Origin of the sequence: Gordonia sp. DT30 (assembly GCF_049844915.1) — a bacterium.
In the GTDB taxonomy this organism is placed as follows: domain Bacteria; phylum Actinomycetota; class Actinomycetes; order Mycobacteriales; family Mycobacteriaceae; genus Gordonia.
Map to the genome: position 1 here is coordinate 121,068 of NZ_JBNCLY010000008.1, position 56,688 is coordinate 177,755.

43 protein-coding genes and 1 pseudogene are annotated in these 56,688 nt (G+C 66.4%); 22 read left to right on the forward strand and 22 right to left on the reverse strand.

The window, feature by feature from the left end; translation table 11 throughout:
• Nucleotides 1-44 precede the first annotated feature (44 nt).
• Entirely contained in the window at nt 45-668 is a 624-nt protein-coding gene (locus tag ACLQ3C_RS10295; RefSeq protein WP_425704959.1) for a class I SAM-dependent methyltransferase, read from the forward strand.
• A 154-nt stretch (nt 669-822) separates the two neighbouring features.
• Nucleotides 823-2,142 (forward strand): saccharopine dehydrogenase family protein, encoded by a 1,320-nt coding sequence (locus ACLQ3C_RS10300; protein ID WP_425704960.1) that lies wholly within the window; start codon nt 823-825, stop codon nt 2,140-2,142.
• Between the two features lie 24 nt (nt 2,143-2,166).
• On the opposite strand, the gene ACLQ3C_RS10305 is transcribed toward ACLQ3C_RS10300, so the two are convergent.
• Both ACLQ3C_RS10305 and ACLQ3C_RS10310 read right to left on the reverse strand, forming a co-directional pair.
• A complete protein-coding gene (locus tag ACLQ3C_RS10305; RefSeq protein WP_425704961.1) occupies nt 2,167-2,823 on the reverse strand; it encodes a PaaI family thioesterase in 657 nt (218 codons plus the stop codon).
• 50 nt (nt 2,824-2,873) lie between these two features.
• Nucleotides 2,874-3,035 (reverse strand): hypothetical protein, encoded by a 162-nt coding sequence (locus ACLQ3C_RS10310; RefSeq protein ID WP_425704962.1) that lies wholly within the window; start codon nt 3,033-3,035, stop codon nt 2,874-2,876.
• 171 nt (nt 3,036-3,206) lie between these two features.
• Between ACLQ3C_RS10310 and ACLQ3C_RS10315 the strand changes: the two genes are divergently transcribed.
• The 4 genes from ACLQ3C_RS10315 (at nt 3,207) to ACLQ3C_RS10330 (ending at nt 7,402) form a co-directional block, all read left to right on the forward strand.
• Entirely contained in the window at nt 3,207-4,175 is a 969-nt protein-coding gene (locus ACLQ3C_RS10315; protein ID WP_425704963.1) for a 1,4-dihydroxy-2-naphthoyl-CoA synthase, read from the forward strand.
• A gap of 19 nt (nt 4,176-4,194) precedes the next feature.
• Nucleotides 4,195-4,788 carry a YdcF family protein gene (locus ACLQ3C_RS10320; RefSeq protein ID WP_425704964.1) on the forward strand — a complete coding sequence of 198 codons (594 nt, stop codon included), beginning with the start codon at nt 4,195-4,197 and terminating at the stop codon, nt 4,786-4,788.
• A 245-nt stretch (nt 4,789-5,033) separates the two neighbouring features.
• Nucleotides 5,034-6,164, forward strand: a complete 1,131-nt coding sequence (locus ACLQ3C_RS10325) for a GGDEF domain-containing protein (protein ID WP_425704965.1) — start codon at nt 5,034-5,036, stop codon at nt 6,162-6,164.
• Between the two features lie 110 nt (nt 6,165-6,274).
• On the forward strand, nt 6,275-7,402 hold the full coding sequence (locus tag ACLQ3C_RS10330) for a ThiF family adenylyltransferase (RefSeq protein WP_425705003.1): 1,128 nt from the start codon (nt 6,275-6,277) through the stop codon (nt 7,400-7,402).
• Here the strand turns inward: ACLQ3C_RS10330 and ACLQ3C_RS10335 are convergent.
• The 3 genes from ACLQ3C_RS10335 to ACLQ3C_RS10345 all read right to left on the reverse strand — a co-directional run bounded on the left by ACLQ3C_RS10335 (nt 7,356) and on the right by ACLQ3C_RS10345 (nt 10,626).
• Nucleotides 7,356-8,048, reverse strand: coding sequence for a hypothetical protein (locus ACLQ3C_RS10335; RefSeq protein ID WP_425704966.1), 693 nt, complete (start codon nt 8,046-8,048; stop codon nt 7,356-7,358). The genes ACLQ3C_RS10330 and ACLQ3C_RS10335 overlap by 47 nt on opposite strands.
• A 169-nt stretch (nt 8,049-8,217) precedes the next feature.
• On the reverse strand, nt 8,218-9,447 hold the full coding sequence (locus tag ACLQ3C_RS10340) for an EAL domain-containing protein (RefSeq protein ID WP_425704967.1): 1,230 nt from the start codon (nt 9,445-9,447) through the stop codon (nt 8,218-8,220).
• Between the two features lie 117 nt (nt 9,448-9,564).
• On the reverse strand, nt 9,565-10,626 hold the full coding sequence (locus ACLQ3C_RS10345; RefSeq protein ID WP_425704968.1) for an LLM class F420-dependent oxidoreductase: 1,062 nt from the start codon (nt 10,624-10,626) through the stop codon (nt 9,565-9,567).
• Between the two features lie 213 nt (nt 10,627-10,839).
• Here ACLQ3C_RS10345 and ACLQ3C_RS10350 point away from each other — a divergent pair, with 213 nt between their 5' ends.
• The 5 genes from ACLQ3C_RS10350 (at nt 10,840) to menE (ending at nt 14,400) form a co-directional block, all read left to right on the forward strand.
• Nucleotides 10,840-12,075 (forward strand): anion permease, encoded by a 1,236-nt coding sequence (locus ACLQ3C_RS10350; RefSeq protein WP_425704969.1) that lies wholly within the window; start codon nt 10,840-10,842, stop codon nt 12,073-12,075.
• 24 nt (nt 12,076-12,099) lie between these two features.
• Nucleotides 12,100-12,384 carry a hypothetical protein gene (locus ACLQ3C_RS10355; RefSeq protein ID WP_425704970.1) on the forward strand — a complete coding sequence of 95 codons (285 nt, stop codon included), beginning with the start codon at nt 12,100-12,102 and terminating at the stop codon, nt 12,382-12,384.
• 39 nt (nt 12,385-12,423) lie between these two features.
• Nucleotides 12,424-12,732: a DUF3349 domain-containing protein gene (locus ACLQ3C_RS10360; RefSeq protein WP_425704971.1), complete on the forward strand. Its 309-nt coding sequence runs from the start codon at nt 12,424-12,426 to the stop codon at nt 12,730-12,732.
• Between the two features lie 154 nt (nt 12,733-12,886).
• The gene (locus ACLQ3C_RS10365) at nt 12,887-13,240 is read left to right on the forward strand and encodes a DUF3349 domain-containing protein (protein WP_425704972.1); all 354 of its coding nucleotides are present in this window, start codon (nt 12,887-12,889) and stop codon (nt 13,238-13,240) included.
• Complete coding sequence (gene menE / locus ACLQ3C_RS10370; RefSeq protein ID WP_425705004.1) at nt 13,237-14,400, forward strand: o-succinylbenzoate--CoA ligase; 1,164 nt, start codon at nt 13,237-13,239, stop codon at nt 14,398-14,400. Before ACLQ3C_RS10365 ends, menE begins: the two co-directional genes overlap by 4 nt.
• Nucleotides 14,401-14,459: 59 nt before the next feature.
• Here the strand turns inward: menE and ACLQ3C_RS10375 are convergent, their stop codons facing one another.
• The 5 genes and pseudogenes from ACLQ3C_RS10375 to ACLQ3C_RS10395 all read right to left on the reverse strand — a co-directional run bounded on the left by ACLQ3C_RS10375 (nt 14,460) and on the right by ACLQ3C_RS10395 (nt 33,770).
• A complete protein-coding gene (locus ACLQ3C_RS10375; RefSeq protein ID WP_425705005.1) occupies nt 14,460-15,143 on the reverse strand; it encodes a DUF559 domain-containing protein in 684 nt (227 codons plus the stop codon).
• A gap of 96 nt (nt 15,144-15,239) precedes the next feature.
• Nucleotides 15,240-15,338, reverse strand: a pseudogene (locus ACLQ3C_RS10380) (hypothetical protein); the annotation flags it as partial.
• A gap of 104 nt (nt 15,339-15,442) precedes the next feature.
• Nucleotides 15,443-16,930, reverse strand: coding sequence for an alpha/beta hydrolase (locus ACLQ3C_RS10385; RefSeq protein ID WP_425704973.1), 1,488 nt, complete (start codon nt 16,928-16,930; stop codon nt 15,443-15,445).
• A gap of 137 nt (nt 16,931-17,067) precedes the next feature.
• Complete coding sequence (locus tag ACLQ3C_RS10390; protein ID WP_425704974.1) at nt 17,068-33,153, reverse strand: amino acid adenylation domain-containing protein; 16,086 nt, start codon at nt 33,151-33,153, stop codon at nt 17,068-17,070.
• A 2-nt stretch (nt 33,154-33,155) separates the two neighbouring features.
• Entirely contained in the window at nt 33,156-33,770 is a 615-nt protein-coding gene (locus tag ACLQ3C_RS10395; RefSeq protein WP_425704975.1) for a hypothetical protein, read from the reverse strand.
• Between ACLQ3C_RS10395 and ACLQ3C_RS10400 the strand changes: the two genes are divergently transcribed.
• Nucleotides 33,735-34,376 carry an aldo/keto reductase gene (locus ACLQ3C_RS10400; protein WP_425704976.1) on the forward strand — a complete coding sequence of 214 codons (642 nt, stop codon included), beginning with the start codon at nt 33,735-33,737 and terminating at the stop codon, nt 34,374-34,376. The genes ACLQ3C_RS10395 and ACLQ3C_RS10400 overlap by 36 nt on opposite strands.
• Before the next feature lie 258 nt (nt 34,377-34,634).
• Here the strand turns inward: ACLQ3C_RS10400 and ACLQ3C_RS10405 are convergent, their stop codons facing one another.
• The 5 genes from ACLQ3C_RS10405 to ACLQ3C_RS10425 all read right to left on the reverse strand — a co-directional run bounded on the left by ACLQ3C_RS10405 (nt 34,635) and on the right by ACLQ3C_RS10425 (nt 39,851).
• Nucleotides 34,635-35,294, reverse strand: a complete 660-nt coding sequence (locus ACLQ3C_RS10405) for a hypothetical protein (protein ID WP_425704977.1) — start codon at nt 35,292-35,294, stop codon at nt 34,635-34,637.
• On the reverse strand, nt 35,294-36,376 hold the full coding sequence (locus ACLQ3C_RS10410) for an aldo/keto reductase (RefSeq protein ID WP_425704978.1): 1,083 nt from the start codon (nt 36,374-36,376) through the stop codon (nt 35,294-35,296). Before ACLQ3C_RS10410 ends, ACLQ3C_RS10405 begins: the two co-directional genes overlap by 1 nt.
• 42 nt (nt 36,377-36,418) lie before the next feature.
• Nucleotides 36,419-37,192, reverse strand: coding sequence for an ABC transporter ATP-binding protein (locus ACLQ3C_RS10415; RefSeq protein WP_425704979.1), 774 nt, complete (start codon nt 37,190-37,192; stop codon nt 36,419-36,421).
• Nucleotides 37,192-38,715, reverse strand: coding sequence for an ABC transporter permease (locus ACLQ3C_RS10420; RefSeq protein ID WP_425704980.1), 1,524 nt, complete (start codon nt 38,713-38,715; stop codon nt 37,192-37,194). Before ACLQ3C_RS10420 ends, ACLQ3C_RS10415 begins: the two co-directional genes overlap by 1 nt.
• 107 nt (nt 38,716-38,822) lie before the next feature.
• The gene (locus ACLQ3C_RS10425; protein ID WP_425704981.1) at nt 38,823-39,851 is read right to left on the reverse strand and encodes an ABC transporter substrate-binding protein; all 1,029 of its coding nucleotides are present in this window, start codon (nt 39,849-39,851) and stop codon (nt 38,823-38,825) included.
• Between the two features lie 151 nt (nt 39,852-40,002).
• Here ACLQ3C_RS10425 and ACLQ3C_RS10430 point away from each other — a divergent pair, with 151 nt between their 5' ends.
• Nucleotides 40,003-40,974, forward strand: coding sequence for an Lrp/AsnC family transcriptional regulator (locus ACLQ3C_RS10430; RefSeq protein WP_425704982.1), 972 nt, complete (start codon nt 40,003-40,005; stop codon nt 40,972-40,974).
• 620 nt (nt 40,975-41,594) lie between these two features.
• Here ACLQ3C_RS10430 and ACLQ3C_RS10435 read toward each other — a convergent pair.
• The 3 genes from ACLQ3C_RS10435 to ACLQ3C_RS10445 all read right to left on the reverse strand — a co-directional run bounded on the left by ACLQ3C_RS10435 (nt 41,595) and on the right by ACLQ3C_RS10445 (nt 44,068).
• Nucleotides 41,595-42,464 (reverse strand): ABC transporter permease, encoded by an 870-nt coding sequence (locus tag ACLQ3C_RS10435; RefSeq protein WP_425704983.1) that lies wholly within the window; start codon nt 42,462-42,464, stop codon nt 41,595-41,597.
• The gene (locus tag ACLQ3C_RS10440) at nt 42,461-43,240 is read right to left on the reverse strand and encodes an ABC transporter ATP-binding protein (protein WP_425704984.1); all 780 of its coding nucleotides are present in this window, start codon (nt 43,238-43,240) and stop codon (nt 42,461-42,463) included. The genes ACLQ3C_RS10435 and ACLQ3C_RS10440 overlap by 4 nt, the downstream gene beginning before the upstream one ends.
• A 102-nt stretch (nt 43,241-43,342) precedes the next feature.
• The gene (locus tag ACLQ3C_RS10445; RefSeq protein ID WP_425704985.1) at nt 43,343-44,068 is read right to left on the reverse strand and encodes a FadR/GntR family transcriptional regulator; all 726 of its coding nucleotides are present in this window, start codon (nt 44,066-44,068) and stop codon (nt 43,343-43,345) included.
• A gap of 440 nt (nt 44,069-44,508) precedes the next feature.
• On the opposite strand from ACLQ3C_RS10445, the gene ACLQ3C_RS10450 reads away from it, so the two are divergent.
• Both ACLQ3C_RS10450 and ACLQ3C_RS10455 read left to right on the forward strand, forming a co-directional pair.
• On the forward strand, nt 44,509-45,576 hold the full coding sequence (locus ACLQ3C_RS10450; protein ID WP_425704986.1) for an ABC transporter substrate-binding protein: 1,068 nt from the start codon (nt 44,509-44,511) through the stop codon (nt 45,574-45,576).
• A gap of 116 nt (nt 45,577-45,692) precedes the next feature.
• Entirely contained in the window at nt 45,693-47,135 is a 1,443-nt protein-coding gene (locus ACLQ3C_RS10455; RefSeq protein WP_425704987.1) for an FAD-binding oxidoreductase, read from the forward strand.
• A 167-nt stretch (nt 47,136-47,302) separates the two neighbouring features.
• On the opposite strand, the gene ACLQ3C_RS10460 is transcribed toward ACLQ3C_RS10455, so the two are convergent.
• The 3 genes from ACLQ3C_RS10460 to ACLQ3C_RS10470 all read right to left on the reverse strand — a co-directional run bounded on the left by ACLQ3C_RS10460 (nt 47,303) and on the right by ACLQ3C_RS10470 (nt 49,512).
• Nucleotides 47,303-48,025 carry an amino acid ABC transporter ATP-binding protein gene (locus tag ACLQ3C_RS10460; protein ID WP_425704988.1) on the reverse strand — a complete coding sequence of 241 codons (723 nt, stop codon included), beginning with the start codon at nt 48,023-48,025 and terminating at the stop codon, nt 47,303-47,305.
• On the reverse strand, nt 48,022-48,678 hold the full coding sequence (locus ACLQ3C_RS10465) for an amino acid ABC transporter permease (protein WP_425704989.1): 657 nt from the start codon (nt 48,676-48,678) through the stop codon (nt 48,022-48,024). Before ACLQ3C_RS10465 ends, ACLQ3C_RS10460 begins: the two co-directional genes overlap by 4 nt.
• A gap of 75 nt (nt 48,679-48,753) precedes the next feature.
• Nucleotides 48,754-49,512 carry a transporter substrate-binding domain-containing protein gene (locus ACLQ3C_RS10470; protein ID WP_425704990.1) on the reverse strand — a complete coding sequence of 253 codons (759 nt, stop codon included), beginning with the start codon at nt 49,510-49,512 and terminating at the stop codon, nt 48,754-48,756.
• 181 nt (nt 49,513-49,693) lie between these two features.
• On the opposite strand from ACLQ3C_RS10470, the gene ACLQ3C_RS10475 reads away from it, so the two are divergent.
• The gene (locus tag ACLQ3C_RS10475) at nt 49,694-50,398 is read left to right on the forward strand and encodes a helix-turn-helix transcriptional regulator (protein ID WP_425704991.1); all 705 of its coding nucleotides are present in this window, start codon (nt 49,694-49,696) and stop codon (nt 50,396-50,398) included.
• Nucleotides 50,399-50,409: 11 nt separating this feature from the next.
• Here ACLQ3C_RS10475 and ACLQ3C_RS10480 read toward each other — a convergent pair whose 3' ends face one another.
• On the reverse strand, nt 50,410-51,120 hold the full coding sequence (locus ACLQ3C_RS10480) for a GntR family transcriptional regulator (RefSeq protein ID WP_425704992.1): 711 nt from the start codon (nt 51,118-51,120) through the stop codon (nt 50,410-50,412).
• 260 nt (nt 51,121-51,380) lie between these two features.
• Between ACLQ3C_RS10480 and ACLQ3C_RS10485 the strand changes: the two genes are divergently transcribed.
• The 6 genes from ACLQ3C_RS10485 to ACLQ3C_RS10510 are packed head-to-tail and all read left to right on the forward strand — an operon-like array spanning nt 51,381 to nt 56,313.
• Entirely contained in the window at nt 51,381-51,575 is a 195-nt protein-coding gene (locus ACLQ3C_RS10485; RefSeq protein WP_425704993.1) for a hypothetical protein, read from the forward strand.
• A gap of 33 nt (nt 51,576-51,608) precedes the next feature.
• A complete protein-coding gene (locus tag ACLQ3C_RS10490; RefSeq protein WP_425704994.1) occupies nt 51,609-52,064 on the forward strand; it encodes a GlcG/HbpS family heme-binding protein in 456 nt (151 codons plus the stop codon).
• Complete coding sequence (locus ACLQ3C_RS10495; protein WP_425704995.1) at nt 52,064-53,011, forward strand: dihydrodipicolinate synthase family protein; 948 nt, start codon at nt 52,064-52,066, stop codon at nt 53,009-53,011. Before ACLQ3C_RS10490 ends, ACLQ3C_RS10495 begins: the two co-directional genes overlap by 1 nt.
• Nucleotides 53,008-54,390 (forward strand): MFS transporter, encoded by a 1,383-nt coding sequence (locus ACLQ3C_RS10500; RefSeq protein WP_425704996.1) that lies wholly within the window; start codon nt 53,008-53,010, stop codon nt 54,388-54,390. Before ACLQ3C_RS10495 ends, ACLQ3C_RS10500 begins: the two co-directional genes overlap by 4 nt.
• The gene (locus ACLQ3C_RS10505; protein WP_425704997.1) at nt 54,383-55,573 is read left to right on the forward strand and encodes an LLM class flavin-dependent oxidoreductase; all 1,191 of its coding nucleotides are present in this window, start codon (nt 54,383-54,385) and stop codon (nt 55,571-55,573) included. The genes ACLQ3C_RS10500 and ACLQ3C_RS10505 overlap by 8 nt, the downstream gene beginning before the upstream one ends.
• Nucleotides 55,570-56,313: an enoyl-CoA hydratase/isomerase family protein gene (locus ACLQ3C_RS10510; protein WP_425704998.1), complete on the forward strand. Its 744-nt coding sequence runs from the start codon at nt 55,570-55,572 to the stop codon at nt 56,311-56,313. Before ACLQ3C_RS10505 ends, ACLQ3C_RS10510 begins: the two co-directional genes overlap by 4 nt.
• Nucleotides 56,314-56,688: the final 375 nt, after the last annotated feature.

Sequence of the window (56,688 nt, forward strand, 5' to 3'; positions counted from 1 at the left end):
TGAAAACGGGCGAGCATCGCCGTCACCGGCACTACCCTCGCCCCATGGGCCCCGGTTTCTACGACCGACACTTCCTGCCGCACCTGGTCAACGTGACCTGCGGCTCGTCGCTCACGATGCCGCTGCGTAACCGCGTCTGCGTCGGGCTGCACGGCCACGTCGTCGAGTTGGGGTTCGGGTCCGGACACAACGTCGGCGCCTACCCGGACGCGGTCACCGAGGTCTCCGCCGTGGAGCCCTCCGACGCGGCGTGGCGCCTGGGCGCCGATCGGATCGCATCCAGCTCGGCCCCCGTCATCCGCGCCGGTCTCGACGGACAATCACTTCCCTTCGCCGACAACACCTTCGACGCCGCGTTGTCGACGTTCACGATGTGCACCATCCCGGATCTGCCTGCTGCAATCGCGGAATTGCGTCGCGTCCTCAAAGCCGGTGCGCCCGTGCGGTTCCTGGAACACGGCCGCGCCCCCGACGAATCGGTGCGGCGCTGGCAGCACCGCCTCGAACCGATGCAGCGCCGCATCGCCGGTGGCTGCCACCTCACCCGCGACATCCCCGCGGCCATCGCCGACGCCGGCTTCGAGATCACCGACCTCGACCGGTTCTATCAGCCCGGCACCCCGAAGTTCTTCGGCGCCCTGAGCCTCGGCGGCGCCCGCGCGACCTGACCGGCACCGGCGACGACCCCATCGTCCCCCGACCGCTGGTTCCCGGCGCGCACGATGTTGTTCGTCGCCCCATTCGCGGCGCGGCGGGCGGCGAGACGTCGCACCCGGCCTGCCCCTATGTGATCTGTCCGACGCGACGATTACGCTCGACCCCATGAGTGGGCAGACTTCGCCGGACGCCGGCACACCCGAACCCTCCACACCTCCCACCGCGACCGACAAGCCCGCCGACCGCGAATTCGACATCGTCGTCTTCGGCGCCACCGGATTCGTCGGCCGGCTGACCGCGCGCCACCTCGCCGAATTCGCCCCGGCAGGCACCCGGATCGCGCTGGCCGGACGCACCGAGACCAAACTCGCCGAGGTCCGCCGCGGACTCCCGGCCGCCGCGTCGAGCTGGCCGCTGATCGTCGCCGACGCGTCGTCGCCGAGTTCGCTGGACGCCATGGTCGCCCGCACCCGCGTGGTGTGTACGACGGTCGGTCCGTATCTGCGCTACGGCGAGGCACTGGTCGTCGCGGCCGCCACCGCGGGCACCGACTACGTCGACCTCACCGGCGAGGTGCCCTTCGTCCACTACTCCATCGACAAGGCGCACGAGACGGCGCAGGCGACCGGCGCGCGCATCGTCCATTCGTGCGGATTCGATTCCATCCCATCAGATCTGGGCACGTACCTGCTGTACCGCAAGGTGACCGACGACGACGCGGGCACCCTGACCGACACCACCATGGTGCTCCGGTCGATGCGCGGCGGCGTCTCCGGCGGCACCATCGACTCGATGCGGGTGATCGCCGAGGAGGCCAAGGATCCGCAGACTCGGCGGTTGCTGCTGAATCCGCAAGCGCTGTCCGGGGATCCAGGCGACACCCCGAAGGTGAACATGTCCTCGGAGCCCAGTGACATCGCGGTGGTCCGCGCCCGCAACGTCGACCCATCGCTGACGGGAACACTCGCCCCGTTCTTCATGTCGTCGTACAACACGCGCGTGGTGCGACGCTCGAATGTGCTGCTGGACAACGCCTATGGCCCCGACTTCCACTACGCGGAGACGATGAACGTCGGCGGTATCCCGATCCTGTCGGCGCTGCTCGCCGGCGGGGTCAGCGTGGGCACCGGCGCATTCCTGGGCGCCATGAGCTTCGGTCCGACGCGCCGCCTCCTCGATCGCGTTCTGCCCAAGCCGGGCAGCGGACCCGGCGAGAAGTCCATGCAGAAGGGCTATTTCGTCAGCGAGACCTACACCCGCACCAGCACCGGCCGCCGGTACCGTTCACAGATGAAGCTGTCCGGCGATCCCGGGTACCGGGCCACCGCGGTGATGCTCGGCGAGAGCGCCCTGACCCTGGCCCTCGAGGGCCCCGAGCTCCCGGCACGCAGCGGGGTGCTGACCCCGGCCGCCGCCATGGGCGACGCCCTCGTCGAGCGGCTGCGCGTCGCCGGCGCCGCCTTCGACGTCCGCGAACTCACCTGACCTCGGCCTCGGGGACGAAAATCCCTACGGCTGACCGGGTTTGAGCGCGATGAACAGGGAATCCAGGTCGGCGCACAGACGGTCACCGTCGTGCAGGGTGCCTTTGACGAAAGCCTTTCGGCCATCCAGCTTCTCGACCCACGTGTGCATGCGGAGCGGCGTGCGCAGCGGGGTCAGCGAGCGGTAGCTGACGGTGAGGTAGGCGGTGCGGGTGATGCCCGCGACGGCCAGCGCCGATGCCATGCCGCCGAGGTCGTCGAAGGCCACCGCGACGTGCCCGCCATGGGCGGCGTCGTTGCCACCGAGGTGGAACGGGCGGAAGGTGACCGACGCGACGACGCCGTCGGGGCCGCCCTCGCTGATCTCATAGGGCGGCAGGGTGATGTTGCCGCGGGCGGGCAGATCGATGCGGGTGCCGGCCGGCGAGCGCCACTCGTCGATCTGCACGTCGGCGAGCCGCTTGTTGAGCGCCCGCACCTGATCGATCAGCTCGTCCGTGAGCTCGGGCGTCGGGCACGCGTAGCGCGCCAGGTCCATCAGCTGCCGGATCTGTTCGCTGAACTCGCCGTACCGCGGACCCCCACGTTCGGTGCTGATGTCCATCTGGGCGCGGAAGCCGCCTTCATGGGGCGAATCGTCGCCGGCCGGGGACGCCCAGTCCGGATTGCTCGCAGAAGTCATGCATCACACCGTATCGGCGCAGATGGCACCGCAGGCACCCGACGCCCGGCTCAGTCGGAGCTGCGCCGGGTCCGGTCGACGGCGGGTACCGGCTCCCGCGGCGCCTCACGACGGTCCCGCTGCCGGATGATCGCGCCGATGAGCAGGGCGAGAACCACCGACAGCGCCACCCACACGGCGACGACGATCAGCACGATCTCCCACACGGCCACCTTGCCAATATGCCAACAGTCGGCGACGGTTGGCCACTCATCCGGGCCGCAGCGGAGCAATTCTCAGGAAGTGCGCGGCTTCCCGGCCCCACCGGGGGCCATCCGGCCGCCGACCACTCCGACCACCGACCACACCCCGCACCGGCCCCACCGGGCGATAATCTGATGCCCATGAGCACCGACCCCGAAAGCGCCGCGTCACACCCCTTCGATCCCACCCAGTGGACGCCCGTCGACGCGGTGGGCGAGCTCACCGACATCACCTATCACCGGCACGTCGGGACGACCCGCGCCGACGGCATCGTGCGCATCGCCTTCGACCGGCCCGAGGTCCGCAACGCCTTCCGGCCGCACACCGTCGACGAGCTCTACCGCGCCCTCGACCACGCCCGCCGCACCCCCGACGTCGGCACCGTCCTGCTCACCGGCAACGGGCCGAGCCCCAAGGACGGCGGCTGGGCGTTCTGCAGCGGCGGCGACCAGCGCATCCGCGGGCGCTCCGGCTACCAGTACGCCACCAGCCACGACGCCGACGTCGCCGCGGCCGGCGCCCAAGGGGTCGACGCGGCCCGCGTGCAGGCCGAGGGCGGCCGGCTGCACATCCTCGAGGTGCAGCGCCTCATCCGCACCATGCCCAAGGTCGTCATCGCCGTCGTCAACGGCTGGGCGGCCGGCGGCGGGCACTCCCTGCACGTGGTCTGCGACCTCACGCTCGCCTCCCGTGAGCACGCCCGCTTCAAGCAGACCGACGCCGACGTCGGCTCCTTCGACGCCGGCTACGGCAGCGCCTACCTCGCCAAGCAGGTCGGCCAGAAGTTCGCCCGCGAGATCTTCTTCCTCGGCGAGGCCTACGACGCCGAGACGATGCACCGGATGGGCGCGGTCAACCGCGTCGCCGACCACGCCGACCTCGAGCGCACCGCCATCGAGTGGGCGCGCACCATCAACGGCAAGTCCCCCACCGCGCAGCGCATGCTGAAGTTCGCGTTCAACCTCACCGACGACGGACTGACGGGCCAGCAGGTCTTCGCCGGCGAGGCCACCCGGCTGGCGTACATGACCGACGAGGCGGTGGAGGGCCGGGATGCGTTCTTGGAGAAGCGTTCTCCGCAGTGGGACGCGTTCCCCTACTACTACTGATTCCCGCGGACCTCACGGCATGCCCGAGTACCGGCCACGGTCCTGGCGCCGGGTGGTGATCGGCGTCCTCGTGGTGGTGCTGGCCGCGGTCGCCGCGTTCTACGGCCTCGGCTACCAGCTCTTCTACCGCGATCACTCCGATTCGCTGCGCCACGCCGACGCCATCGTCGTCCTCGGCGGCGAGCACGACGGCCGCGAGGACTACGGGCTGCACCTGGCCCGCGCGGGCCTGGCCTCCACGTTGGTCATCTCCGATCCCTACCGCGACGAGGCCGGCCCACGCACCGACGCCGACCTGATGCGGCGCGTATGTGCGGCCGGCACCCCCGCCATCGAGGTGATCTGCTTTACGCCCGACCCGTCGACGACCCGCGGCGAGGCCATGGAGGTGCAGCGGCTCGCCCGCGCCCGCCACTGGCACACGGTGATCGTCATCAGCTGGCGCTATCACATGGCGCGGGCCCGCTACATCTTCGGCCAATGCTTCGACGGGGACGTCGTCATGGCTGCGGTGCCGCGGACATATCCGTCCTCGCCCGGGTACTGGACCCATCAGTTCGCCTACCAATTCGGCGGCCTCGGCAAGGCGGTGATCCTCGGCTGCGACCGGTGAGATGAGAAACGCGCATTCGGCTGCCGATTCGGCCATGGTCTCGCCGCGACCGAGCGTGGTATCTTTTTCCGGAAATAGGACTCGCCGGTGATTTCGCATTTCTGGTGAATGAGTCCGCCCGCGACCGAATCCGCACCGTGAATCGGCCCGCGGAATCTCCAGCAGAGTTCCCAGCCATGTCGAATCGCCGAGCACGCGTACCGGTCCATAATGGGAGCATCGAGAATAAGCAGAATGGGCCACACGTGACCGAGCACGTCCCCACCGCCGAACGTGGCACCGGACGGTCGGCCGGCCGGAAATTCGACCAGCGGACGATCGGGGTGCTGGCCAGCGAGACCGGCGCCATTCCGTTGATCATCCTCGGGCTGGTCTCGCCGACCTTCGTCAAGCCCGGGCTGATGTGGGTGCTGGTGCTCATCGGGGTCTACACGCTGGTGTCGGCGGCGATCACCGTCCGCGTCAAGCGCCTGTCCGACAGCGGTTTCGCGATCCTCAGTTTCGGCGGGATGCTCGGGGTCGCCGGCTCCGCGTTGATCATCACCGACGACGGATCGGCGTTCGCGGTGCTCGTGCTGTTGGCCGCGATCCCCGCGCTGGCCGCCATGGATTCGTCTCTGCCCATCGTGCTGGGATTCATCGTCACCGCCGCGGTCCTCGTGTGTGTGGTGGTGACGGTGCGCGCGACGTCGGTGACGGCGTGGGCGGTGGGCGGCGGCGCCGCGCTGCTGGCCATCATGGTCCCGACCTACCTCGTCACCAGCCTGCGCCGCCGATTGACGGCACTGATCGACCAGCACTCGCGCCTCAGTGTGACCGACCCGCTCACCTCGGCACTCAACCGGCGCGGACTCCTCGACAGCGCGGTTCATCTGTTCCGCAGCGCCGCCGACGCCGGCCGGCTCGTCGCATCGCTGGTGGTCGATGTCGACAACTTCAAGCGGTACAACGACACTCATGGCCATTCGGCGGGCGATGCGGTTCTCGTGGAGATCACCCGATCGATCGAGACCACCGTCCCACCGGACTCCTTGGTCGCGCGCTCGGGCGGTGAGGAGTTCGCGATCCTGGCGGTCACCGACGATGCCGCGGGGCTGGGCCGGCTCGCCGACGACATCTGTGTCGCGGTCGCCACCGGCACCGACGCCACCGTCAGCGTCGGCGGCGTCTGCACGGCGATCACCGAATGCACCTCTGCCACCGAGGTCCGCACGTTGCCCGAGTTGATGGATCAGCTGTCCGCCCAGGCAGATCAGTTGCTGTACGCGGCCAAGGCGATGGGCCGGAATCGGGCCGAGACCGCAGCGGTGGCACCGTCGCACTGGCGCGCCGGACCGCACCCGTCACATACCGCACCATCGGACGGAAGCCGTTGACATCTCCCGCTTTCCGGAAGGTCATCGCCCGGCCGCAACACCCCCGGCCGCGGCACCCCCGTCTGCGGCACCCCCCGGCCGCTCACCATCACGCGATCGGAGAAGGCGCCATCATAGAGATTCTTCATCCGGTCGACGACCGGGAACGTATCGAGGCACTGCGGGCGTCACCACACCTCGATTTCGTCGACGCGTGGACGCAGGCGGCGCCCGAGATCGCGGCACTCGACCTCCTCGACCACGTCGACCCGGACACGCCCGCACCGCCGCCGATCGCCGTCACCGACGACGCGGCCGTCGAACGCCACAGCCGCTACCTCGTGTTCGGATGGCGCGCAACGCTGGTCCGGCTGCCCGACGCGGACGTCCACTACCGGCTCAAGACCGCCCGCAACCGCTTTCTGCTGACCGGCCGCGAACAGGAGGCCTGGAGTCGGGCGCTGATCGCCGTCGCCGGACTCAGCGTCGGTGCGTCGGCGCTGGCCGCGTGTGCGCTGACCGGCGCACGCCGATTCCACATCGCCGACTCCGACGAGCTCTCGCCCACCAACCTCAACCGCGTCGCCGGCTCGGTGTGCGATCTCGGGGTGAGCAAGGTCGAGCTGGCGCACCGACTCATCCTCGAGGGCGACCCGTACTCGCAGGTCACCACCTTTCCGGCGGGTTACACCCCGCAGGTGGCCGCACGTTTTCTCGGGGTGGACAGCACCGGGCCCACGGTGATCATCGAGGAGATCGACGACGTCGAGATGAAGATCGACATGCGGCGACGCGCACGCGCAGCACGCATTCCGGTACTCAGCGCGACCGACATGGGTGAGGACGTCATCCTCGACGTGGAACGCTACGACCTCGAGCCGGACTACCCGATCTTCCACGGCCGGGGCGAGGGCTTCGCCGCCGGCGATGCCGCCGACCCGGCGCAACGGCTGCAGATGGCGCTGGCCATCGTCGGCGACGAGGTGACTCCCCGAATGGCCTACTCGGCGGGGCAACTCGGCCGCAGCGTCATCTCGTGGCCGCAACTCGGTTCCACCGCTGCCGCCGCCGGAGCCATCGCCGCGACCGCGGCGCGCGGCATCGTCTGTGGCCGGCCCATCCGGTCGGGCCGCTACCGGTTCGGCGTGGAACAGACGCTCCTCGGCGCGGCCGGGCGCCACGACGGCTGGAACGAACTCGGTCCCGCCGACTTCACCTCAGCGGTCGAGGCCATGGCCCAGCGGAAACGGCCGGGGTAGACCCGAGCCCCGTCATCTGCTGCAACGCCGCCCGCTCCCACCACATCAGCTGCGTGCGGTAGCGCTCGTCGGGAAACGGTGTGGCCGAGACCCTTTCGTCGACCCGACCGCCGCCCGAGGTCCATCGGCGCAGTACGTGGTCGGCGGCGGTCGCCATCATGTGTTCCACTCCGCACATTTCCATGATCGGCAGCCCGAGCCGGGAGAGCTGCTCCGCCACCTCCTTGGCGATCGGTGAGCGTTCGTCGGTCCAGGCCGTCTTGACCTCGACGATCCCACCGTCGAGCCGCGCCTCGATCGCATTGACCAGCGCGACCTGGCCCGGCTGACCGGCCCACTCCTCGAGTGCGTGGGTCTGGGCGGCGCTCACGAGTCGTGGCTGGACGCGCAGACCGCCACACACCCGGCCGTCGGCGTCGCAGACGACGAAGAACATCAGGGTTTCCGCACCGCCGACGACCCGGTCGTAGTCGAGTGCGGCCGAACAGCCGTACCGCTGATACGCCTGTTGGGCGCCCCGCAGATACGCCCGCCACAGTGCGGGCTGCGCCGACGGCGCCGCCACCGCAATGCTGTGGTCGGGACCGGCCGGACCGCGTGCGGGATGACCGGGTACAGCGACCGGGTCCGTGAGAATTGTGTTCATCGGGAGGCTCTCGAATGAGAATCGCATATTTGCGTTTCTGAGATACGACGACGTCATCCGAGATTAGAGTGACCGCGGTCGTTCCGGCTTTTTCTACCCCCGGTTACCGGAACCCCGCGCCGAATATGTCAATGAATGCGGGACGCTCGCCGGAAATTAATCAACCGCACTATGTGAATAACTCGTCCGGCGGCAACGGTCGACCCAAAAGATATCCCTGCCCGAGATCGAAACGCAGTGCGGCGACCGCGTCGAGCTCGTCACCGGTCTCGATGCCCTCCGCGACCGTCGTGATACCCGTCGCGGCGGCCATCTCACAGATCGCCCGCACCACCGCCCGCCCGGACGCGCTACGGGGCAGCGGCGCCACCAGCGACCGATCGATCTTGAGCACCCCGATCGGCAGGTCGCGCACATACCGAAGGGCCGAGAATCCGGCACCGAGATCGTCGACGCAGATGACGCAGCCGAGCTCATGCAGTGCGAACAGCGTCCGCGCAGCCACCCCCGACGGTTCGATCACGTCGATCTCGCTCACCTCGATCCACACCCGCTCGAGGGCGACCCGGTGGCGGGCGGCGAGTGCGGCGAAATATCCGGGCAGCGTCTCGTCCCACAGTTGTTTGGCCGACAGGTTGATCGAGACGAAGACGTCGTCGCCGTGGGCACTGCTGATGCGGCCGGCCAGGTCGCGGAACACCGATGCGATGGCCGGGCGGCCCATCCGGACGATCAGCGTGGTCGCCTCGGCGACCGGCATGAACACGGCAGGCTCCACGATGCTCCCGCGCCACGACCAGCGCAGCAACGATTCCCATCCGAGCGTCGCCGAACCGTCGAGCGCCACGATGGGTTGGTAGTACATCGAGAAGTCGTCGTCGGCGGCCGTCATGAGCGCGTTGGCGACCTCGATGTCGCGCCGGGCCACCAGCCGCTGACCGGGGCTCGCGATCACCGCACTCAATCCCTCGACGAGCGCCTTCGACAGCGCCGCATCCGCCGCCGAGATGACGGCGTCGTCGTCGGGCACGTCGTCGGCGAAGTCGGCGGCCCGCACGATGCCGATCGCCAGTTCGAGGTGGTAGGTCGCGCCGTCGACGTCGACGGCCTGCGCACCGTGGCTCCACGGCCGCGACAACAGCGCCGGCACAATCGGGTCGTCGGCGTCGAGCCACACCAGCCACTCCAGATCGGAGCGGCGAATGATCTCGGCCGTCGCACCCATCCTCCTGCGCGTGGCGTCGATGAACGCCTCGGCGATGACCGCCGACCGCTCGCGCCCATAGGCCACGGCACCGCGGTGGTAGGGGTCAGCGGAAATCGCGACCGTGACGCCCCACTCGGCGCGCGTGGCGCGATCGGGTCGAGCGTCTGGGCTCGCCGGCTGGTCGGCCGTCATGGGTACACATTAGGCCCCTGGCCCGCGAGTCCGCTCGAAACCCAAGCGCACCAAGCGGATACACTTCGCCCTCGGAGTCACCGAGGCCGGGGCACCCGAGCCGGGGGCCCCGACCCCCTACCCGATGATTCCGGCCAGCCCGTCCATGGTGGCCACGCGCTCGGCGTGGGTCGGCGCAAGCGGCCCGGCGAGGATCACGGTGACCCCGGCGGCACGGAATGCCTCGACGCGTTCGGTCACCACCGAGCGCGGACCGATGAGGCTCATCGCGCGCACCAGCTCGTCGGGCACCGCGGCGGCGGCCTCGCCCTTCTTGCCGTCGAGGTAGAGGTCCTGGATCTGCTTGGCCTCGTCGGCGTATCCGTACCGCACGGCCAGGGTGTTGTAGAAGTTCTTGCCGCGGGCACCCATCCCGCCGATGTAGAGGGCGGCATGATGGCGCACCTGCCCCATCGCCGCCTCGATCAGGTCGGCGTCCTCGGAGATCAGGGCACTCGCGTTGACGACGATCCCCAGCTCACCGAGTGCCGGGTCGCGTTTGGCCTTGCCCGCGGCCAGCGGCTCACCGAAGGCGGCGTCGACGTGTTCGGGGTGGAACAGGAACGGCTGGAACTCCTCGAACAGCTCGGCCGCCAGCTCGGTGTTCTTCGGGCCGATCGCGGCCAGCAGCATCGGAATGCGGTCGCGGACCGGGTGGTTGATGATCTTGAGCGGCTTGCCGAGTCCGGTGCCGCCGTCCTCTTTGCTCAACGGAAGTGTGTAGTGCTCGCCTCGGTAGTCGGTCTTCTCCCGGCGCCAGATCATCCGGCAGATCTCGGCGTTCTCCCGCGCCCGGCCGACCGGATAATCGTATTTGACGCCGTGGAAGCCCTCGATCACCTGCGGCCCGGACGCCCCGATCCCGAGGATGAACCGGCCACCGCTGATGTAGTCGAGTCCGGCCGCGGTCATCGCGAGATTCGACGGGGTGCGCGAGAACATCGGCAGGATGCCGGTCTGCAGTTGCATCTTCTCGGTCTTGGCGGCGATGTAGCCGAGCTGGCTGACCGCGTCGAAGCTGTACGCCTCGGGCACCGTGAGGCGGGCGACCCCGGCCTTCTCGAAGTCGGCGAGGTTGTTCATCGTCTCGCGGAAGTCACCCGCGTAGTTGATCGGCATGCCCAGCTTCATCGGCGTCATGCCGCCGGATTCTTCCACAGCGCCACACCCCCTCGATGGCCCCTACGGGCGGCGCCACCGACGGGATTCGGTGTACCCGCGGGTGCACTGAGATGAACAGTAGATGAACAAGCGAAGAGAAAGGGCAAACGCGCAGGTCATGTGTGTGATTCAGCCGATAACGGGTTCTGCGGATTTTAGGCGGATGGCCGCCCGTGGACGCATGATATTGCCATGAGCGGAGAGATGCTGATTCTTGTGCTGCTGATCATCACAGCACTGGGCTTCGACTTCACCAACGGCTTCCACGACACCGGCAACGCCATGGCGACCTCCATCGCCACCGGCGCCCTCAAACCCAAGATCGCCGTCGGACTGTCGTCCATCCTCAACCTGGTTGGTGCGTTCCTCTCCGTCGAGGTCGCGGCCACCATCACCAAGAACGTCCTCAACCTGCAGAGCAAGTCCGGTGGCCTCGTCACCGGCATCGACGCCAACAAGGCGCTGCTGATCATCTTCGCCGGCCTCGTCGGCGGTATCCTCTGGAACCTTTTCACCTGGCTGTTCGGCCTGCCGTCGAGCTCGAGCCACGCCCTGTTCGGCGGCCTCATCGGATCGGGTATCGCCGCGATGGGCACCAGCGGCATCGACTGGCACGGCGTGCTGTCGAAGATCATCCTGCCCGCCCTGGCGTCGCCGTTCATCGCATGCGCGGTGGCCGCGGTCGGCACCTGGCTGGTCTTCCGCATCACCGCGAAAGTCCTTGTCTCCCGGCAGGAGAGCGGCTTCCGCTCCGGTCAGATCGTCACCGCCTCGCTGGTCTCCCTCGCGCACGGCACCGGTGACGCACAGAAGACGATGGGCGTGATCGCCCTCGCGCTGATCACCACCAACCACCTCGACGCCGCGTCGGTCAAGCACGGTCTGCCCGTCTGGGTCGTGCTGAGCTGCGCGACGGCCATCGCGCTGGGCACCTACCTGGGCGGCTGGCGCATCATCCGCACCCTCGGCAAGGGCCTGGTCGAGATCTCCTCGCCGCAGGGCATGGCGGCCGAGGCGTCGTCGGCGGCCATCATCCTGACCTCGTCGGCCGCCGGGATGGCGCTGTCGACCACGCAGGTCGCCACCGGCTCGATCCTCGGCTCGGGCGTCGGCAAGAAGGGCGCGCAGGTCCGCTGGGCGGTCGCCGGCCGCATGGTGGTCGCCTGGGTCACCACACTTCCGGCCGCCGGCCTCGTCGGCGCGATCTGCTATGGCCTCGGGCACCTGCTCGGCGACGTCGCCGGCGCCATCGTCATCTTCGTCCTGCTCCTCGCCGCGTCGAGCTTCATGTACTGGCGCGCGCAGCAGAACAAGGTCGACTCCAACAACGTCAACGCCGATTGGGACGAGTCGACCAACTCGATCGTCCCGGCCGCCACCCCGGACACCGACGAGACCACCACCCGCAAGCCCGCGGCGCTTGCCTGACGGCCGGAAAGGACTGCACACCTCATGGACATTCTCGAAGCCATCCTCAAGGTTCTCGTGGTCGGCATGATCTTCGGTGCCGGACTGCCCGCCCTCTTCGCCATCGGCATGCGGCTGCACTCCGCGGGCGCCGGTGACGCGAATGCCGACGGCACCGTCTCCGCACCCAATCCGGCGCTGCGGGCGCTGGGCTACGTGTTCTTCGCCGTGGTCGCCGCGGCGATCGTGGTCGGCCTGCTGTGGGTGACCCGCCAGACGTTGTTGTACTACTTCGATTGGCAGATCTTCCCCGACTCGGCCTACCACTGATCCCCCGAAGGCGTTTGGTCCACACCCTGAAAGGCGATCATGTCCTCCTCACTGTTCGACTCGGCCGTCAACTGGATTCGTAAGGGCTACCCCGACGGCGTCCCCGCCACCGACTTCCCGCCGTTGCTGGCACTGCTCATGCGGTCGCTGACCGAAGAGGAGGTCACGAGCGTGGCGCTGGTCCTGGCCAAGGAGTACGACGCCGACGCCCCGGTCACCCCCGAACGCATCAAGCAGGCGATCCTGCTGGTCACCGAGCAGCAGCCGACGGACGAGGAGATCAATCAGGTCTCCGGTCGTCTGGCCGCCGTCGGATGGCCGCTGGCGAGTTCCCCGGCGCCCGCCTGACAACGCTGCGCTCACGCGCCCGAAGAACCCGGACGACCTGCACACCGCAGGCGCCCGGGTTCTTCTTCGAAGATCTCCTCACCAGTCAGGCCCACCCCGCCCACCTACAATCGTCACCAGGGGTGGACCTGCCCCGCACGGAAGGTGGTACCAGGTGTCCGATCGGCCACTGGTCGCAAGGATCATTGCGTGGTTACGCGCCGGCTATCCGCAGGGTGTGCCGGAACACGACTATGTGCCGCTCCTGGCCATCCTGCGACGTCAGCTGTCCGAGGAGGAGGTCGGGCACGTCTCCGGCGAGCTGATCAACGAGGCCGCACCGCCACCGGAACCCATCTCCAAGATCGATGCCGGCGTCAAGATCACCCAGGTCACCCAGGAGCTCCCCCATGAGGCCGACGTCGCCCGCGTCCAGAAGTTCCTGGCCGAGCACGGCTTTCCCTTCGACGACTCCCCGCTGCCGCCCCATCCGGCTGCGCCCGGTGACGATCCCGAGGAGCAGCCCTGACCACGCTGCGACCGCTGCCCCTGCCGTCCGGACCGGCGGTCCTCGAGCGCCTCGACAGCCTGCGCGCCATCCTCGACGGTTCGGCGGCCTACGCGCCGGTCCCCGACGACCCGCGGCAGGCCGGAGTGCTGCACGACGCTTTCGCCGTCGACACTGCCATCGACGCCGACGTGTCGCTGATCATCGCCACCTCCGGCAGCACCGGCACCCCCAAGGGTTCGCAGCACACGCCCGATACGTTGGCCGCGTCGGCTCGCGCCACCGCCAAACACCTCGGCGGCGAAGGCAATTGGCTCCTCGCGCTGCCGCCCCACCACATCGCCGGGCTGCAGGTGCTGTTGCGTTCCCTCGCCGCCGGGTTCACCCCCGCCGTCCTCGACCTGTCCGCGGGCTTCGACCCCGACGCCTTCGCCGATGCCCTCGACGCCCTCGACAGCCCGCGCCGCTACACATCGCTCGTGCCGACCCAGCTCGTCAAGGTCCTCGACTCGCCGCGCGCCACCGCCGCCCTCACCCGCATCGACGCGCTGCTCGTCGGCGGCGCCGCCACCCCGGAACCCTTGCTGCGCCGGGCAATTGACGCGAGCATCCCGATCGTCCGCACCTACGGCTCCAGTGAGACCGCCGGCGGTTGCGTCTACGACGGCATCCCCCTCGACGGCGTGACCATCACCCTCGCCGACCCGACGCCCGACGGGGTGGGCCGCGTCGAGCTTTCCGGACCGATGATCGCCCACGGTTACCGCCTGCTCCCCGACCACCCGGCCTTCGCACGTCCGGGCACCTTCCGTACCGATGACCTCGGCCGCGTCGACGACGGCGTGCTGCACATCATCGGCCGCGCCGACGAGGCCATCACCACCGGCGGGCTCACCATCGTCCCGCAGGTCGTCGAGGCCGTCATCGCCGACGACCCGGCCGTCACCGAATGCGCCGTCATCGGCCTGCCCGACGACCGCCTCGGTGAAAAGGTGGTCGCCGTCGTCGTCGCCGCTTCGGGTTCGGTTGACGCCCAGCGCATCCGCGGCCTCGTCGCCGACCGCCTCGACCGTTACGCCGCCCCCCGCGAGGTGATCGTCGTCGGCGCCCTCCCCCTCCGCGGCCCCGGCAAGATCGACCGCCGCGCCCTCCGCGACCGCTTCGGCTCGTCGAACCGGTAGCGCCGTCGTCGAATCGGTACGACATCCCAAGCGGTTTCCGAGAGAGATGTCGTACCGATTCACGCGGCAGCCTGCCTGAGGGCATGCCGCACCTGCGCGAGGACGTAGTCGGGGCGGTCGACGATGTCGGCCCACGTGAAGTTGAGGACGATCCAGCCGGCCGCGACGAGGTCGTTACGCCGTTTCCGGTCGTACTGAAAGCTGTTGGCGTCACGGTGAAAGGCCATCCCGTCGATCTCGACGGCCACCTTGGACGCGGGGAAACCGAAGTCCACTTCGTATCCGACCACCGGCAGGTTGGCCTCCCACCCGGTCAGTCCGTCGGCGTTGAACAGTGCGACCACCTCACGCTCGGCCGCCGACCGTGCGCCCGAACTGATGCCGGCGACCAACTTCGCCATCGTCGGTGCGTCGGTGCATCCGCGACGACGATCAAGTGCCGCCAGGACTTCGACGGCCCGCACCTTCCGTAGCTGCAGCGCCCGGTCGATCAGGGTCGTCGACGACTCGACCCCTCCTTCGAGCGCCGACAACGCCGGTGCGGTCACCCGCAAACCATCCTTGACCACGATGTCCACGTCATCGAGCGTCCGGCACTTCACCTTGACGCCCGGCACCTGATGCCGTCGCGCGCCGCGCGGAACGGTCACCGGGATCATCTTGGGCAACGTCGGCCCGATACCGTGCCACCATGCGGCGGCCGCCCCGGACAGCACGGCCGACTGGCCAGACTCCAACACCATGAGGCGGACCTTCGTCCGTGCCGTGAATGGGTGGTCGGCAAGCCGATATACGTTGTGCGCGTGCCGAATCCACAATCCGTTACGGACCCGGCGCGTGACCGCCGAGCCGGTGATGCCACATTCGCGCGCCTGCGCCGCCGTGAACACCCCGTCGTGCCTGAATGCGAGGCTGCGCAACTTCGGTGGAGTCTGCATGCACAGTTGGACGTCGACGGCCGCGCAACGGTTCCGTTGTCGGCCCGGTCAGACGTTCTCCCGCGAATCGGTACGACATGCCAAGCGATTTCCGAGAGAGATGTCTACCGATCCGTCGATGACGCGGTGGAGTCGGCGGGTTCGGCTGTCGGGACCTCGGATGTGGTGGTGGGCTCGGTGGTGGGTTCGGTGGTGGTGGTGGGTTCCGTCGTCGTGGTCGGTGCGGTGGTGGTCGGTTCCGTCGTGGTCGGCTCGGTGGTGGTGGGCTCGGTCGTCGTGGCCGGTTCCGTGGTGGTCGGCGTCGCGGTCACTGCCTCGGTGGTGCCCGTCGACGTAGTCGACGCGCTTGAGGTGGTCGACGTGCTCGACGTGGACGGGGTCGTCGGGGTGGACGGGGTCGTCGACGCAGTGCTCGACGACGACACCTCCTTCTCCTTCTTCCGCTTCTCGGCCGCATCCCTGAGTGCCTGGTCGATCTCGGCGGCGTCGGAGTCTTGGTCGGACGCCCAGGAGAACCAGTTGTGTCCGCCGTTGGAGTACTTGAATTCGACGGGCAGACCCATGCCCTGGGTGGCCACGTTGAGGAAGGCCGTCGACGCGAGGGCGCCGGCTTCCAGGCCGATGCCGGTCACTTCGACGATCACCGCACCGGGAATCAAGACGGCCTGCTCCAGAATCGGCCGGTCCTTGATCGCCTTCCACGCCAAGTCGAGTTCACCCTGGGACGGCAGACCGTTACCGGTCGAGATGATGATCTTCTGCCCGCTGCCCTTCGCCTCGACGATGCGGGTGAGCACGTCGTTCTCCGCCCATTTGTTGCCCGGAGTCAGCGGCAGCCCCCACATCGCCGAGATGCCGTTGTTGATGTCGGCGCGCGCGATCTGGATGGCCGGGATGAGCACCCAGCCCAGCAGGTTGTTGGTCTCGTAGAAGCCCGAATACGACCGGATGACGGAGAACACGCCGGGATGGTTGAGTCCGATGATGATCGCCGGACCACCCGACATCGACACGCCGACGATCGCGTTGTCCTCCTGGCCAACGGCGAAGTTGGTGTCCAGATATGCCGGCAGCTCCTCGCCGATGAACGTATCCCATTGCGGCGCAGAGTTTTGCCCAGTGGGCGACCCGTTCCAGTTGGTGTCCCACTCGCCCTTGCCGCCGACCGGCATCACCAGGTTGTCGCTTTGGCTGTACGCGGCAACCGCCCCCGACGCCGGCAACGCCCAGCTGTTGTACTCGTCATTCGAGCCCAGACCGTCGAGGAAGTACACCCCCTGCTCGGTCTCGCCCTCCTGCTGGTCCGACGCCCGGATCTGCACCGTGACGTTGCGGTTCATCGACTTCGAATAGACCTGGCAGGTCTGGATGTGCTGCTTCTCCTCATCTGCGTTGCGCCAGATGCAATAGCCGCCACCCTCGATGGCATTGCCATCAGCATCGACAGTGGGACTGTTGTCGGCACGCAACCGCTCCGGGTCGACGGCATGCGCCTGCCCGGCCACGCCGACGATCGTCCCGGCCGCACACGCCGCTACGACGACGGCGGTCGCCACTTTTCGGCGCACGCCGAATCCGCTATGAACACGCATGAGAAAGCCCTCCCCGAATCCCCCAACCCGGACATGGATTGCCCTGCAGAGTACGGATACCGCGCCGACTTTCGTGGAAGAACCGTCGACTTTGGTTTACCAATATGTCTGATGCCGTCAACAAAGGTGAGGGAGGGTCACAACTCGGGCGTCAACAGCTCCCCGATTGCTTCCATGACCTCGGGTTTTCCGAATTCGTGGTGCGCCGCAGGCACCGTCACGACGCGGATTTCACCGAGAAGTGGCTCCCACGCGCGGTAGCCGTCGCTACCCGCGGCGGCCACATACACAGCCTTACCCACTCGCACCGGCGCGGGCCGATGCGCACGGACCGACGCGACAAGTGCCTCGACGCGTTGCTCGTAGGCGGCGAGCAGTTCCGGGTCGACGTGTCCGACGACGCTCGCGTCGAGTTCCCCGGCATCGGCGGGCATGTGCGCCGGAACGTAGCTGTCGAGCAACGCCAGTAGCTCGACGTCATCAACACCACCATCACCGCCGAGGCGTCGGGCGATCTCCTGCGCGAGCACCCCGCCGAGCGACCAGCCGACCAGCCGATACGGCCCGACGGGTTGGCGGCGTCGAATCGTTGCCACGTGGGCGTCGACAAGTCTCTCGAACGACATATCCTGTGCTGCAGCATCTTCGAGGCCGGGCAATTGTAGACCGAGCACCCGATGACCCGGCCACACCTCGGCGAGGGGCCGGTAGTCGGCGGCCAGGCCGCTCGCCGGGTGCACGCACCACACGATCGGCCCCTCGGCAGCGTCTGATAACTCAAGCACGGCGTCGTCGGTCGGACGGGTGAGGAGGTCGACGACGCCGGCGGGTGTCGAGGCGGCGAAGAGCCCGGCCGCCGACACCCCCAGCCCAGTGCGGTCGACGATCTCGTCGCGCAGCCGCAGCAACGCCAGTGAGGTGCCGCCGGCGGCGAAGAAGTCGTCGTCCATGCCGACGGCCTCGCCGAGCACCGACGAGAATGCCTCGACCACAGCGGTTTCCGTCGGTGTCACGGGTGCCCGGCGTGACTGCGTCCACGTCGGCTCCGGTAGCCTGGCGGCGTCGAGTTTACCTGCGCCCGTCAGTGGTAGCTCGTCGACGACGACGATCTGGCTCGGCACCGCGTGTCGCGGCAGCATCGTCGCGCACGCCGCCCGTAGCCGAGCAACGTCGACGTCGCCGACCACATAGGAGACGAGTACGTCGCCCGCGGGCCCCGACACCAACAGCGTCGCGGCCTGCCCGGCGCCCGCCGACCGCAGCACCGCGTCTACCTCGGCCGGCTCCACCCGCTGTCCGCGGATCTTCACCTGCCGGTCGATGCGCGAAAGGTAGTGCAGCCCGGTGCCGCGCGGGTCCCAGCGCACGAGGTCGCCGGTGCGGTACAGCCGCCGTCCGTCGGGCCCGGCGACGAAGCGCGATGCGGTGAGGCCCGCATTGCCGAGATAGCCCCGCGCCAGCCCGTCGCCGGCCAGGTACAACTCCCCGGGCATTCCCGGCGGGCACGGCCGCAGCATCGAATCCAACACCAGCGCACCGGTTCCCGGCAGCGGATGCCCGATTCCCACCTGATCGCCGCGGCGGTGCGGGCCCCCGGTGGCGAAGACGGTGGTCTCGGTCGGTCCGTACACCGAGGTCACCGTGGCCGCGCCGGTCCACTGGTCGAGGAGGTCACGCGGTACCGCCTCACCGCCGACGAACACCGCGCGCAGCGACGTCAGTGCCCGCGGGTCGAGGGTGGCCAGCACCGCCGGAGTCGCGAAGAAGGTGGTCGTCGCCAGCCTGGCCAGCCACGCCGTCAGGTCGCTGCCACCGGTCAGCTCCGCCGGCACCACGACGTGCGTGCCGCCGGTCAGGACGGGCGCGAGCAGGTCGAAGATCGTCGCATCGAATCCGGGACTGCTGAGCCCGGCGACGCGGTCGAGGACCGTACCCGGCGTGTCCGCACTGTGCGCCAGCCGCCACAGCCCGCGATGGCTCACCCCGACCGCGTTGGGAACCCCGGTGGTCCCCGACGTGGTGATCACATACGCCAGCGCGTCGGCCGAAACACGGGTCACCGCTTCCGGTTCCACCGCAGCGTCGGGTCGAGCTGGTATGTCGGCGAGGCCGATGCGAGTCGCGCCGGCCGCGGCGATCACCCGCTTGATACGGCCTTCCGGATACCCGACGTCGATCGGCACGCACGTCGCGCCGATGCGCGTGACCGCCCAGAACGCGATCATCGATTCGACGGACCGCGGGATCGCCACCGCCACCGCGTCACCCGCACCGAGCCCGCGGGCCCGTAAAGCCCGCGCCGTCACCGAGATCCAGTCATCGGCGGCACGGTAGGTCAGCGCCCGCGCACCGTCGTCGACGGCGAGTAGCTCGGGGTACCGCTGCACGGTCCGCGTCCAGAAGTCCGCGAGCAGCGGCGGCTGTTCCGGCGACGAGAACGTCGCCGCATCATCGAGGTAGGCGCGTTCACCCGACAGCAGCAGCGGCACCGTCGACACCCGCCGCTGCGGACCGTCGACGACGGCATGCACCGCCTCCTCGACGCGGTCGGCGATCGCCTCGATTTCGTGCTCGGCGAACAGGTCTCGTGCGTAGACGAAGCCCAGCCGGTACCGGCCGCCGTCGTCGACGGCGAGCACCTGCAGGTCGAATTCGCTGTGCGGGCTCGGCGTCTGCTCCGGACCGACGATGCCACTCGTCACCGCGGCCAGCGCGGCGTCGATCATCGAGAACGACACCTGCACCAGCGGGTGCCGTCCGGCCTCGCGTGGCACGTCGGTGAGTGCGACGAGGTCATCGAAGCCCACGATCGCATTGTCGAGGGCGGCGAGGTCGGCGTCGCGGACCCGGCGGATCAGCGCGGAGACGGTCTCGCCCGGACCGAGCCGCACCCGCAGCACGACGGTGGACACCAGCATGCCGACGGTGCCACGCATCCCCGGATGCCAGCGCAGCGACGCCGGGGTGGCCACGGCGACGTCGTCGGCGCCGGCCTGCACACCCAACGCCAGCACCAACGCTGTGTGCAGCACATGGAACGCCGAGCACCGGTGCGCCGCAGCCACTTCCCGCACCCGAACAGACGCCTCGTCGCCCAGCGGACGCATCAACGTGTACGTGCTCAGGTCACGGACGACGGGCCGTTGGGCAGCCAGATCCAGGCGCCCCGAATACCCGTCGAGTTCGGCCGACCAGAAGTCCAGTTGCCGTTGCCGTTGTGCACCTTCGACGTTCGTGAGCCATCGGGCGACCGCCGCATACGGGGCCGGTGGCGGGCCGAGGTCGCCGCCATCGAGCAGAGTGGTCAGTTCGCGGTGCAGGATACCGGCCGACTCACCGTCGAGGCTGATGTGGTGGGCCACCAGCGTCAGGCCCACCGGATCGGCATCCCCGAGGATCAGGGTGACGCGCACGGGCGGCTCGTCGGCGGCGAGATCGAAGGGTGCGCCGACGATCTCGCGCATCACCTCGGCGGTGAGGTCGGTCGCGGCCACCTCGGTGACCGGCGGCAACCAGTGCGGCAGCACCGTCTGGCGCGGGCCGTCGGCGCCGTCGCGGTAGCCGGTGCGCAGCGCGGGATGGCGCTCGACGAGCTGTGCGACAGCCCCGATCACCCGCGCCCGGCTCGTCCCCGCCGGCACGGGCACGCCCACCGGGACCGTGTACATCCCGGCGCCCGCGGCGTCGGACAGCTGGTGATTCACCCACATCCGGCGCTGCGTCGGCGCGAGTTCGAATTCACCTGCGGGGACGGCACTCTCGTTGACCCACTCGTCGACGCCGGCCCACTCACCGGCCGCGAGGACGGCGGCGAGTGCGGCCGGGGTGGGATGGTCGAAGAGCAACCGGGTTTCGACGGGCCGTCCGATCCGTTCGGCCAGCAGCGCGGTCACCTGGGTCGCCGACAGCGATGTGCCGCCGAGGGCGAAGAACTCGTCGTCGGTGCTGATCGCCGATGCGTCGATGCCGAGGACCCGCGCCATCACCTCGCCCACCACCGGGGTCAGGGCCTGCCCCGCCCAGCCGGGTGGCGCCACCACCACGGGCGGCGTGACGATCCCCGACGATTGATCCACGGCCAACTCACGGGCCGGCGGCTTGGGCAGCGGCGACGAGCCGGGTGCGGCCAGCCCGGCAAAGGTGACCAGCAGGTCGTCGAGCATGGCCGCCGCGCTGGCCGAATCGACCCGCACGGAGTGGACGACGGTGAGGTCGAAGCCGCCGTCGAGGCTGCCGTGCGGTCCGGTGCCGGCGAGGACGACCTCGATGTCGAATTTCGCGTCGATCGCTGCACTCCCGGTGGCATCCATCAGCTCGGTGTCGACTGTTATGCCCGCGCCATCGACATTTTCACCGCCACGAACCCCGTCGCCTCGAGCCCCGTCTCCTCGAATATCGGGCAGCACATCCTGGTTGACCAGCAGCACCGAGATCAGCGGGTCGCCGAAGCCGTGGGCGTCGGGGCGGATCGCGCGCACCACCGCGTCGTAGGGCACCTCGGCGTGTGCCGCGCCGGTGACCGCGACGTCGCGGACGTGTTTGAGTGCCGCACCGATGCTGCCGGTGGGCTCGAGGCGGGTGCGCAGGGCGAGGGTGTTGACGAACATGCCGACCACCGACTCCCATTCGGGCGCGCTGCGTCCGTGGACGGGGGTGCCGATCACCAGGTCGGTGCGCCCGGTCCACCCGCCGAGGACGAGCGCGAGTGCGAGATGCGCGGCATGCAGCACCGACGCCGCCGACTCCGACGCCACCCGCGCCACGTCGGCGGCTACCGCGGCGGAGACGTGGGCAGTGATTCGCCCGCCCTGTCCTTCCGGACCAGACCCGTTGCCGGGCAACCGAATCGGCGCACCGACGTCGGCGAGAACCTCGCGCCAGTACTCGATGTCGCGGGTGTATCGGCTCTCCGGGTCGGCCGGATCGCCGAGCAGCTCGTGCTGCCAGCGGGTGTAGTCGCCGTAATCGAGGCCCTCGGCCGGGAGTGCGGCGCCGTGATAGGCACGCAGCAGGTCGTCGACGAGGATGCGCATCGACCACCCGTCGACGGCGACGTGATGCATGGTGGCCACGAGGTACCGGATGGGGCCGCCCGCCACGCTGAGCAGCTCGACGCGTAGAGGCACCTCGCGCGTGAGATCGAACGGTGCGCACAACAATTCGCTCACAACGACGCCCAGCCGTCCGGCAGGAACGACCCGCTCGACGACGACGGGCCCGGCGACGAGGAATTGCTCGGGCCCGTCGGCGGTGTCGGGGAAGAGTGTGCGCAGGCTCTCGTGGGCGGCGACGACGGCGTCCACCGCCGCGCGCAGGCGAGTGACGTCCACGCCGGGATCGAGCCGCAAGACGAGCGGGACGTGGTAGGCGGTGGAGTCCGGGTCGAGGCGATGCTGAATCCACAGACGGCGCTGCGCATACGACAGCGGCAGTCGGTCCGGGCGCGGTCGTCGCCGGGGCGCCGGAATCGACCGCCCGGCATCCAGGGCGTCGATGCCGCGCGCGACCTCGCCGACGGTGCGCCCCGAGAACAACAGCGCCAGTGGCACTTCCCGGTTCTCCTGGGCGGAGAGCCGGCTCTGCGCGCGGGTCGCCGACAGCGAGGTGCCGCCGAGGGCGAAGAAGTCCGAGCCGGTGGTGATGTGGTCGACGGGGAGTCCGAGGAGCTCCGAGAACACCGCGGCCACCACCCGCTCCGTCGGAGTGGACGGCGTCTGTCCGGCGTGCGCTCCGGGCAGTGGTGTCGGCAGGCGGGACAGGTCGAGTTTTCCGTTGCGGGAGAACGGCAGTGCGTCGATCCGGCCGATGGCGGCGGGAATGATGCTGCGCGGCAGGATGTCCCCGATTCCCGCGCGCAGCCGTGGCACGTCGAGCTCAGCGCCGGGGGTGAGCACCACCCAGGCGACGAGGATCTTCTCCCCCACCGCCGACATCCGGACATCGCTGACGGCGGTGCGCACCTCGTCGAAGGTCTCCAGCGCGGCGTCGATCTCCCCGGGTTCCACCCGGATTCCGCGGACCTTGAGCTGGTCGTCGCCCCGACCGACAAAGATGACGGCGCCGTCGGCGGTGCGGTACACGAGGTCGCCGGTGCGGTACATGCGGCCACCGTCGCTTGAAGGCGCAGCGACGAAAGCGGCTGCGGTGAGCGCGGACTCGCGGTGATAGCCGCGCGCGAGCGCCGGCCCGGTCAGATACAACTCGCCGAGGGTCCAGTCCGGTACCGGGCGCAGCCGGTCGTCGAGGATGTGGAGGCGGGTGTCGGCGATCCCAGTTCCGATACCGACCGGCGCGTCGGCGGTGACCTCGACGGCCGACGCGGCGACCGTCGCCTCGGTGGGCCCGTACTCGTTGGTGAGGGTGACGTGCGGTGCCCAGCGCCGCACCAGCGCCGGCGTGAGGGCCTCACCGCCCACCACGACGTGCCGCAGATCGGGATGGTCGCCGGCCGGCAGCGTCGAGAGCACCGACGGCGTGGTCAGCAGCACCTCGACGCGATGCTCGGTGAGCAGGCGGGCGAGGTCGTCGCCACCCACTATGGTCGGCGGGCACACCGTGAGGGTGGCGCCTGAGTGGTGCACCGGCAGCAGCCCCATGAGGTGGGCGTCGAAGCCCAGGTCGTAGGTGTGCAGCGTGATGTCGCCGGGCCGCAATGCCATTCGGCCGGCCGCGTCGCGCGCGAGGCCGCCGAGCCCGCGGTGCGTGACGGCCACGCCCTTGGGTGTCCCGGTGGTGCCGGAGGTGAAGGTCAGATACGCCACGTCGTCGGCGTGCAGCGGGCGGATGCGTTCGGCTGGGTCGAAGGATGCCGGGTCGAAGGGAGCGGCGTCGAAGGGTGCTGGGTCGCCGGCGACCGCGACGGCCGCGGCCACGTCGTCGATCTCGAGGACGGTCCGCGCGTCGGCCTCGGCGATGCGTTCGTCTCGGCGGTGTGGTGGATCGGCCGGGTCGACGTTGACGAACGCCGCCCCCGTCTTGGCGATCGCATGCAGTGCGATCACCGACCACGCCGACCGTGGGAGCTCCAGCGCCACCACGTCTCCCGGCCCGATTCCCTCACCGATCAGGCGGCGCGCCAGCCGCGTGCTGACGCGGTCCAGTTCGGCGAACGTCAGCGAGTGACCCAGGCCGGAAACGACATTGGCAAGGTCGTGTACGGCGATCGCATCCGGTGCGAGCCGTACCCCCGCACCGAGGAGCTCCGCCAGCCCGGCGACTGCGCCCGTCCGGGCAGCGCTCTCCACACCACCGACGGGGCCCGCCTGGACCGCGACAGCACCCTCCTCACCACCGACAGCGCTCTCCAGCACCCCGACGACGCTCGCCAGCAGCGTCGCGAGCCGCTTCTCCTCGGCGACGGCAGCGGTGCAGGTCATCGCGAGGTGCAGACTGTCGTCGGCGTTCACCATGACGACGTCGAGTCCGTGCAGCGCAACCGGGTTCGCAGAGTTCAGATATCCCGGCCCGACCGGGCCGTCGAGGGCACCGAGCGCGACGTCGACGAGGGGGCGGCCGGCGCTGATGCGGCCGGGGTCGGCGATCTCGGTGATCTCGGCGAGCGGCAGGTCGGCGTGCGCGAAGGCGCCGAGGTCCGCGGCCGTGATGCGCGAAAGCAGTGCGGGGAACGGCAATTCGGTGTCGACGTCGACGTGCATCGGTACCGTGCGGGCAAATGGACCCACCACCGGAGCCCATCGGCCGTCGATGCGGCCCGAGGTTGCCGCACCGATCGTGATCGTCCGGGACCGCGACGCGCGGGCGAGCACGGCGGCCACCGCGGTGTGTACTGCCGCGTAGAGCGTGCTGTGATGCTCGACGGCCAGGCTCTGCAGGGTGCGCGTGACCGGCGGATCGAATCGGTGGACGACCCGCACGGCCGGGGCCGCGACGTCGGCGTGTGCGGTCAGATCCATCCCCGGAACGAACAGCGGTTCAACGGGTTCGGTGAACACCGACCGCCAATAGGCGCGCAGCTCGTCACGGCGTGCCTCGAGGGTTTCCGCCCGCCACACGGTGTAGTCGCGGTACCCGACGGGCACCGGATCGAGGTCGGCACCGGCCAGCAGGGCGTGGAGGTCCGCGGCGAGTACGTCGAGACTTTCACCGTCGACGGCGATGTGGTGGATGACCCCCACCAGCCGCACGCGGCCGTCGTCGTCGGGATCGTCGAGAACCGCCAGGCGCCAGGGTAGTTCGACGGTGAGATCGAGCGGCGTCCTCAGCGCGGCGAGCGCGGCGTCGACGGACTCGGCGACGGGCGGGCCGTCGAGCATCTTCTGCAGGCGCGCCCGCGCGTCAGAAGCGGTCCAGAGTTGTTGCCGGATCGGCCCGTTCGCATCGGCCGGGAAGCTGGTGCGCAGTGCGTCGTGCCGGTCGAGCAGTGCCGCCAGGGCGGTGACGAGGCGAGGACGTGACGCGTCGACGGGCAGCGCGAACGGCAGGAGGTGTCCGGTGAACTCCGGTGCGGCCCGCCAGCGCAACCAGAGTTCTTCCTGCTCCGGGGTCGGCGGCAGCGGCGCCGAGAGCGGGGCCGCCGGAAGGTCCGGCAGGCGCGGCTGTGTGCTCGCGGAGCCGGCGAACCGGGCCAGCGCATCGATGGTGGGGTGCGCGAACACGTCGGCCACCCCGACCGGCCGTCCGTCGGCCGTCAGCCGGGCGGCCAGCCGCGCCGCCGACAGCGAATTGCCGCCCACCATGAAGAAATTGGACGACGGCCGCAGCGCGGAAAGAGCCGCACCCACCACGTCGGCGACGGCCTCGGCGATCGGGGTCTCCGCCGCGGTCAGCGGACGTTCCGCCTCGGGCGCGGCGGTCAGCAAGGCCAGTAGCGCGGTGTGGTCGAGTTTGCCGGTGTCGATCATCGGCCACTGAGCCACCACCCCGATCCGCGCCGGAACCGCATACCCCGGCAGCACCGCCGCGCACCCGGAGAGCAGGTCCGTCTCGGCGACCGAACTGTCGGCGAGCACGAATCCGACGATCCGCTCGTCGCCGCGCAACGCCCCGGCGTCGACGACCACCCGCGCATCGGTGACGCCGGGCTGGGTGCGCAGCACGGCGGCGATCTCACCGAGATCGATGCGGTGACCGCGGATCTGGACCTGATCGTCGCGGCGTCCCAGATATGCCAGCCGCACCCCGGACGTGTCGGCGCTCTCCGCCAGCACGCGGACCAGGTCGCCGGTGCGGTAGAGGCGGACGCCGGTGCCGGCCGGATCGGCGACGAATCGGTTTGCGGTGAGCGCGGATTCGCCGAGGTAGCCGTCACTGACCTGGGCACCGGCCACATAGAGTTCGCCGCGTCCGCCGACGGGCACCGGGCGCAGCCGGTCGTCGAGCACGCGTAGCGTCACCCCGTCGAGCGGCGCTCCGATGAGGCTGCGCCCGTCGTCGACGTCGACGCGGGTGTGCGTGAGGTGCACGGTGGTCTCGGTGATGCCGTACATGTTGACGAGGTCGACACCGGGATGCGCGGCAGCCCAACCAGCCAGCGACGGCGCATCGAGGGCCTCCCCGCCGAACACCACGCACCGCAACGACGACAGCTCGCCGGACTCGCCGACGAGCGCCGGATCGACGATGCGGGCGAACGATGTCGGTGTCTGGCTGAGGATCTCGACGCGGTGCGCGGAGAGGGTGGCGACCAGTGCCTGCGGGTCGAGCACGGTGGCGCGGTCGACGACGACCACGGTCCCACCGGAGGCGAGGGCGCCGAAGATCTCCCACACCGAGAAGTCGAAGGCGTAGGAATGCGTCCAGCTCCACACCGCGCCCGGCCGCGCGTCGACGGCGTCGAGGGCGGCGCCGAGCATGGCCGCCAGATTCTGCCGGGTGACCTGTACCCCTTTGGGTTTCCCGGTGGTGCCGGAGGTGTGGATGACGTACGCCGCCCCCGGCCACGGCACGCCCTCGCCGCGCTCACGCACCGTGATGTCCCCGTCGTCTATGTCCCCGTCGATGACGGCGACCGGTCCGGTGTCGGCGAGGATCGTCTCGATCCGGGCGGCCGGGTATGCCGGGTCGATGGGGACGTATGCGGCGTCGAGGTGCAGGACGGCCAGCATCGCGACCACTGTGCCGCTGCTGCGCCCCATTCGCAGGGCCACCCGGTCGCCCGGCCGGACGCCCGCTTCCGCGAGCCGGTTGGCGAGTTCCCGAACCTGTTGCGCGAGCGCCTGATAGGTGATCTCACCGTCGGAGTCGACGACGGCAACCGCGGTGGGTCGCTCGACGCAGTGGCGAGCGAGCGCGGCGATCGGATCGCGAGGGCTGGTACGCCGGGCGAGCGAAGCCGGCGCGTCGACGCCGGGCAGGCACTCGCCGACCACGCAGTCGGGGGTGGCCGAGGCGAGGTTGGTGACGGTGGCGACAAAGGTGTCGAGGAGGCGTTCGGCGGACTCGGCATCCACCCGCCGGGGCGCAATGGTGGCCGTCACGCGCAGCGCAGGTGCGCCGTCCGCGTCGACGGTGTCGACGGTGAATTCGAGTGCGGTCCGGGCGGTTCCGACGCGGATCGGGCGCGCGGCCGTCACCAGGCCGGTGTCACGGAAGTCGGGGGCGTCGGCGCCGTAGGCGAGGATGACGTCGAGGAAGGCCGGTACGCCGGACGTGGTGTGCGCGCCGGCGGCGTCGGCGATACCGCGGTAGCCGAGGTGGGCGTGGGTGCGGGCGTCGGCGAGTTCGGTGGCGGCCGCGACCAGCGCGGCGCCGACCTGCTGATCGCGTACACCTGTCGAGCGCAGCAGCACCGTCTGCACCAGCATGCCGACCGCGCGCAGGTCGGTGGTGGTGTCGCGGCCGGCGATCGGCGCCGCCGTCACGATATCGTCGCTCCCTGGGTAGGCGGCCAGGGTGGCGTCGAGGGCCACGCGCAGCACGCTGTGCACGGTGGTACCCGCGTCGGCGGCGAGCCGGGACGCGGCAGCGAGAACGTCTGCGGGGATGGCCCGTTCGACGTACCGCGCATCACCGGCGGTGGCGCCCGAGGCGGGGTGTGCCGGTTCGGGCAGGGCCAGATGTTCGGCCGCACCGCCGAGACGCTGCGCCCAGTAGCGTTCGGCCCGCGTCACGTCGTCCCCGGCAGGCGGGCGGGGTCGCGGCGGTTCCGCCGACGCGAAAGCCCGAGCGGCGCCGGTCGCCCGCGCTTCGAGGGCGGCCGCGAACTCGTCGACGAGGATGCGCATCGACCACGCATCGACGAGGACGTGGTGTGCGGTGATGAGCAGCTCGACGGGCGAGGCGTCGTCGATGATTGCGCGCCACGGCAGTTCGTGGGCGAGGTCGAAGGGTTCCGAGGCGGCGGAGTCGTCGAATGGCCCGACCGAGATGCGTAGCAGCCCAGCGGCTTCGTTTACGCCGAGGACGCGCGGGATGGGCCGGCCGTCGCCGGGGTCGATGAGGGTGCGCAGCGCGGGGTGGCGCAGGGCGACGTCGACGAGGGCGGCGCGCACCACGGCGGCGCCGATTCCTTCGGCCAGGGTCAGCTGCACCGGCAGGTGGTAGACGGTGGCGTCGGGCTGCATGCGCTGCAGGACCCAGATCTCTGCTTGCTGCGGGGTGAGTGCCGGCGCGTCGTCGGGTGCCGGCTCGACGGGTACCGCGCGGTCGACGAGCGCGCACAGATCGCCGACGGTCTCGGCGGCGGCGACGTCACGCACCTCAAGGGCGGCGCCGGTCCGCTCCCCCAGTTCCGCCGCGATCTGCATCACCGACAGCGACGTCACGCCACGGTCGAGCAGCCGATCGTCCACGGCCACCGCGGTTCCCAGCACACCGCCGACCACGTCGAGCACAACCTGGGTCGACGACGCATCCGCCGCGGGCAGAGGCACAGGCGACGCTGCAGGCGACGAGTCGCGCACCGACGAAAGCCTCCCCAGCACAGGCGGTTCTACATCGAGACCGTCAGACGCTGTCATCGCGCGCAGCACCGAGGTGAGCACGTCGAGCAGTTCGCGGGCGCGTTCGTGGCTGAACCAGTCGGTCCGGTAGGTGAGTCGCACCCGCAACGAGCCCCCGGTGAGTTCGGTGTCGAGCTTCACCGGCACCAGCGCCTGCTCCGGCGGCGCCACCTCGATCGCAAGGCCGCCCGCATCGAACGAATCCCGGTGCGTGAACACCACATCGGAGAGCGGCCAGCCGAACAGGTCGCGGGACGTATCGGCAACACGCACCACCTCACCGAACGGCAGTGCGGCGTGGTCGGCTCCGCGGCGGATCGCCGTGGCCGACGCCTCGACCACCGCCCCGATGGTCGCGTCGGCGGGGACGCGCACCCGCACCGCGATCGGGTTGACGAACATGCCGACCACATCGGCGGATTCGGCGCTGCGGCCCAGCGCGGGGATCACGACGACGGTGTCGTCGGCGTCGGTCAACGCGCGCAGGGTCAGCACGACCGCGGCGTGCAGCCATTCGACGGTGGTCACCCGCGCGGCAGCGGCCCGGCGCAGCAGCGGTTCGGCATCGGGGATCTCGGTCTCGGACACCACTGCCGCGGCCGGCCCGACCACGCGATCGCGGCGCGGCCGATCGACTGGGAGGCGGTCGCGAGCGGGCAGGTCGGCGAGCGTCGCCGTCCAGAACCGCAGATGTGCGGCAGCCGGCGAGTCGGGATCGCCGGGGTCCCCAACCCGCGCGGCCTCCGCACGCGCGGCCACAAGATAGCCCGTCGGCACTGAATCCCAGTCCGGTGCCCGACCGGACGCGCGCGCCGCCACCGCGAAAAGTGCGTCGGTACCCAGGATCTCCAGGGAGCGGTCGTCGACGAGGACGTGGTGGGCGGCCACTGTGACCACGCTCGCCCCGTCGTCCTCGGTGATCGCGACCCGCAACGGAATCGACCCGATCAGCGAAGGCACCTCAACAGCCCCGTCGACGAGAACCTCGTCCAGGGCGTCGCCCACCGCAAGGATCTCCGCCCACACCTCCCCGCGCTCCTCAAAGAGCACGGTCCGCAGGATCTCGTGCCGGGCGATCAGGTCACCGATCACGGTGCGCGCCAACGGCTTCCCGACGCCGGGCAGCCGGACGGTGAACCGGACCGCGTCGACGGTGCTGTGCGGCATCAACTTCTGCGCCAGCACCATCGCCCGCTGCGCCGCACCGGCCGGCGCCCGCCCACGCAATGGCTCGGCACCAACAACATCCGGAACGGAAGAAGCGTCGGCGACCAACCGCGCCACCGCCCGCAGATCGCGGGCGCCGAGGATCTCCCCCACCCCGACCCCGGCAGCCCCGAGCCGATCGCGCACCGCCACGGCCTGCAGCGACGACCCGCCGAGCGAGATGAGATCGGCAGCCATCGACGGCCGCTCGATGCCGAGGACCTCGGCCACCGCGTCGGCCACCGCCTGCTCCCCCGCGCCCTGCGGGGCGACGTCAGCCGCCACGTCAGGTGCCGCCCCCTCGATCAGCGCGGCAACAGCGGCTCGATCGAGTTTTCCGCCCGCCGACACCGGCAGCCCAGCGACGACGGCGATGTGCCGCGGCCACATGACCGGCGGCAGTGCGGCGGCGAAATGACGGCGCAGGTCGCCGGGGAGGCTTGCCCGGTCGGCGTCGGCGGCCACCACCACGGCGAGGTCGAGCCAGTGCTCACCTGGCACCACGGCGGCAGCGGTGACGCCGTCGAATCCCGCAGCGGCATGCTCGATCTCGCCCGGTTCGATACGCACACCATGCACGGAGAGCTGATCGTCGGCGCGGCCGTGAAAGTGCAGTGCCCCGGTCCCGGGGTGGATGCGGACGAGGTCGCCGGTGCGGTACATGCGCTGCCCGGGCTGCCACGGGCACGCGACAAAGCGTTCGGCGGTCAGCGCGGTGCGCCCCGGGTAGCCGAGCGCGACCTGCGGTCCGGCGAGGTAGAGCTCACCGATCACGCCGGGCGGTACCGGTCGCAGCCGGTGATCGAGCACGCACGCCTCCGCGCCGGCGATCGGTGTACCGATGGGCACGCTCGCGTCGGCGCCGGGCTCGCCGTCGACGCCGAACTCGGTGGACCAGATGGTGAATTCGGCAGGGCCATAGAGGTTTACGACGCGGTGGTCGGCCGAGAGCGCCACCGCCAGGGCGGTCGGCAACGCCTCGCCGACCGAGACGACGACGCGCGGCAGGCTTGCATCGGGGATGGTCGCGAGCACCGACGGGGTGGCGACGACGTGGGTGACGCCGCCCGCGGTGAGCTGCGGGCCGAGCGGGGTGTCGGAGCGGCACGGCACGAGCGTTGCGCCGGTGGCCGCGGCGGCGAGGATTTCGAAGTGTGCGGCGTCGAACGTGGCGGACGCGAGGGCCGCGATGCGCGGCGGCGCCGTCGCGTCGTCGCCGAACAGTGGGCGTTGCGCGGCGATCACCGTCGCGAGGCCGCGGTGGCCGACCGTGATGGGTTTGGGGTCGCCGGTGGTGCCGGAGGTGAAGACCAGGTAGGCGGCGTCGTCGAGGCGGGTGGCCGGGTGCGGGCGCGGGGCGCGGACGGCGGGGAGGTCGTCGAGCGCGGTGAGCACCATGATGGGTGCGGCGGTCTCGAGGATGCGAGCACGGCGGGCGGGTGGCTGCGCGGGGTCGAGCAGCAGGATGGTGGCGCCGGTATAGGCCACGGCCCACCAGGCGACGAGTTGGTCACGGCCACGGGGTATCTCGATGGCGACGGTCCGCCCGGTCCGGGCGCCGGCCGCGAACAGCCGCCCGGCGAGGGCGACCGCATGCGCATCGAGCTGCCGATACGTCAGCGTCTCCCCGGTGCCGGGAACGTCGAGCGCCACCGCCTCGGGATGTCCGACGACGGCGGACGCGAGGATCTCCGGCAGCGTGCGCGCCGGCACCCCGGGCCCGCCACGCGGCACCGGATCGTCGTTGTACAACGGCAGATCGTCGATGAGCACCCCCGGCACGTCGACGGCGAGTGCCACGACCGCGAGCATCGCCAGGAGCTGCCGATGATGTTGCGCCACCTCGGCGGCGTCGTAGCGGTTCGGGTTGGCCTCGATGTCGACGACCAGACCCGAGGCGCCGGCCGCGGGATACACGTTCACCGCGAGGTCGTCGACGGGTGAGGTGGACAGCACGTGGAAGGTGGCGGTGGCGTCGCCGCAACGGAATTCGCGGTCGAAGAGCATCAGGTTGAGCATCGGTCCGGGCAGGCCACGGTGGCCGAGCGGATTGCGCGACCCGGCGGCGTCGTTGCCGAGATCGTCACTGAGATCGGCGCGAATGTCCTCGTAGCGGTACCGCTGATGACGCAGCGCGCCCATCAGCGCCGCACCGGTGTCGCGTAGCGCGTCGGCGACGCTGGCCGCGGCCCGGACCCCGGTGCGCAGCGGCACCACGTTGGATACCGGCAGCGGGGTGCGCCGGAGGGCCGCGGTGGTGCGCGCGGCGACGGGCAGGTTGAGGATCGGGTCGTCGCGGCCGGTGGCCCGGCACAGGTAGGCGGCAAGCGCGGTGGCGATGACGGCGGGCACGGTGCTGTGGTGGGCGGTGGCGGCGCGCTCGAGGGCGGCCATCGTGGCGGACGGGATGTCGGCGGAGACCACGCGACTCAGCGGTGCGGGTGGCCCGGTGCGGTGTGAAAGTGACGCCGGACTTGGCATGTCCGCGAGCGTCTCTCGCCAATAGGCGCGGTCGGTGGCGTAGCGCGTCGAGGCGCGGTAGTCGGCGTCGGCGCGGGCGGGTGCGTCGAAGTCGACGGGTCCGGGGTGTGGGATCGGCTCGCCGGCGATGCCTGCGGTGTAGGCGTCGAGCAGTGCGCGGATGGCGTCTTTGCCGGAGATGCCGTCGACCACCAGGTGGTGGGCGCGGTTGTAGAAGTAGTAGTGGTCGTCGCCGAGGTGTAGCAGCCATCCGAACATGACGCGGTCGGTGGCCGGGTCGACGGGGCGGCTGTGGTCGGCGCGCATGAAGGCGTCGGCGGCGGCGCGCGGGTCGGATTCGCCACGGAGATCGAGGTATTCGGGGTTGGCGTGCAGGCTCGGGTCGTAGACGCCGACGGGGCCGTCGGGGGTCTGCTCGTAGCGGACCTGCATGAACTGTCCGCGGCGGACGGCTTCTGTGGTGTGACGCAGGAAGGCCTCGATGTCGATGGGGCCGCGGAGTTCGACGTACTGGGCGATGTTGAGCGGCAGTTGTGGCAGCGTCTCGGCGGTCGTCCACAGCGCTCGTTGGGCCGCGTCGAGGCGGAATCGTCGTGTGCCGGTGGGCGTGTGCCCGGTGATCGCGTCGTCGGCCATGGTCAGCCTTCGGGGCCGCAGACGGGGACGTCGATGGTGGGGGTGGGGTTGTCGACGAGGGGTTGCACCGGCACCTGCGCGCGCCCGTGCGCCGACTTCGGTTCGGTGAAGGTGACGTCGACGTTGACGGACTCACCGGCCGGGATGCGTACCTGGGTGTAGACGACGGTGTGGCCGTCGAGTTCTCCGGTGGAGTAGAGGGTCGGTGCGCCGTTGACGCTGATCTTGTCGATGGTGGCGCCGCGGGTGAGGGTGAATTGGACGTTGGCGAAGTTGGTGCCGCGGGGCAGGTTGGCGCGGGTGGCGCCCATGGAGCCGATCACGTAGTCGGGCAACGACATGTCGTCGAGGGTGTTGGTGAGGGTGATCGAACCCGTGGACTGCCGGGTCTTTCCGGTGCACGGCCCGGAGGTGTAGCGGAGCTCGCGGCGCAGGTAGTAGTCGATCTTGTTGCCGGCGACGTTGCCGACGGTGACGTCCATGTACGGGGCCGACGAATCCGGTAGCTGGTGGCCGAGATTGGTGGTGTCGAGGATGCGCTGATCGTCGGGATCGGTGCTGTAGACCATGATGCGGCGTTCGTGGACGCCGCGGCCGAGCGCCTCGACCAAATCCACTTCCCCGATTCGTTCACCCCTATCGAGGAAACACTCTCTGCCCTGGACGGTCTCGTGCGCTCCGGCAAAGTTCGATACATCGGCGCCTCCAACTTCAGCGCCTGGCAGCTCGCCGACGCCGAACACATCGCGCGCCGAGCGGGACTCACCCGATTCGTTTCGACGACCGACGAATACAATCTCACATGGCGACAACCCGAGACCGAACTGATCCCAGCCCTACGCCACTACGGACTCGGGTTCATCCCGTATTTTCCCTTACAGAACGGTCTGCTCACAGGTAAGTACCGTAGGGATCAGTTCCCCGAGGGAGCCAAGATCACCAACCTCAAACGCTACCTGTTGAAGACGGCTCCATGGGATGCCCTGGAGAAGTTCGAGGCATTCGCCGCCGAGCGAGGGATCACACCCACCGCCCTCGCACTCGGGTGGCTTCTTGCGCAACCGACAGTGACCAGTGTGATCGCCGGGGTGACCGTCCCCGAACAAGTCGACAGCAACCTTGCCGCAGCACGATGGGTACCCAATGCCGACGAAGAGCGCGAACTCCGGGCGCTGTTCGACGGGAAGCTATCCGGCGGCCCCGGAGTCGTGGACAAGGGATAGCTTGTATCAGGATGCATCGCGCATACCGGCGGTGCGCGATTTCAACACCCTCGCCAAAGCCGATGGGCTGTGCGATCGTCAAGTTCGCGGACGAAATGATCACTACCTACCACAAACTATGTACACCAACGGGGCCAGGCCCCACCAGTGAGTCTCGAGGCTAGCCCCGTGAACGCCAAACAGCACCGGCATCCACGGGGCGCTTGCCCATCTGGAGTACCGCAACCAAGCTAGCGATCAGATCGACGCCCGCGACCGCTAGTGCCGGTCGATGATCGACTCAAGGATTCCATCGACTCCAGATTCAGGAGGTGCTGGGCGGGAGAAGTCCGGCTTCGGAACATCAGCACCGGGATGCGCACCAAGAACTTCACGCACATAGTCGGTCCACGGCGATCCCTCCGGGTTCAACTCATTGTCGAGCCCATACCCTCCTGCACCCCACCAGAATTCAGTTCCCCTTCCCATAGCCACACCGCGGCGGGTGTGTTGGTCAACATGGAAGTCAAGAACCTCAGTACACCGGTCGCCGCGCGCGACTGTTTCCTTGGTCCAGACAGCAAGTTCCATCGACGCACGATCCTTCGGAGCTCCCGCGAGGAGCCTGATGGCGTGCGCGGTAAACATGAACCGATCGACACCGCGGGCAAACGCTTCACGTTGTGTATTCAGTGCAGCCAGAAGCATCGGGGCATTCGGCAGCCCCAACCCGACGTCTTCCACAGCAATCACTGCCAACCGCTGCCATACCTTGGCCTCCACCTCGATCCCTGTCAGATAGAGTTCGTATGCCGCCAGTGACGCCTCTTCGACCAACCCTCTCCGAATCGACTTTTGCAAGACGGAAAGCAACTCGTCTGCTCGGTACCCATTCACTGTGACCAGCCGTGACCACACATCCTCGTGCTGTTCAGGCATCATGCACCCACTGCCGCAACAGCGTGCCGGTGAACGTGCTCCGGACCTGGCTCATCCGGTCGTCGCCTCCGAAGCAATGGATCCGCGATCTGGCGTGGCAGCCAGCCTCGATCGTCCGAGTTGAGTGTGATTCCGGGCGGCACGATCTCGTCGATTCGATCGAGCACATCGGCTCCTAACCGGATATCCAGCGCAGCAAGAGCCGAATCAAGCTGCTCTTGCGTGCGCGGACCGATCACCGGTGCGGTCACAGCAGGATGCGCCAAGATGAACGCCAGAGCCAACTGAATGAGAGTCAGCCCCGTCTCGTCGGCGAGATTCTGCAGTTCGACAACCGCTTCGTACTTGGCTCTATTCGCCACGACTCCCAGATCGAACAGCTTCGCGGCTCGGGAACTCACCGGTGCCGGGACCTTTCCATCTCCGACCCTGCCCGAGAGCCAACCGCCGGCGAGCGGACTCCAGGTTAAAACACCCATACCATACTTTTCGGCGACGGGAAGCACGCTGTACTCGGCTTCCCTCGCAAGAAGGGAATAGGGAGGCTGTTCAGACCGCAACTTTTCGCGACCACGACGCTCTGCCGTCCACTGCGCTTCCACGATCTCGTGTGCTTGAAACGTCGAACTGCCGACGTAGCGCACTTTCCCTGCGCGAACAAGGTCGCTCATGGCGCCAAGGGCATCGTCAATATCGACCCATTCGTCCGGCCGGTGAAACTGGTAGACATCAATGTAGTCGGTCCCGAGCCGCCTCAAACTGTTCTCCACCTCGGCCATGATCCAGCGCCGAGATCCGCCACGCATATTCGGATCAACTGTCGACATTCGCGAGTAGACCTTCGTAGCAACAACGACGCTAGAACGGTCAACCTGCTTCAACGCCTTGCCAACGATTTCTTCGGATTCGCCAAGCGAGTATTCGTCGGCCGTATCAATGATGTTGATGCCGGAATCGATCGCAGACTGGATGACGCGGACAGCCGCATCAGGATCGACATTTCCAAAGGAACCAAAATTCAACGTTCCCAGACAGATTGGGCTTACCTTCAGTCCTGTAGTGCCGAGGACATTGTAATGCATAGAAACACTTCCTTTCCCGAGGATAGTACAACTAATCCGGACTTAGCCATCAGCGACAGCGCCAGCGAAAAGACGGCTCGACAGATGATCGACTAATTCATGAAATTCCTGCTGATGGAGGGTCTGCGGACCGCGGGGACGGGCTATGGGTACCACGACACGTTCAACAATTCGTCCAGGGCGCGCTGACATCACGAATATCGTGTCTGACAAAAATACGGCCTCGGCGATCGAATGGGTCACCAACAGGCTGGTGATGCTGCGCTCCGACCACACACGCTGCAATTCCAGATTCATCTGCTGGCGCGTTAACTCGTCCAAAGCACCGAATGGCTCGTCCAGCAGCAGTGCGCGCGGTTCCATAACGAGGGCTCTCGCGATCGCGACACGCTGTCGCATCCCGCCCGAAAGTTGGTTCGGACGAGCATTGGCAAAGTCCGACAAACCCACCAAATGCAGTAAATCGTTGATCGCTGCTTTCGATTCTCTCTTTCCAGACAACTCCAAAGGAAGTCGTACATTCGCCGCTACGGTGCGCCACGGCAAAAGTGCGGAGTCCTGAAAAGCGACACCGGTGGCATGTCCGACCCTCTCCTTCTTCGGCGGGCCGCCGTGAAGCCGCACGGTTCCCGACGTCGGTTCCTCCAGATCCGCGAGCATACGCAGAAGAGTAGACTTTCCACATCCGGATGGTCCGAGAATCGTTACGAACTCGCCTTCAGCAGAAGTGATCGTCACGTCGTCCAAAGCGACAACCGCGGTCCGCCTGTTACGAAACTCCTTACGCACACTGATTGCCTCGATTCCTGGTGTCATCAATACCCTCCTGAAAACCTCGTCCGCGTGAAGTGCTCGGCTAAGTCCGCGATCTTGTAGATCACAACCGCACCCAAAGTTATGACGACGACCCGGCTCCACAATCCGGTGAAGTCGGCGACCGACGTTGACGTGAGAATCGTGTATCCAAGACCCTTACCCGTAGCCAACCACTCCGCAACCAGAGCACCGATAATCGCGAGCGGCGCGGACACTCTCAGCGACGTGAAAAGCGCAGGCAATCCGTTCGGAACGCGGACCTTCCAGAAGGCTGCTGCCGGCGACCCACCGAACGCAACCACCAGATCCAGACTGGTCTGCGGAGTGGACGCCAGTGCCTGGCTCATTATCACCAGGGTCGGAAAGAATGTGACGACTGCTCCGATCACGGCAACCGCAACCATCCCGCGTCCCATAATTGCGACGATGAGGGGGGTAAGCGCAACCAATGGGACACTACGCATAACCAGCGCAAACGGCGTGAACACGACTTGCACCAAGGCCGACCGCTGGAATGCCGCTGCTCCAACCAAACCGAATACCAAGCCTGCAAGTACCCCAATTCCCGCGTCAGTGAATGTCCGAGCGGCTTCGCCACCAATCTCCGCAAGGTGTGCAGACGAATCCGTACCGAACAGGTATTGAGCGACGTCCGTAGGAGTTTTTCCAAAAAACGAATTGACGTGAAATATACGTAGCATTCCATCCCACACCATTAGTACAATTGCGAGCGTGATTACACCCTGCCCGAGCGCGGACAGCAAGCGAAGCGGCCACGGGCCTTCCCGTCTCGGCCGGCTGACCGAATTGAGATCAACTGGCTTGTCCGGCTCCCAGGTGAGAATGAGTTTCTCAAGCGCCACGACACCAAGAAACCCGACGCCCGCTATCGCGCTTGCGGCGAGTGCCAGGCCCCAGGTTCGCTCGATCTCCAAAGCCTGCCCAGCGGTGATGAACGCCACCCCGACCCCCTTCTTTCCGCCGAGGTACTCCCCGATGATCGCACCGAGCACGGCACCTGACGGAGCGATGCGCAATGCGGTGAACAGCGCCGGCAAAGCTGCCGGGAGCCGCACCTTTCTAAGGGACTGAAGGCGCGATCCCCCCGCCGCGTCGACTAAGTCCAGCGAGATCGGGTCCGCTGCCCTCAACCCGGCTAGCGCGCCAACCAACGTCGTGAAGAAGACACCCAGCGCAGCCAGAATGATCTGAGGTGTGGGCCAGTCAAACATTATCGCGAGGATGGGCCCCAGCGCGACGAGCGGAAGTGAGCTGAACGTGAGTGCGAGTTGCAGAACCGGCCCTTCGACCAAAGGAACGACCAAGATCAGCACCGCTAGTCCGACCGCAATTGCCACACCGATGGCCAACCCAACAGTTGCCTCGTATGCCGTCTGCGCAAGGTTCGGCGCGTAGAACTGCCACCCATCCTTCAGCATCTTCTGCGCGATCGCCCACGGCGTGGAGATGGTGCGGTTGTTAGTGGCCGTGCCCACTGCCTGCCATCCCACAACGAGAATCACGAGGCCTAGTGCACCGAGTGAAGTTCGTCTGCTGATCACCACGGTCGATGCAGCTTTCGCCCGCAAACCGCTTCTCGTAGGGCTAATCGTCGGAAGGCCTATCTCAGTCATAGCGTAGGTCCGTTGGCGTAGACTTTGGCGAGGACCGACATATCAACGACATCGTCCGGCTTCGCTTTCACCCCAGTACGCGCGATGGTTGCGAAGCTGTCGGAAAGCAGCTGTGGCGATATTGTCGCAATGCCGTGTTCCTTCGTCCAGGTAGTAGAAATTAGGGCGTTTTGTGCAACTGATTCGCGCTGCTGTTGTTCCAAGTCGAGACCGAGGTCCTTGCCGTACTTCTGGACTGCGAGCTGGGCACCTAGATTCGGGTCATTGACCGAGATCTGCCATCCGCGCAAGACCGCACGCATGAAACCCTCGATCTTCTTTCGCTTGCCAGCATCAGCCAGGCTGGAACCATCGACGACGAATGCCTGAGTCGCCATTTGGTATCCGTAGTCAGAAAAGCTGAAGCCTTGTATGCCTGCGTCGATCATCTTCTGCTGGGTCGGCTCGTTGGTTAAATACGCCATTTGTCCATCAGTCTGACCGTCGAGCAATCCCGATGATTCCGTGGTCGGTACGACGGTAGCCTGATTCTTCGTTATCCCATTCATCGACGTAAACGCGTTCCAGGCAACAAGGTTGACTGCCGGTACTCCAATCCTCTTCCCGACCATGGCTTTAGGATTCGGTATTGGGTTCCTTTTCAAGCTCACGATGCCGTACGGAGTCTTCTGGAACAGGAAGCCGATCACTTTGAGGTTGGCGCCCTTCTGATCGGCGGCGGCAGCTTCGTCCAATCCGGTGACGCCGATCAACGCTTTGCCAGAGCTCACGACCGCCGGTACCGAAACCGTCGGCCCTCCGTTGATCATGCTGACAGTGACTCCCTCGTCCTTGAAGTAGCCCTTTTCCAGGCTGATCCAGGTTCCTGCATCCTCGATGTTTGGAAGCCAACCAAGTTGGTAGGCGACTGACGATCCGCTGTCGGCCGCGGAGTTGACCGACGACGAACACCCCGCTATCGCGAGTGCAGCCGCTATAGCGACGGTAGCTGCTGCGGGCCAGTGACGAGTCGGTCGCCTGCGCATGGTGACTCCTATTGAGTTGCGGATTTGGTTGTCTGTGGCTGTGGCTACAACATAAACAGTCGTCCGTTGCGTGCTTGTAAACTGATTGTTTCGATCTGCTGGGGATGTGCGACATGAGTGGTTCGACAGGATCTGTGGAACAATGCGAAGGGTGTCCCATCCGCTGCCCTCGACTTCGCCGCGCCGCATGACCGAGTCGCTCGACCCGGTGGATCAAGCCATCGTGGCGTTGTTGTGTGAGGACGGGAGGGTTCCGGTTGCACGGATCGCAGAACGGATCAACATATCCGCAGCCACCGCGCGACAACGTCTCGATCGACTTCTCGCGTCGCGTGATATCAGAGTGGTAGGGCTTGTGGACCCCGCGCTGCTGGGCACACCGGTCATGGCATACCTCGTTGTGGACACTGACGCCCGCACATCAAGTGTCGCCGGCGAACTCGCCCATATTGCGGAAGCTCAGTGGATCGCTACGGTGACTGACCTGGTTACCGTACTCGTCCAGGTCAGCACCAAGGACAACGCCTCGTTGGTTAAACTGATCGATGAGCGGATCCGGCCGGTCGCGGGAGTCAACACCGTCCGGGTCCAACACGTCCTACGCTCGTTCATCACTCCGTACGCGTTCGGCAGCAGCGCCAGTGGGACAGCTGAGCCAACCGCGTGGGTCGAAGGCGCCGGCCGAGGAATTGATGACGCCGATCGATTGATCCTAGGAGTCTTGCAGAGCGATGGCCGCGCCACCTTCACCGACCTCGCACACACCTGCGGGTTGTCAGTACCCGCAACTCGCCAACGGTTCCTCCGTCTGTCGAGCCGGTCTCTCGTCCGTATTCACTGCAGAATCGCTCCATCACTGCTCGGTATGCACGCCATCGGCACAATTCGAATACTTTGCCGCGCCAACTCAACACGCGTGGCTTCACGCCTCACGCAACTGCCCGAAGCAGTGTGGATGGCTCAGACCGCCGGACAGTACGACATGAACCTGGAAGTTATCTGTCGCGATCGCGAGCATCTCGCCGGTGTCTATCGACAGGTACGCGATATGGATGAAGTCGCTGAGAGTGTTCTCTTACCCCACCAAGATGTAGTCAAGCAAACCTCACGCTGGTCACACTGATCATCGGCAAACCATTGCCGGACAGCCGATATCGGATGTGGCGTGCGCGAAACAGTGAGACGTATCGACCGCCATTTGTATTCAAAACAAGTAGCGTTCGTACCCGCGATCCTCTTTGAACTTTGCGATGTCTGGGCTGTCTAGCGGTTTGGTCTGCGGTATTGCGGGTGGGCGTGCGGACGAACGGGTCGAGGCTCGCGATGACTTCACGATCGAAACACCGATACCACGCGCCCTGGCCTCGACCGCGAGGGCATCGAGAGCCGAAGCGCACAGGCGCGCACGAACGCCGCTGTGAAACTCGACAGCGTACGACGCGGGTGTATCCGCGCTCTTCCAAGCCTTTCAGTGCCCCGGCGGGGGCGCAACGCGCAGGTAGTAGGTGCCAGTGGCCAGCAGGCAGTGTCACGGCTCCCCTGCCGCCGCCATCCTTCGACACCTTCTTGAACTGGCGACAGGGAAGCGCGATGGCGGTGGTCTCACACGAGTGTTATCCCATTGTCCTCGAAGCCTCCGTCGGCCACGCATCGCACCACGTCGACGTTCCGCTCGAGCAGGGGAACTTTGAACTTCACGTTGCCTCACCCCCGAATCGTCTCTTACACGCATGCTCTGGATTGTCATTCCTCGCTCGACATGGCGGACTCGTGCCAGCGGCGCAACGTAACGGCCTCGATTGCGCGGATGATGCCAAACAGCAACAGCGAGACAAGGCTGGCAGCGATGACCGCCAGGAACAGACGTGAGGTCATCAACTGCTGAGCGGTAGAGGTGATGACGTACCCCAGTCCGCCTTCTCCCCCACCAATCCCTGCGACGAACTCACCAACGATGGCACCGACTACCGCAGAACCCGCTGCGATGCGCAGACCGGTCAGGATGTACGGCAACGCAAACGGTACACGTAGGACTATCAGCTGATGGGTCTTGTTCGCTCCAGCCATCTCGAACAGCTGCACGAGGTTGCGTTCGGTCGACTTCAAACCGGTCAGGGTGTTGGCAGCTACCGGGAAGACCGCGATGATCGCGGCGACGATCGTGTTTGTAGCAATGCCCGCACCCAGCCAAACAACCAAGATGGGCGCAACTGCAATGATCGGAATCGTTTGCAGCAGCACGAGATACGGGTACATTCCACGTTCGGCGAACGACCACCTGGACATAACGACGGCGGCCACGAAGCCTGCCACTGCCGCGATCACGAATCCGCCGTAGGCCTCCTGCATGGTGACCAATGTCGGCTGCACCAGCCCTGGGAGAGCCGGACCGAGTTCGTGAACCAAGTCACTTGGACTGGGTACGAGATAGTCGGGAATGTCGAACAAGATGGTGCACAGCTGCCAAACAGCAACCACGACCACGAGGATGACGGCGGGCGGCAACACCGTCCGAAGTATGCGGCCCGCGATTCGGCGATGGCGGCCGCGAGTAACAGGCAAGTCCGTGGTCGCGGTGGTCATGGGCTGTGGTGCGGTGCCGATGATGCTCATGCTGATGCCAATCTCGCGCCGATATATTCGGTCAAGCCGTCGAGAGCGTTCTGGTCGCGACAGTCAGTGGTGTCCTGAGTTGGTGGACTGGGTGATTTGATACGTTCCACAACATGACCTGGTCCTGTCGCCATCAAGATGATGGAGTGAGAGATCTTGACCGCTTCGCGGATGGAGTGGGTGATGAACAAGACCCCGAACTGACGTTGGGCCCAGAGCCGTATAAGTTCGTCGGCCATCCGTTCGCGGGTGAACTCGTCGAGGGCGGCGAAGGGTTCGTCCATCAGCATCAGCTCGGGTTCGGACGCCAATGCGCGGGCCAGGGACACCCGCATCTTCATGCCACCCGACAGCTCTCGCGGTAGTGCCTTCTGAAACTCACCCAACCCGACGAGACCGAGAGCTTCGACGGCCCGCCGCTTGGCTTCCGCCTTGGGGACCTTCCGGATGCGGGCGACAAGTTCGGTGTTGGTCAACACCGACCGCCACGCCAGCAGCGTCGGGTCCTGGAACACATACGAGTTCTGATCCGAGGTTGAGACAAAGGAGCCGGTCGTCGGCATGGACAGGCCTCCGGCAATACGCAGTAGCGTCGTCTTACCGCACCCTGATGGGCCCACGATGGTGACGATCTCGCCACGCTGCACGGTGAGGTCGACGGGTGCAAGTGCCCGGAAGCCGTTCGAGTACGTCTTGGTGACCTGTTCGAACGCTAGTAGCGGTGGTGCGGGGTCGGTGACAGCCATCGAGATCTCCGGAGCCGGATTCATAGTCATACGGATTCCTTTACAAACGCGCCGTTGCGATCGGCCACCGATGCCGAAAGTCGCGGTCGAAGAATTGGTCCAAACATCAGACAGAGCGGACGATCGCCGGGCTCAGCGCTGGCCATCGCGGGTCTCCTCGAAGGTCTCCTGGGTCAACGATGCAACGTCGGCGAGGTGTCGACGCATCGCGTCCCGCGCCCCGTCAGCACTTCCTGTCGCAATCGCTGCATAGATCGCCTTGTGTCCCAGGTAAGATACCTCACGCGCATGCCTTGTGGAATGCGACAGCACCCGGGTAGTGCAGGTCCATTGCCCGGCGAGTGTGTTAATCGCTGACATCAGATGGTTCTGTGATGCCGACGCGACGAGATTGTGAAACTCCAAGTCGTAGCGCAAGGACTCCTCAGGGGTTACGTCTGCGACGGGCCTCGTCAACACATCCTCAAGTGAACGCAAATTTCCAGAAGTCGCTCGAATCGCTGCCAACTCAGCGAGTTTCGGCTCGATGGTCTCCCGCAGCTGGGCGATATCACGCAGTTGGTGCTCCGCATCGGAGAGTTCGGAGTACATCGCGCTGACATGCTCCGGCGCCGGCATGACAATAGTACCGCGACCGGGCCGTCGCTCGATGAGATGCTTTGCCTTCAGATCGTGCATCGCCTCCCGCAGTGAGGCGCGAGAGATCCCCAGGTGCAGCGCCAACTCTCGTTCGGACGGAAGTCGATCTCCGGACCGGAGTTCGCCAGTGGCGATGAGCTTTTCGAGGTGCGCGGAAACCTCGTCGCCCACGCTGTCCCGGCCGCGCCACTGAGAGCGGCTCGGTGCGAGCAACTCCATCGGCACCATACGAGTTCTTGGCGACTCAACGGGCTGGACTATGTTCATCGGTGCACTTCCGAGTGTGGCCTGAGAGGCGTGGTTGGCCGGACCAATCCGGCTGTCTGGGCCGACCATAACCATCTTCTCGCGCCGTTGCCCACCGCACAATTGCGGCGCAACACGAATTTCACAATGGAAACATCCGGGCAATCCTCCTACTCCTCGGCTCTTCGTCACGCTGTGCAGCAACAGATCTGAGCAGATAGAGCCACGGAACGTCTGACGATCACAACGGTCTGCGCGGTGAACTTGCGCCGATGTTGCGCCATCGTGAACAAATTGCCGTTGAAGTTGCTCGGCGTCGGGGACCCACTTACGGTTCGCTTGGTCGGACCATTGCGGTCCGCCTCGCCTCTCGCCATCACCGAGCGACGTATCCCTTCTTCGATGGAGTAGCAATGCGTTGGGTTCACACCTTCAGGTTTCGCGTTGTCGTTCTCGCCATCGCCACAGCCTCAGCCTTGGCGCTCGCCGGCTGCGGCAGTAGTGCCGATAAGACCGACAACAACTCACTGTCCGTACAGTTGTCCTGGTTCAAAAACGCACAAAGCGGCGGATGGACAACGGCCATCACCGAGGGCTACCTTGCAGACGAGGGATTCCATAACGTCGATATTCGCGCTGGCGGCCCAAACGTCTCGACACTGACGCTCCTCGCTTCCGGAAAAGCCGACATCGCCGTCGCCACCATGGACAGCTACTTGCAGGCCCGCGACAAAGGTATCCCACTCACCGCGGTGTACAACGAGTTCTCCACGGCGCCCACCGGGATCTTTGTCAAGAAGAGCACCGGTTGGACGCAATGGAAGGATCTCGCCAACAAGACGTGGACAGTCGCGCCGATTGATCTGGGCTGGCAATGGGTGAAGAAGTCGCAGGGTATCGACTTCAAGACACAGAATTTCAACGGCTCGAACGCAGCGTTCATGGCCTCCCCTGATGCCATCACACAGGGGTACCCAACAAACACCGTGTACGAGGCGCGTCAACACGGATTCGAGCTAAATTACCTGGGCTATGCTTCAGCTGGATTCAATCCGTATGGCCAGATTCTTGTCGTTACCAAAGAATTCGCCAATAAGCACAAGGATGAGCTTGACCGGGCGCTACGTGCTTTGAGCAAGGGATGGACTGCGTATCTCACTAACGTCACTGCTGCCAAAAAGGCCAATGAGCAGATCATCAAGGATGATGACCAACTCGCCGCAGACGTCAACTGGTTCACCTGGGACGCCCAGCGCAAGTATGTGATCGGAACACAGGGCGGTAAGACGATGGGCGCGATGACCGATTCTCGCTGGAACCAGATAGTTAGTCAAATGAAGCAAATGGGTGCACTGTCCCAGGGATTCAACGCCACCGACCTGTTCGACAACGAGTTCGTCCCGGATGTCAAGATGCCGACCATCGACCAGCTGCCTCCCGCCCCTGCTGGCGTCTATCAAGGACCGCCGCCGGTCTTATAGCCAGCTCGTCGTGTCGGAGCCCCGCATTTCGAACACTCTCTAAGTGAGCGCAGCACGACCCGACACAAGCCCAGTCCCGCACATCAATGCCTAATCTCTCGAACCGAAAGGCCATCATGACAAGCACCGCCGAAAGCCCCGCCCTCGCGAACCTGATCGACGAGCTCGGAAACGTTCCGCACTCCACTGACCTCCGGCAACTGAAGGCCAAGAGTCGTGACCGGTTCGCGCAGAGTCCTGTTCTTCGCGAGGTGATGCGCGGACGGATCGCCGACATCTATATAGCACCACGATCGAAAGAGGAGTTGCGCGTCGCCGTTGCGTCATGCGCACGCAATCGAGTTCCCATCACCGTACGTGGAGGCGGTACCGGACAGTTCGGTCAAGCCGTTCCTCTCAGTGGCGGCGCAGTCATCGACGTCACCGGCATCACCGGCGTTACCGCGCGACGCCACGGGACCGTACGTGCGCTATGCGGAACGCTCGTCTCCGACATCGATGCGGAGATACGCCCCGCCGGATGGGAGCTGAGAATGCACCCGTCCACCGCCAAGCAGGCTACTATCGGTGGCTACCTCGCAGGCGGGCACGCCGGAATCGGCAGCTGTCAGTGGGGAATCCTGCGTGACCGTGGAAACATCGTGGCGCTCGAGGTGATGACCGTGGAGGAGGAACCTCGACTGATCGAGGTCGTCGGTTCTGATGTCAACATCGTGCACCACGCCTACGGAGCGAACGGCATCATCACCGAGGTCGAGTTGCCGACAGCGCCCGCCTGGAACTGGCAAGAACTGGTCATCAGCTTCCCTGACTTCGCGGCCGCAGCACGTTTCTCGGTCGACCTGTGCGAGAGCGAAGGAGTGCTGAAGAAGCTCGTCTCCATTCATCAAGATCCGCTACCCACCTACTTCCGCGAACTCGCCGACTTCATTCCGTCAGGCCACTCGATGGTGTTGGCGATGGTCGCCGAGCAATACCTGCCGAACGTCGAGGACCTGGTCGCCGAGAATGGCGGCTCGATCAGGAACTGCTCCCCCGAAGGAACGGGTTCGTACGGCATCCCGATCTACGAGTTCACCTGGGGTCACGCGATGATGAACTTCCAACGTGTGAATCGGAGCCTGATCGGGCAGCTGGCACTGTTTCCCAAAGAATCCTTGTATGAAACGATTGTGCGCATAAACCACGACTTCGCCGACTTGGGTCCGATGCATCTGGAGATGAAGCGTTTCGACGGTGCGCTATCTGCACAGGGCTCGCCGGTGTGGGAGTTCGAGAGTCAGGAACAGATGGCCGAGATCACGCGACGACTCGAGGAAGCCGGCCTGGTCATCGCCAACATTCATACCCCAACCCTGGCGGCAGGCGGGATGAAGCCGTGGTCTGACGCGGAGTCGAGCTTGAAGAGGGCAACTGACCCATACGGACTGCTAGCCCAGGGAAAGTCGGACGACGTGACAGAAAACGAAGTCACGACTTCCACCGCACTGCCATCCTCCGGATGGTCCTATCGCCTCACCGCGCCCGGATCCGCGCGTCACCTCGGAGATACGCCGTAACGAAGCGGCCGGCCTCACTTTCCTCGAAATCTCACTCGAGTTGTCATGTCTAGGCCAGTGGGCGCCTGCAAACTCCGCCCGTACCGTGACCGCCGCTGTCCCGCGACGATCACCGGTACGTCGGTGACCGCCTGGACGCCTCTTGAGACAGGGCCCCGACATGACCATCAGAGCACCCGAGACAGGAACGCGCGAGTCCGCTCGTGGGCTGGTTCGCTGAAGATCTGTTCCGGAGTGCCGGTCTCGACAACGGAGCCGTCCGCCATGAATACCACTCGATCGGATATGTTGCGAGCGAACCCCATCTCGTGCGTGACGACGACCATCGTCATGCCTGATTCTGCGAGATCCCGCATGACGGCGAGTACATCTCCGACGAGTTCCGGGTCGAGCGCCGATGTCGGTTCGTCGAACAGCATTGCGTGCGGGTCCATCGCAAGTGATCGGGCGATGGCGACGCGTTGCTTCTGGCCACCCGAGAGTTGCGCAGGTTTGGCGTCTGCTCGATCAGCAAGTCCTACCTGACCGAGGAGTTTCTCGGCCTTTGCGCTGGCTTCGTCACGTGTCAGACCGAGCACATGCCTCGGTCCGAGCGCTACGTTCTCCGCCGCGGTGAGGTGGGGGAAGAGGTTGAAGTGCTGAAAGACCATCCCCACCTTCACGTGTAGCGCACGTAGGTCGTAACGCCGAGCAGTGATGTCCTCCCCTTCGACCAGAACCCGACCACTTGTCGGAGACTCCAGCCCGTTGAGGCACCGCAGAAGCGTCGACTTGCCTCCGCCCGATGGGCCGATGACACAGACGACCTCACCACGCGCGACTTCGAGGTTGACGTCCTTCAATACTGCGTTGTCACCGAATTGTTTGTGCAGACTGTCGACTGAAATCATGAACGGGCCATCCTTCGTTCCAAAATCCTGGAAATAAAGGTCAAGACGTAGACGATGATGAAATAGAGGACCGCCAACTCAAAGAGAATGGTGAACGTCTCGAAGTTGGCAGCATATATTTCCTGCCCCTGGAACGTGAGCTCGGCGATACCAATCACAGAAAGAAGTGAGGTATCTTTGATCGTCATCGAGAATTGGTTGACAAATGCGGGTAGGACTGACCGAACCGCTTGCGGCAGAATCACCAGCCGCATCATCTGCAGCCGTTTGAGTCCAATCGACACACTGGCCTCGAACTGGCCGGCATCGACTCCCTGAATCCCGGCTCGGAAGATCTCCGACATGTATGCCGTAACATACAGACTCATCGCGAGTATGCCGGCATAGATCGCCTCCATGTGGATTCCGAGGAGGCTAGGGATTCCAAAATATATGAATAGTATCTGCACCAGCAAGGGCGTGCCACGGAATATGTTGACATACACTCTCGCGATTCCGCGGACGATTGAACTCTTCGCCAACGTCATGAAACATAGGCAAAGGCCTAGAATCGATGCGATGACCAGCGATATGACGGTCACATAGACGGTAACCTTCATACCGCTGAGTAGCGTCGGGAGTGCGTCAATTAGCACATTGAAGAAATTGCTCACGTAAGATGGGCTTTCGAGTCGCTGCAGTGCTGCATTCTGAGACGGCGGGCCGCGGTGGCGGCCCGCCGTTGAGGGTCAGTTCATTTGATACTTGGTCTTCAGCTTCGCCAGAGTGCCATCGGACTTCAGCTGCGTGAGCGCTTGATTGAACCCTTCGACCAGCTTGCTGTTCTTCTGGAATGCCAAACCGACGGGAGTTTCGTCGAGCTGCTTTATTGCAACAAGCTCGGTGCCGTCCGTCTTTTCTTTGTAGGCGATGACTGCGGAATCGTCGACGAGCGCATCTGCGGTGCCGTTGCTCAGCGCCAGGAACATCGAGGGCTCATCAGGCAGAAGTATCACCGATGCGCCGTACTGATCCGCGACCTTCTGGGCGGCGGCAGCACTCGAGGCGCCCTTTTTCGCCACGATCTTCTTGCCCTTCAGCATCTCAGGGCTCTTGATCTCACTACCCTTCGAGACCACCAGCTCGTTTCCGTCGCTGTAGTAGGAATTCGAGAACGAGATCGCCTTCTTTCGTTCGGGCGTGATAAAGAATCCGCCCGCCGCAGCGTCGACAGTGTGCGACTGGAGTGCCGGAATCATCGCGTCGAAGTTCATGTACTTGTACGAGACGTTCCAATTCTCCTTCTTCGCCACGTCGGAGAGTAGCTCGACCTCGAATCCGGTAAGTTGGCCCTTGTCCATGTATTCAAATGGGGGGCCACTGTTGATCATGCCGACTTCAACGTTTTTCCTCCCCGATGCATCGGTGGACCCGGAACCGTCGGTAGTACAGGCGGCCAGTCCCACGATGGCGGCACATAGGATGGCTGTGGTCAGAACTCGCTTCACTGTGTCTCTTCCTCAGGGTGACGAACACTCGGCACGCGGAGGTGCGCCGAGTCAGTACTTCAACGGACTGTTGAAGTTGATGCTAACGCAGTGGCAATCGACTTGTGGCTACATTGGCAGAAAGTAACAACGAGTTAACGGATGCCTCGGTGTGATCGCCGGGTACGTACGGGAGGGCGAGATGGACTACCCGCAGGTCAAGAAGACACTGGACGGCGAGCGGCTCATGTCGATGTTCGAGCGGATGGTCGATCCCTTGGGTGCCGCGTTGCCATCGTCGTGTGAGATCGTGCTCCACGACTTCAGTAAGCTTCCCAGCTCGATCGTTGCCATTCACGGGACGCTCACCGGCCGCAAACCGGGTGACCCCATCACCGATCTGCTCTTGCGCCAAGCGGTGAACGATGACCAAGCCGACAGCATCGTCGGCTACACGACGCACGCCCCTGACGGACGACGCCTGTGGTCGTCAACGTTCTTTGTCCGTGACTCGACCGGTCAGCTACAGGGCGCTCTCTGCGTGAACGTGGATGTGTCGCAGTGGGAAGCCATCGAGCGCATCGCCCGCGCAATACTTCCGCCAGGCGTGGGCGAACCGCTACTCGAAGGGCTGGATCTGGGCCACACCGATCCGGCGCGGGAGCAGTTCGTCTCCGACCTGAACGAGCTCAGCGAACGAATGCTCGCCTCTTGCATCGAGCAGCAGAACACTCCCGTCTCGAGCCTGAAGAAGCATCAGAAGGTCGAGATTGTCCGCAATCTCCGGGAACGCGGATTCTTCATGCTCAAGGAAGCCACCGATCTCGTTGCTGACGCACTCAAGGTATCCAAGTTCACGATCTACAACTACCTCAACGAAATCGAATCCGAGGCAGGCGGTTCGTGAGTCTGGCCGGGTCAGCTTGAAGTCTCGGTCGCATCCGCACCCGGGAACGACCCCTCGCTCTGCAGTAGCGAATTCACCCGAACGTCGCGGGTTCGTTGCAGGTGTGTCCGGATCAGCTCGCGAGCCAGAGCGGCGTCGTTGTCGCGCATCGCCTCGATGATTCGAAGATGCTCATCGTGGCTGTGTTTCAGGTTGTCCGAGCCGGCCAGCGACGGTGTCTCGTACAGCGCCAACTGCGATGAGAGGCGTTCGAGGACCTCGCCGATCGTCTGGTTGCGGGACGCCCCGGCCAGCACCTGATGCCAGCGTGCATGCAACTGCCGCGCCCGATTCGGATCCTTCTCGGCGACCGCACTCTCGTGCACCAGGGCGAGCCGCGCGAAGTCGATCTCCGTCGCGTGCCGGATCGCCGTCTCCACCGCTTCGGCCTCCAGCGCGATGCGCACTTGGTAGATGTCGTAGATCTCGTCGGGTGTCCGCGTGCGTACGACCGATCCGCGGGGACCTCGTTCGACGAGGCCGTCGGCCTCCAGACGCAACAGGGCCTCACGGATCGGGGCGCGCGACACCCCGTGCCGGTTGCTCAGCGCCACTTCATGCAGCGGCTCACCCGGCGACGGGTTCCCGGCCAGGATCTCCTGACGAAGCACCTGGTACAGGGCGCCCCGCGTGCCGCCGGGCTCCTCGACGGCCTCTGCTTCCCCGCGGGTTTGTCGTGCCACGTCCCCTCCTCGTTTCACTGCAACTGTCCACTGCTTGTACCCGACCGTGCAGGCGTTGACGAACTCCCGCCCGACTAAATGATCACGCTGCTCAAAAGTCTTGAGTACTGGATGCTACCGCGGTACGAAGACATATGTCGACAGATGTCGACAGCCATATACGCAGGAGAGTCGAGGCACGTCGTGGGCCGAGTGCAGCAGGATGGGGAGTCGCTCGTCCTCGTCGCCACGGCAATGGGGCTCGGTATGCGTTTGGGTGCGTGGCGTCATCGCGACCGCGTCGACAACCTTCCGCGGACGGCTTCGCCCTGATGATCGACGTCCTGCCCGACGGCCTCGAAACCTTCGTCAACGAGGTCGTCCCGCGACTGCAGGACAAAGGACTGTTCCGCGCGACCTACCGCGGCACCACGTTGCGTGAGGACCTCGGTCTCGCACTTCCACCCACCATCTGACCAATCACCCCACACCGAGAAGGGCAGGAAACAATGCTGCAGGTTTCGCGAATCGACCTGACCGAGGCCAAGACGTTGATCGACGCGGCCACCGAACGTTCGAGAGAGATCGGGGTGCCGATGTGCATCGCCGTCGTCGACGAGAGCGGCTACCTCGTCGCATTCGACCGCATGGACGACGCGAAGATCACCAGCGTGTCCATCGCCATCGACAAGGCCTTCACCGCGGCCGGCGCACGCAACACCACCGCGTTCTACGGCGGCGTGTCGCAACCCGGTGGGCTCGCCTGGGGCATCAACCAGACCAATGACGGACACTTCAACGTGATCGCCGGTGGCATTCCGATCATCGTCGACGGCCGGGTCATCGGCGGAATCGGTTTGAGCGGTGGAACTTCCGTGCAGGACGACGACGTCGCCGCCTATGCCGTCGAGCACCCGAACATCGCCGGATCGGCGTCACCCGCATCCTCCGAGGGGGCGCGCTGATGCCGACATCGATCACGCCTCCGACCGGCGTCATCGGGGCGGCACTGACCCCGTTCACACCCGACGGCACCGTCAACCGCGACCGCCTCGACGATCTGCTCGACCTCCTGTCCGGGCACTGCGACGCCATCTCGGTCCTGGGCGCCGAGGTCACCGAATACCAGGTCCTCGGGCTCCGGGAGCGGCAGCAGATCCTGTCCGGCGCGCTCGACACGGTCAACAAACGCGTGCCCGTGCTCGCCGGAGTGTCACATGCGTCGGCAGCCGAGGTGGTGCGCCTGGCCGAGCACGCGGCCTCGGCCGGCGCCGACTTCGCCCAGGTACTCATCCCGCGCCACCCTGGCGGAAACCCGGCCAGCACAACCGATCTCGTCACCTACTTCGAGCAGATCGCCGCCGCGAGTCCGCTGCCGATCATCGCCTACCACAACCCGGGCCAGGGCACCGACGCCGACGTGGCGACGATGGTGGAGCTCAGCACGATCGACGGGATCGTCGGCTTCAAGGAGAGTTCCCGCGACCTCATCAAGATCGGCAGACTGTGCGCCGAGATCGACGAGGCCGGACACGCCCGCTACTACACCACCATGCAGGCCCTGCTCACCACACTGACCCTCGGCGGTTCGGGTGCCATGATGCCGCCGCCCGGGACCATTGTCGGTTCACGGGTGGTGGCCGCCTACCGCAACGGCGACCACGCTCTGGCAGCCCAGTGGCAGAAGCACTTTCGCACGTTCCCGGCGGTGTGGTCCAAGTACGGGTTGACCACGACGATGAAGGCCGCGATGGGCGCCCTCGGCTACGACGTCGGTGCGCCGGCCGCCCCGTTCCAGCCGATGCCCGAACACGATGCCGCACGCCTGGCCCAGCACCTCGAGTCGCTCGATCTGACTGCCGCACTACCGAACCCGGCCGCACCCGACACCGTGAAAGGTGCCACCACATGACCACGTCGATCGAGTCGCCGGTTGTCGACGCGCGAGAGCGCAGCGGCCGGCGCCACGCCTTCGTCGGCGCATATATGGGTTGGATGTTCGACGGCTACGAAACATTCGCGACGGTGCTCGTCGCGTCCTTCGTCGTCAACGATCTGGTCGGACCGGGCGCGGCCGGACGCAATGCGTACTACGTCGGCGGCATCCTGGCGATCACACTCTTGTCCTGGGCGGTCGGCGGCCTGGTGTCGGGTGTGCTGGCCGATCGGTTCGGCCGTCGACGCGTCATGCTGGTGTCGATCCTCTGGTATGCGATCTGTGCCGGACTGACCGCGCTCGCCCCGACCTACGGCATTCTGCTACTGCTGCGGTTCTTCACCGGGTTGGGAATGGGCGCGGAATGGGGTGGCGGAAGCACGCTTGTCGCCGAGACCGCACCTCCGCGGCGACGTGGCCTGCGGATCGCGCTCTTGCAGAGCGGTTTCGGTGTGGGTTTCCTCATCGCGACCGGGGTATGGCAGCTGGTGAATCAGGGCAACCCCGGCGACTGGCGATGGATGTACGTGATCGGCGTGCTGCCGGCGCTGCTCACCCTCTACATCCGCCGTTCCGCCTTCGACTCCCCGCTGTGGGTCAAGGCTGATCAGCAGCGTAAGGCCGTGACCGATGCGCTGGCGTCCGGGGTGCTGGGCACCGCGGACGCGGGTGAGATCGTGCAACCCCGTCTGCGCCAACTGTTCTCCCATTCCGACTACCGGCGTCGCGTCATCATGCTCACGTTCGGGGCGCTGGCGTCGATGGTCGGCTGGTGGGCGGTGTCGACGTGGATTCCGGTGTACGCCAAGTCCATGCTGGCCGGCACCACCGGCGACATCGCCGCCTCGGTCACCCTCGTGGTGTTCGTCTACAACGCCGCCGGTGTGCTCGGATATCTCGTGAACGGATGGCTCGCCGACATCGTCGGCCGCAAGCCGGTGATCTTCGGTTACTTCGTCGCCTCGGTGGCCTTCACACCCTGCCTGTTCTTGCTGCCCGATGATCGGGCGTCCCTGATCTTCTGGTCCGCCATCAACGGCTTCTTCACCCTCGGGCAGATGACCTGGCTGGCGCTGTACCCCAGCGAGCTGTTCCCGACCAATGTCCGCGCCACCGGCATGACCCTGGTGTTCAACCTGGCGCGGTTCCCGGCCGCGATCGGCGCGCTGATCAGCGCGTCACTGATCACCGCCTTCGGCTCGATCGCGGTGGCCGCCGTCGTGATCGGTTGTATCGCCTACGGATTGGGCGTGCTGGTCACCTGGTTCCTCGGCCCGGAGACACGAGGCACCGAGCTGCCCGGCCCGACGCAGGTCGTCGCCACCGAGAAAATGAAAGAGAGCGCACATGAGTGACCGCACACGCGACACGCTCACCCGGCCACGGTCCCCGCTGGAGGATCCGGCCAGCCCGCTGTCACGGATCGCCCGCCAACCGATGATGCTCGGGCTGTTCCTGCCGACCCAGACCGGCGGATTCTCCCAGTCGTCGTATCCCCGTGACACGCGTTGGGATTTCGAGTACAACCGCAACCTCACCCAGAAGGCCGAGTCCTATGGCTTCGACTTCGTGTTCGGCCTCCAGCAGTGGGTCAAGAAGGGCGGTTTCGGCGGCGAGACCAACTATCGGGAGAACTTCCTGGACCCGTTCATCTCCACGGTCGCCCTCGCGCCCGTGACGAGCCGGATCATCACCATCTCGACGGTCCACGTCCTGTACGGGTCGTGGCATCCGCTGCACCTGGCCAGGTTCGCCGCCACCGCCGATCACATCGCCCAGGGACGCTTCGGGCTCAACATCGTGACCGGTTACGATGCCCGCGAACCACTCATGTTCGGGATGAACCGCATCGAGCACGACGAAAGATACCGGCGGGCAGACGAGTTCACGTCGGTGATGGAAGATCTGTGGGCCGGCGACGAGGACCTGACCTTCCGCGGCACGTGGTATGAGCTGCAGGACGCCTACGTGTCACCCCGACCCACGTTCGGTCGGCCGATCATGGTGTCGGCCAGCGCTTCTGCGGCCGGCTTCGACTTCGCGGCCGACCATTCCGACATCGTCTTCACCTCCAGCCGGTCGGGGGCGCCGTACGACGATGCCATGAAGTCGTTGCCGGGCATCGCCTCCGAGATCGATGCTGCCTTCACCCGGACGCAACGGCCGCACAAGACGATCGTCTTCCCGATGGTGATCTGCCGTGAGACGAGAGAAGAGGCCTACGCCTACCGCGACCGGATCGTGGCGCAGGCCGACAAGGCGTCGATCGTCAACTACGACGCCCGCCACAAGGCCGGTGACGCGCAGGGCTGGCCCGAACATGTACCGGCCGACCGCGTCCTGGGCGGCCACGTACAGATCATCGGCAGTCCGACCGACGTCGCCGACCAGATCGAAGGCCTGCACGCCGCCGGCATCGACGGCGTGCAACTCGGGTTCTACGACTACGGACCGGAACTGGACTTCTTCGCCGAAGCGGTACTGCCGATCCTCACCGCCCGCGGTCTCCGCATCCCGGACCCGGTGGTGACGACATGAACGGAGCAGACACGGTGGACCAGTTCGTCCGAATCGACCATGACGACGCGGTCAGCACGATCACGCTGGCGAATCCGGCGCGCGGCAACATGCTGACGTATGCCGCGATGAACCAACTGATCGACGCCCTGCGCGCAGTGCATGAACGGCGGCCGGTGCTGCTGGTGATCCGAGCCGACGGCGACGATTTCTGTCTCGGACGCGACCAGGGCGAAAAGCCCGAAGGAATCACCAAAGCACAGTCCCTGCAATTGATCCTGGTCGCCAACGACCTCCTGCGAACCTTCGAAGGTGTCAGCGTGTGCGTTGTCCAGGGCCGAGCACTCGGCTTCGGCAGCGGGTTGGCGGTGCAGAGCGACATCACCGTGGCCGCCGAGAGCGCCGTGCTCGGCTTCGACGAGGTCGCCCACGGGCTCGCCCCACTCGTCGTCGCGGAGTACCTGCCCGGCCTGGTGGGGCCCAGAGCGACCGCCGACCTCGTGTTCACCGGACGCCTGGTGTCGGCAGCAGAAGCGCTGCGGATCGGCCTGGTCAGTCGAGTCGTCCCGGATGCGGCGCTGGCCGACGAGGCGGCTGCACTCTCAGAAGGTTTACTCGCCACCGAGCCAGGAGCGCTGCGACTGCTCAAGAGCTACTCCACGCGGCTGCGACGCGGGGAACTCGACGACCCTCCCGCCCAGGCCGTCGCGGAACTCGACAGCTGGCTCAGTGCCGGCCGGCCGGCGTTTCCGGGGGTGTGATGCTCGCCGGATTGATGAAATACATCCGTGTGATTCTGTGAGGTCGGCTGTCAGCTGTGTGCAGACAGCAGTCGAGCGCCTATCGTGGGTGCTGGCCTGCCCGTATGGGCAAGTTGGAACGCACGCTGGCCACCATGCGTTCTAGTACTACAGCCGTAGTTCGCGGTCTGTGGTGTGCTGCGGCGTGTTTGCGCTGGTGAGGGCGACTGCCGGGGCATGATTTGTGGTTTGTGAAGACAACAAAGATGCCCGCGGCAGCCGCGGGTTTGAGGGTAGACCATGACCGGTGGCAGGCAGGACTGGACTCGGTGATCGACACGATCGGGCCGCGGTTCGCCCGCTGCGACGCCGCTCGCAACGCGGGCGCGTTTGTGT

Excerpts from the sequence above, each read along its gene's own strand:
- ACLQ3C_RS10295 (WP_425704959.1), top strand. The coding sequence starts at position 45 with ATGGGCCCCGGTTTCTACGACCGACACTTCCTGCCGCACCTGGTCAAC.
- ACLQ3C_RS10300 (WP_425704960.1), top strand. The coding sequence starts at position 823 with ATGAGTGGGCAGACTTCGCCGGACGCCGGCACACCCGAACCCTCCACA.
- ACLQ3C_RS10305 (WP_425704961.1), bottom strand. The coding sequence starts at position 2,823 with ATGACTTCTGCGAGCAATCCGGACTGGGCGTCCCCGGCCGGCGACGAT.
- ACLQ3C_RS10315 (WP_425704963.1), top strand. The coding sequence starts at position 3,207 with ATGAGCACCGACCCCGAAAGCGCCGCGTCACACCCCTTCGATCCCACC.
- ACLQ3C_RS10320 (WP_425704964.1), top strand. The coding sequence starts at position 4,195 with ATGCCCGAGTACCGGCCACGGTCCTGGCGCCGGGTGGTGATCGGCGTC.
- ACLQ3C_RS10335 (WP_425704966.1), bottom strand. The coding sequence starts at position 8,048 with ATGAACACAATTCTCACGGACCCGGTCGCTGTACCCGGTCATCCCGCA.
- ACLQ3C_RS10340 (WP_425704967.1), bottom strand. The coding sequence starts at position 9,447 with ATGACGGCCGACCAGCCGGCGAGCCCAGACGCTCGACCCGATCGCGCC.
- ACLQ3C_RS10345 (WP_425704968.1), bottom strand. The coding sequence starts at position 10,626 with ATGACGCCGATGAAGCTGGGCATGCCGATCAACTACGCGGGTGACTTC.
- ACLQ3C_RS10350 (WP_425704969.1), top strand. The coding sequence starts at position 10,840 with ATGAGCGGAGAGATGCTGATTCTTGTGCTGCTGATCATCACAGCACTG.
- ACLQ3C_RS10355 (WP_425704970.1), top strand. The coding sequence starts at position 12,100 with ATGGACATTCTCGAAGCCATCCTCAAGGTTCTCGTGGTCGGCATGATC.
- ACLQ3C_RS10360 (WP_425704971.1), top strand. The coding sequence starts at position 12,424 with ATGTCCTCCTCACTGTTCGACTCGGCCGTCAACTGGATTCGTAAGGGC.
- ACLQ3C_RS10375 (WP_425705005.1), bottom strand. The coding sequence starts at position 15,143 with ATGGTGTTGGAGTCTGGCCAGTCGGCCGTGCTGTCCGGGGCGGCCGCC.
- ACLQ3C_RS10385 (WP_425704973.1), bottom strand. The coding sequence starts at position 16,930 with ATGCGTGTTCATAGCGGATTCGGCGTGCGCCGAAAAGTGGCGACCGCC.
- ACLQ3C_RS10390 (WP_425704974.1), bottom strand. The coding sequence starts at position 33,153 with ATGGCCGACGACGCGATCACCGGGCACACGCCCACCGGCACACGACGA.
- ACLQ3C_RS10405 (WP_425704977.1), bottom strand. The coding sequence starts at position 35,294 with ATGCCTGAACAGCACGAGGATGTGTGGTCACGGCTGGTCACAGTGAAT.
- ACLQ3C_RS10410 (WP_425704978.1), bottom strand. The coding sequence starts at position 36,376 with ATGCATTACAATGTCCTCGGCACTACAGGACTGAAGGTAAGCCCAATC.
- ACLQ3C_RS10415 (WP_425704979.1), bottom strand. The coding sequence starts at position 37,192 with ATGACACCAGGAATCGAGGCAATCAGTGTGCGTAAGGAGTTTCGTAAC.
- ACLQ3C_RS10425 (WP_425704981.1), bottom strand. The coding sequence starts at position 39,851 with ATGCGCAGGCGACCGACTCGTCACTGGCCCGCAGCAGCTACCGTCGCT.
- ACLQ3C_RS10435 (WP_425704983.1), bottom strand. The coding sequence starts at position 42,464 with ATGAGCATCATCGGCACCGCACCACAGCCCATGACCACCGCGACCACG.
- ACLQ3C_RS10440 (WP_425704984.1), bottom strand. The coding sequence starts at position 43,240 with ATGACTATGAATCCGGCTCCGGAGATCTCGATGGCTGTCACCGACCCC.
- ACLQ3C_RS10445 (WP_425704985.1), bottom strand. The coding sequence starts at position 44,068 with ATGGAGTTGCTCGCACCGAGCCGCTCTCAGTGGCGCGGCCGGGACAGC.
- ACLQ3C_RS10450 (WP_425704986.1), top strand. The coding sequence starts at position 44,509 with ATGCGTTGGGTTCACACCTTCAGGTTTCGCGTTGTCGTTCTCGCCATC.
- ACLQ3C_RS10455 (WP_425704987.1), top strand. The coding sequence starts at position 45,693 with ATGACAAGCACCGCCGAAAGCCCCGCCCTCGCGAACCTGATCGACGAG.
- ACLQ3C_RS10460 (WP_425704988.1), bottom strand. The coding sequence starts at position 48,025 with ATGATTTCAGTCGACAGTCTGCACAAACAATTCGGTGACAACGCAGTA.
- ACLQ3C_RS10475 (WP_425704991.1), top strand. The coding sequence starts at position 49,694 with ATGGACTACCCGCAGGTCAAGAAGACACTGGACGGCGAGCGGCTCATG.
- ACLQ3C_RS10490 (WP_425704994.1), top strand. The coding sequence starts at position 51,609 with ATGCTGCAGGTTTCGCGAATCGACCTGACCGAGGCCAAGACGTTGATC.
- ACLQ3C_RS10495 (WP_425704995.1), top strand. The coding sequence starts at position 52,064 with ATGCCGACATCGATCACGCCTCCGACCGGCGTCATCGGGGCGGCACTG.
- ACLQ3C_RS10500 (WP_425704996.1), top strand. The coding sequence starts at position 53,008 with ATGACCACGTCGATCGAGTCGCCGGTTGTCGACGCGCGAGAGCGCAGC.
- ACLQ3C_RS10505 (WP_425704997.1), top strand. The coding sequence starts at position 54,383 with ATGAGTGACCGCACACGCGACACGCTCACCCGGCCACGGTCCCCGCTG.
- ACLQ3C_RS10510 (WP_425704998.1), top strand. The coding sequence starts at position 55,570 with ATGAACGGAGCAGACACGGTGGACCAGTTCGTCCGAATCGACCATGAC.